We start from the raw sequence: 54048 nt of genomic DNA on the forward strand, positions 1-54048 counted from the left end.
CCGCGCCGCCGTAGCCGGCCGGGTGTGCAAACCCGGCCGTGGGAAACCCCCGGCCGATGTGACGCCAAACACGGGAAAGCCCGCTGGGCTTGGAGAACCTGACCTGTCGCGGGGAAAACGCTTTCCACACTTAACGCGAACATAGCCAAGTCATTCGCCCTAGGCGCATTGAATCATCCACATGCCTTCGATCCGAGTCCGTGGGCGACTGAAGTCGCCCCAGGCTGCCTTTCGACACGCTTGGAGCTATTCAAGGGCCGGGTTAAGCCGGGTTAAAGGGCGACGCCCCGAAGTTCAGCAGCGCCCCTTCTTGGCCTGACCCGGCGGACAGTGGCCTTCGGAGCCGCCGTCGCCCCCGCGCCGGGGTTCGCAGCGACCGCGGAAATTCTTGCGGCCTTCGTAGCGGTGGCAGTTGTCGCGCCACCAGTTTTCTTCGCGCCAGCGGTCGCCATCCCAGTAGCGGCCGTCGCGGTTGCGGTCGCCGATGTAGAGCGACATTCCGGGCACCTGGATCGAAAGGTCCAGGTCCACCGCGGCCACCGGCGTTGCCGTGGCAAAAGTGGCCAGGGCCAGGGAAACGAACAGCATGTTGCGCATGGCAAGTCTCCGGCTAAGTTAAGGTTGCCGACTATAAACCCCCTCCACCGGCCCGGCATGGCGACAATAGCCTCGCAGGCCGGTCTGCCCGCTGAATCCCATCGTCGTTACAATGTGTCGAAGACGACACACCGGCACCGGGCCGGTGCGCACAAGGAGGCAGCATGGCCGTCATTTTTGCCAAGACCCGCAAGGGCCACGCGGAGATCGAAACCCGCGCCGGCGGTCTCAACCCGCGGGTGCGTCGCGTTCTGATCTTCGTGGACGGCAAGCGGCCGGTCGAAGAGCTGCGCGGCATGCTGCAGTCGGACGATCTGCAGCACACCCTGGGCATGCTGGAAGAGGAAGGCTTCATCGAGATGACCGGCGTGGCCGGCCCCGCGGGCGCGCAGCCTGTCGATGCCGCTCTGCCGCCGCTGGTGGCTTTCCGCCTGCATCCGCCCGGCGACGACCCGGTGCGCCTGCAGCAGGCGCGCAACTTCATGCTCAACACCCTCAACGCCTTTGTCGGCGCGCTGGGCACCAGTTCGCTCCAGGACCGCATCGAGGCGGCCCGCAACCAGGCCGATCTGCGCAGCCTCTTCGACGAGTGGTATCACGCCATCGTCAGCTCCCGCAACGGCCGGCGCGAGGCCGAGCACCTGCGGGGCAAGCTGCTTGAGGTGATCTGACGGGGCGGCTTCGTCTGTCCGGCTTGCCGCGGGTCAAGTACCTGCCGGCGGCGGTGAACTAATCTCCGCTTCCGTGAATCAATTTTGCAGGGGCTCGTGTCCTTTGGGCACGGGCCTGTCCGCTCCTTGCATTCACCTGCCGGTCAATTGCCATGGACGACGCCAGTCTCGATTTCGACATTCCCGGCCGCGAGCTCGCCGTCGCTGCCGAGGCGCTGTATCTCGCCAATCTCATGATCGTGCCGGGGCTGGGCTTTGTCGCGCTGCTGGTGCTGTGGCTGCGTGAGCGCCGCCGGGCGCCGGAGCTGGCCCGCGGCCACCTGCGCCAGACCCTCGCCGCCAGCCTGTGGGCCGGCGCGCTGCTGGTCGTGGCCAACGTGGCCATCATCCTGGCCGGCGGCTACGACGCCGCCTCCACGTGGATCATCGTGATCCTCTACTTCACGTGCTGCCACTCCACGCTGATCTTCTGCGGCGCCATCGGCCTGTCGAAGGCGCTGGCGGGCAAGCCTTTCCGCTTTCCGCTGATCGGGCCACGCTGATGGCCGGGCAACGCATCATTCCGATCAAACCCGTCGGCACGCCGGCCGACGGTGGCCGCCAGCGCTGGCGGCGCTGGGCGCAGGCGGGCTTCTTCGTGCTGTTCATCCTCGCGCCGGTTTTCAATCTGCTGCGCTTCGATCTCGTGGCCGGCCACGCCTGGCTGCTGGGTTTTGAATGGCATGCCGGGCTGGAGGATTTTTCCGCCGGGCGCATCGACGCGCTGGGTGCCGTCGGGCGGGTGATCGGCCGCGTGCTGCTGCCCATCCTCGCCACCGGCGCGGTGCTGATCTGGGTGTCGTGGAAGTGGGGGCGGCTGTACTGTGGCTGGTTGTGCCCGCATTTTTCGGTGGTTGAAACCATCAACGGCTTCATGCGCCGGGCCATTGGCCGGCCCAGCCTGTGGGAATCACGCCCGCTGCCGCCCCGCGAGCCCGACGGCACGCCGGTGGTGTACGACCGCCTGTGGTGGCTGGTGACCGTGCCGCTGGCGGTGGGCTTTGCCTTCGTGTGGGCGGTGGTGCTGCTCACCTACCTGTTGCCGCCCTTCCAGGTGTATAGCCATCTGCTGGCCGGGGCGCCAACCCGCAGCGAGTTCATCTTCATCACGGCCGGCACGGTGGTGCTGTCGGCCGAATTTCTCTTCGCGCGTCACTTGTTCTGTCGCTACGCCTGCGCTGTGGGCATGTTCCAGAGCCTGGCCTGGATGGGCAACCGGACGGCGATGGTGGTGGGTTTCGAGCGCGACCGGGCGGCCGACTGCGCCAGTTGCTACAGCGCCTGTGACCACGTCTGCCCGATGCGCCTCAAGCCGCGCAACATCAAGCGCACGATGTTTACCTGCACCCAGTGCGCCCAGTGCATCAGCGCCTGTGCAACCACCCAGGCCGACAACCCCAACGGCCCGCTGCTGCAATGGGTGAGCGGCGAGGCGGCGCGTCACAACGAAGCGGCGTTTGCCGCGCCCAGACCGACCCCGAACTCCGAGAGGAAAACCCAGTGACCGGCTTCAACGATTTTGCCATCGCCCGCGCGATCCACGTTCTGGCGGTGCTGATCTGGATCGGCGGTGTGGCCTTCGTGACGATGGTGATGATTCCCGCCTGCCGCGCCATGGCCGAACCACAGGCACAGCTTGAGCTTTTCGAGCGCCTCGAACACCGCTTCGCCGCCATCGCCCGCTGGAGCGTGCTACTCGCGGGCGCCTCGGGCCTGTGGCTCACAGGGCTGCTGGGCGCGTGGGATCGCTTCGCCGATCCGGCCGCCTGGTGGTGGATGCACGGCATGGTGGCGGTGTGGACGATCTTCGCGGTGATGCTCTTCATCCTCGAGCCCTTCGTGCTGCAAAAGCTCTTCGCGAAACTCGCCCGGCGTGACCCGGTGGGCACGATGGCGCGCATCCAGCGCGTACACGTGGTGCTGCTGACGGTGAGCCTGGTGGTGGTGGCGGGGGCCGTGGCCGGCAGCCACGGGGGCTGGCGCTTCGGATGATTCAGAGCTTGTCCGTAAATAGCCCGGCCTCGGCCTCTTATTCACGGACAAGCTCTTAATGCTGGCGCAGCCAGCGGATGACCGTCGCGTAGAGGAGGTCCGGGTCGACCGGCTTGCTCAGGAAATCGTTCATGCCGGCCGCCTGGCAGCGCTGGCGGTCTTCGGCAAAGGCGTTGGCGGTCATGGCGATGATCGGTACGTCGGCGCCCGCCGGCAAGGCGCGGATGCATCGCGTGGCGTCCAGCCCGTCCATCAGCGGCATCTGCATGTCCATCAGGATCAGCCCGTAGCGGGCCGCACCGGCCATGGCCACGGCTTCGGCGCCGTTGTTGGCGACATGCACGATGAGCCCCAGTTCTTCCAGCAAGTCGCGGGCGATTTCCTGATTGACCGGCTCGTCTTCGGCCAGCAGGATCTGTGCGCCGTGCAGGCCGCCGACGAGGATGGCTTCGTGGTTGTCGGTTTCGCGTTCCGGCGCCGCCGCCTCGAGCTGCGCCGTTGCCCTTTGCAGGCGGGCGGTAAACCAGAAGCGGCTGCCGATATCCTTGCGTGACTCGGCGCCGGCCTGTCCGCCCATCAGTTCGGCCAGCCGCCGGGTGATGACCAGGCCCAGGCCGGTGCCACCGTATTTCCGGGTGGTCGAATTGTCGCCCTGCTCGAAGGCCGTGAAGAGCTGCGCCAGCGCCTCGGGCGCGATGCCGATGCCGGTATCCTCGACCTCGAAGCGGAGCAGCACGTCGTCGGTGCTTTCGGAGGCGAGCTGCATGCGCAGTGTGACCCGGCCGGTGTCGGTGAACTTGATGGCGTTGGTGGCGAGGTTGAGCAGCGCCTGGCGCAATCGCGTGGGGTCGCCCAGCAGCCGGACTTCGCGCGGCGGTGTTTCGACGACGATCTGCACGCCTTTTTCAAGGGCGCGTTCTTCGATGAGGGCGGCCACTTCCGGCAGAAGTTCGGCGGATTCCAGCTCGATTGTTTCGAGTTCGAGTTTTCCGGCCTCGATCTTGGAAATGTCGAGGATGTCGTTGATGACCTGCAGCAGGTGTCGGCCTGCTGTGTCTATCCTGGCCAGCTGCCCGGTCTGACGTTCGGTCAGCTCGGTGCGGCGCAGGAGGTGGGTCATGCCGATGATGGCATTCAGCGGGGTGCGGATTTCATGGCTCATGTTGGCCAGGAAGGCGCTTTTGGCGCGGCTGGCCGCTTCGGCTTCATCGGCGCGCCGTTGCAGTTCCGAGTGCAGCGCGGCGATCTGTGCTTCTTTTGCCTTGCGCTCCCGGTTGTCGCTCATCGTCGTGCTGCTGTAGAGAAAGCCGCCGTCGGCAGCCCTGATCAGTTCGGAGTTGACGAGCACCGGAATGCTTGTGCCGTCCTTGCGCAGCACGTCGTATTCGAGATTCAAAATACGCCCCTGGCGCGTGAATTCGGCGAAGAGCCCTTCAAAACGGGGCCGATCGTGGGGCGCCATGATGTCGCGGATGTTCAGTTTTCCGACCACCTCGTCCCGCGTGTAGCCGAGCATCTGCAGCTCGGTGTCGTTGATCGCGATGATCTGCCCGGCCGGATCGAGGGAGTGGTAGCCACAGGGCGCGCGGTTGTAGAGGTTGTTCAGCTCGGCGGTGCGCTGGGCGACGAGTTCCTCGAGGTGTTCGCGGTGCTGGCGCAGCTCGTCGTCCGCGCGCTTGCGCTCGGAAATGTCGGTGTGGGTGCCGGCCATGATCAGCGGCGAGCCGTCGGTGCTCCATTCGACGACGCGGCCTCGGGTCAGGATCCACTTCCATTCGCCGTTTTTCATGCGGCAGCGGATCTCGGCTTTGTGAAAGGGGCTGGCGCCGCTCAGGTGCTGGCGGATGGACGAAATGGCCACTTCGAGGTCGTCCGGGTGAACGTGCCTGGGCCATTCTTCGGGTGCAAGACTCCGCTCGCCGACGGCGTAGCCCAGCATCGATTCGTAGCGGGCGCTGACGGTGAACTGCCCGGTCTTGAGGTTCCAGTCCCAGAAACCCTGGTTGCTGCCTTCCAGGACGCGGGCGTAGCGGGCTTCGTTTTCCCGCAGCTGGGTAACGTTGCTGAAGGCGATGCAGACCCACTGCGTGCCGTTTTCGTCGGCAAAGGCGGTGGCCTTGAATTCGGCCAGGAAGGCCCGCCCGTCGTCCTGAGCGCAGCACTCTCCCGAAAGGGTCGTCTCTTCGGCGTCGCCGGCCGGGCTCAAACCGGCGAGGACGTTGGAGTCGAAGAGATCGGCCCGGTTCAGCCGGGTCAGCGCTGCGTGCGAATAGCCCAACAGCCGGCACGCGGCCTTGTTGGCCGCGGCCACCGCGCCATCCTGCGTGCAGCAGATGATGGCTTCCGGGCTATGAACGAACAGGGCCGACTCGATGAAGGGGGGTGTGTGGTGAGACATACCTCGGACTACTCGGATATTCGACTGCAGGACTACGGCAGGGCGCGCCGGGCCTTGAGTTCAGCTCGAACAGCTCACCGCCAGCCCCGCAGCCCAGTCGGGTGGCGGGGCGGCGTAGCGCTCGTTGTGGGGCTGATCGTCGAAGGGGCTGGCGAGGCAGGCCAGTACTTTGTCCACCTCGCTGAAATTGCCGCCCTGGGCGGCACGGATGGCGGATTCGGCGATCCAGTTGCGCAGCACGTACTTGGGATTGACGCCCATCATCGCGGCCTGGCGTTCGGCGTCGGGCCGGCCTTCGGCGGCCAGGCGGGCACGCCACAGGGCGAGCCAGGCGTCGAGGCCGTCCCGGTCGATGGCCAGGTCGCGCAGCGGGGCGTCGGTGGTTGTCCGTGTGGTTTCGTCGACCTTCGCGGGGAGCGTGCCGAGGCGGCGGAAGAACTGCGTGTAATCCGGGTGCTGCTGCTGGAGCATGCCGAAGGTGTCGCCGATGAAATCCTCGTCGCCGGGCAGGGCGCGGGCGAGGCCGAGCTTGGCGCGCATGAGATCCATGAAGTGGCCTTCGAAGGCCGGGGCGTAGCTGGTTTCGATGGCGGCCTGCACGTCTTCCGGCTCGCCGATCAGCGGGGCCAGCGCGCTGCCGAGCGCGTAGAGGTTCCAGTGGCCGATCTGCGGTTGCGACTTGTAGCTGTAGCGGCCGCGGTCGTCGGAGTGGTTGCAGATGTGGTGGGGGTCGAAGGCGTCCATGAAGCCGAACGGGCCGTAATCGAGGGTGAGGCCGAGGATCGACATGTTGTCGGTGTTCATCACGCCGTGCATGAAGCCCACGGCCTGCCACCTGGCGATGAGTTCGCCGGTGCGCCGGCCCACGTCCGCGAGCAGCGCGCCGTAAGGGTTGGCGGCGTCGCGGCATTCGGGGCGAAAGCGCTCGATGACGTAGTCGGCGAGCTGGCGCAGCTCGGTGGTCTTGCCCTTGGCGGCCCAGTGCTCGAAGGAGCCGAAGCGGATGAAGCTCGGCGCCAGCCGGGCGACGACGGCGGCGGTTTCCATGGTTTCGCGGCGCACCGGGGCGTGGGAACCGACCACGCTGAGGGCGCGGGTGGTGGGAATGCCGAGGGCGGCCATGGCTTCGGAGCAGAGGAATTCGCGGATGGATGAGCGCAGCACGGCGCGGCCGTCGGCAAAGCGCGAATAGGGCGTCTGGCCGGCGCCCTTGAGCTGGATCTCCCAGCCCGTGCCGGTGCCGGCGACTTCGCCCAGCAAATGGGCGCGTCCGTCGCCCAGCTGGCCGGCCCATACGCCGAACTGGTGGCCGGAATACACGGCGGCCAGCGGCTCGCTGCCCGGCAGCAGGCGATTGCCGGAAAACACCTGGGCAAACTCCGGGCGCGCGAGTTCGGCGGCATCCAGCCCGATCAGCGCGGCGGCGGCCGGGCTGGCGGCGACGAGGTAGGGGTCGGGCAGCGGCTGGGGCGGCAGGCGGGTGAAGAATGCGTCCGGCAGGCGCGCGAAGGCGTTGTCGAAGGAGAGCGTTTCGAGGGTGGGCATGGGGCAGCGGAAACTCGGTTGGGGAAGGCTTGCGCCGGCCGAAGCGGTGCCTCGGACGTGCGCGCGTGCCCGCTATGCTGCGGGTTGCTGCTTATTATCCGACTAAAACAGTCTGGTATGGTTCCCGCGCACTTCGTCGACGCTCAGGCCGCGTCCGGGGGCTGCCGCGGTACGCAGATTTCGAAAACTGCGCCGCCTTCGGGGTGGTTGCGGGCGGCGAGGGTGCCGTTGTGGCCGCGCACGATTTCGAGGGTGATGGCGAGGCCGAGCCCGGTGCCGCCGGCGCCGGTCTTGGTGGCGCTGCTTTGCACGAACTTGTCGAAGATGCGCTCCTCTTCACCGGGCGGAATGCCGATGCCCTGGTCGCGCACGGTCAGGGCCAGGGCTTCGCGGCGGCCGATCATCGCGTCGCTGAAGCCGACGGTGATGGTGCCGCCGTTCGGCGAGAACTTGATGGCGTTGGCCAGCAGGTTCTGGATGGCATGGTGGAACTGCTGGGTGTCGATCAGGGCCACGGTGCTGGTGGTGCGGGTGTCGACGGCCAGCGTGATGTGGCGCTGGGCGAGTAGCGCGGCGAGGTCGGATTGCACGCGGCTCACGAGCACGGCCATGTCGGCCCGGTGCAGCGCGAAATCCACGCGCCGCGATTCGAGCTTGGCGAGGTCGAGCAGGTCATTGACGAGATCGGCCATGCGGCTGCCGCTCTGGTGGATGCGCTCGAAGTAATTGATGATCTTTTCGCTTGGAGTCTTGCCGGTGCGGGTTTCGCCGAGCCGCGCGTAGGACAGGATGCCGTGCAGCGGCGTGCGGAACTCGTGGGACATATTGGCCAGAAACTCGCTTTGCAGCTGGTTGGCCCGCTCGGCGGCTTCCTTGGCGCGGACCAGGTCGGTGGTCTGGGCGGCGACGAGTTCGGAGAGATGGTCGCGGTGATGCAGCAGCTCGGCCTCGATGGCCTTGCGTGCCGTGATGTCCTTGGAGGTGCCGCGGTAGCCGAGAAATTCTCCGTCGCTGCCAAAGTGGGGCGTGCCGGACGTGCTGTACCAGGTTGGACGGATGTTGATGGAATGGGCTTGGTATTCGAAGTCGCGGAAGGCCTGGCGGCGGGCGATGGTGTTGAGATAGGTGGCCCACTTGGCGGTGTTCTGGCGCTCGTCGGGGCTGGCGAATTCTTCGCGGCGTTTGCCGCGCACGATGTCGATCAGGTTCTGGCCGGAGATGTCCGGCCCCGCGTAAACGGTAAAACGCATCTCGGCGTCGGTTTCCCAGAACCAGTCTGACGATACCGTCGAGAAATCGCGAAAGCGCTGCTCGCTGGCTTTCAGGGCCTGCTCGCGGGCGCGGAGTTCGCTGATGTCGGTGCCGACGATGACGGCGCCGGCGAGCTTGCCGTTGTGTTCGTAGAGAGGCGTGGCGCGGAGCATGAAATGGCAGGCGCCGGCGCCGGGCAGGTGGCTGCGGAGGCAGGTTTCCATCTCCAGGCCGCCCTGTTTCAGGATGGTGCGGAACAGTACCGTGCCGGGCGCAAAGCTGGGCGAGGCGGCGTGCAGCGGAGCCAGGGTGTCGTCGGTAAGCAGGCTGTCGGGCGAGGTGCCGATCAGGCTGGCCGGGTCGAGGCCGAGATTGCGCCGGGTTGCGGCATTGGCCTGGCTGATGCGCCCGAAGCGGTCGACGACCAGCAGCAGGCTGTCCATGGTGTTCATCACGTTGCTGACGAAGCTGCTCATCCGGGCCTGCTCGGCGTTGCGCAGTTCGAGCTGGCGGGATTTGGCGCTCACTTCGTCCACCATCGCGTCCATCATGCCGGTGACGGCCGTGATCTGTTGTTCGAGGGTGGCGTTGGCTTCGCGCAGGGCTTCGAGTTCGGCGCGCAGGCGCGTGGTTTCGTCGGTCTGCTTGCTCATGGTGGTGCCCACCGGGCGATGATGTGCGCGGCGGCCTTGTCGACCGCGGCGGCAACCGCGGCCGAGAGACCGGGTGAAAAGGCCTGGATGTGGCCGGCTTCGACGCCGACGAGGCGGATTGCCGGCACTTGATCGAGAGCTGCCGGCAGCAGTTGCAGCAGGCTGCCTACGCCGGCGCCGTGAAAGCCGGCGCGGGCTTCGTTGCCGGCGGCGTCGGCGGCAATGGCGCTGGCGTCCAGATCATGCAGCGAGCCCGGCGGGCCGAAGCCCTGGACGGCATCCACGATGATGGCCTGCGCGCAGCCTTCGAAGCAGGCGATGGCGGCCAGCCCGGCCAGATCGGCGCGCATCAGGCGTACGCCGGCGGGCAGCGCTGCGGCGGCCAGGCGCGCATGCACGGCGGGGCCGAAGCCGTCGTCGCCGTGGAGTTCGTTGCCAAAGCAGATGACGTGGAGGGCGGTGCGAGCTTCAGACGCCATAGCGGTGTTTTTCGCTGCGTCCGACGAAATGCACGGTGCACACCAGGCACGGGTCGTGGGCACGCACGATGTGGCCGATCTCGATGGGGTCGGACGGGTCGGCCAGTTCGAGGCCGATGACGCTCTGTTCCCAGTGGCCGTGGCGGCCGGCGCTGTCTTTGGGCGAGGCGTTCCAGGCGGTGGGGGTGACGATCTGGTAGCGGCTGATGCGCCCGTCTTCGACCTGTATCCAGTGGCCGAGGCTGCCGCGGGCGGCCTGCACGAAGCCGTAGCCCTCGCCGTTGTCGAAGGCATCGGCCGGCGGGGGCAGATAGTGGGGCGTGCCGAGCTGGCCGGCGAGATCAGCGAGATGCTGCTTCATGTGGTGCAGGGTGTGGCCGGTGCGGCGCAGGCGGGCAAACTGGCGCAGCCAGGTGTTGGGGCCCTCGCTGGCGAGGAGGCTGCGAATCAGCGTGTCGCCGCCGGTGAGCAGTTCGGCCAGCGGGCCGGCTTCGACGACGAGTTCGCCGTAGCGCGGGGCCTTGGCCCAGGTGTAGCGGTCGGTGTCGGGTTGATAGTCGGGCACGGTTTCGCCGGCAAAGGGATGGAGGCCGCCGGGATAGGGGCGGTACCAGGCGTGGCGCACGTGCTCGTTGATCAGGGCCGGGTCGAAGGGGTCGAGCTGGCCGGTGTCTGCGTGGTAGATGCCGGCGCCGGGCAGGCTGGCGGGCGCCGGCCCGTGCTGCGGGTCGTGCCAGGCGCCGGCGCTGAGAAAGTGGCGGGCGCCGATGCCGGTTTTTTGCAGGCCGATGCGGCGGGCGAAGCGGGTGAGGAGGCCGATGGCGCTGGCGGCGTGGGGGGCTGCGTCGAGCCAGCTGAAAAAGGCGTCGGCGTCATCAAGGGCGAGCCAGTTGTCGAGGCTGTCGCCGATCACTTCGTCTTCGTAGTAGCGGATGACCTGGTCGACGATGTCCTGGCAGTCGATCAGCTCGCGGGCCGTGGCGCCGCGGGTGATCCCGCCGGGCAGCATGTAGGAGGAGTGGGGCCACTGGCCGCCGAATATGGCCACCAGCTCGACCACCTTGCGCGAGGCGGCGAGGGTGGCGCGCACGACGCGGCCCTTCAGCGGCGCGAAGGCGGCTTCGATGTCGGCAAAGAGCGGCAGGCCGGCGTAGCGGGCGTGCACGAAGTCGGGCGTGAAGAACAGGAAGCTCTGGCGCAGGTCGGACTGCACGTTTTCGGCCATCAGGCACAGGTTGCGCACCAGGGTGGCGCGGGGCGTGGACCGGCAGCCGGGCGAGCCGTTCCAGGGCGAGCGCGGCGGTGTAGAGATGGGCGGTGCCGCAGATGCCGCACACGCGCGGCGTGATGACGAGGCCGTCCTTGGGGGCGCGGCCGATCAGGAGTTGCTCGAAGCCGCGGAACAGGGTGCCGACGCAGCGGGCGTCGACGATGCGATTGCCTTCGAGGTCGACCTGGAATTCCAGGTCGCCTTCGACGCGGTTGAGATCGATGTTGAGGGTGGTGCGGGCCATGATCGGGCTCTCAGGGCTCCATGTCCCGGTTCTTGATGCGCAGCGGCATGGCCGCCTGGGCGAGGTTCTTGTAGGCGATGTAGTGGGCGCGCGAGACGCCCAGCGGCAGGGCCACCGGCACGGCGCCGATCTTCTCGGTGCGGAACAGGTCGCCATCCTTGGGGAAGCCCGGCGAGGTGCAGCCGAAGCAGGGTACGCCGGCGCGGGGTTTGCTGCTGCGCCCGTTCCACAGCTCGCTGTTGCAGTTGGCGAGGGTGTTGGGGCCCTGGCAGCCGAGGTTGAAAAACAGGCAGCCGCGCCCGCCGAGCTGGGTCTCTTCGAGGTTGTAGTCGTGGTATTCGTTGCGGGTGCAGCCCTGGTGCACGGTGCTGCCGTAAAAGGCCCGCGGACGGTTGAGTCCGTCGAGTTCCAGCGGCAGGCCCTGGGCGATCATGGCCAGGCTGCGGGTGATGGTGGTGGGGTGGGTCGGGCAGCCGGCCAGGTTGATCACCGGCAGGCCGGCCCCGGAGCGCCAGTCGGGGGGCAGCAGTCCGCCGGGCGTTTCACGGTCGAACTGCAGGCCGGTGCAGTCGGTGGGGTTGGGCGGGGCGGCGGGAATGCCGCCGAAGGCTGCGCAGGTGCCCACTGCCACCACGTGGCGGGCGCGCCGGGCCAGGGCTTCGGCGATCTGGATCTTGGGCCGTCCGCGGTAGCTGTCGAACATGCCGGTGCCCAGAGGGCCGGTGATCAGGCTGCCTTCGATGCACAGGATGTCGAGCGGCCGGGTGCCGGCCTCGATCTCGGCGATCAAGCCGCCGAGCCCGCCGGGCCGGGCCTCGGTCAGGGACGGGTGCCACAGGATGTCGAGGGTGCCGTTACGTACCAGCGTCTCGATGGAGGGGCTGTCGGCGGTGAGCAGCGACATGGTGTCACCACTGCAGGAGCCGGTTTGAAGCCAGAGCAGGGTTGCCATGAACGGAGTCTCCACCGGGGGCAGGTTGTGGACGAACAGCATCGAGACCAGGACAGCACTCGTCCGGTTCCCTAGCTTTTTACGTCAATCCGGTGACCGGGTTGAGGTGGCCTCTGTGAAAAGTTATGGGGCTCCGTGCGTTTTGTCGCTGGAGATCGGTGCCAGCTCGGCGATTTCGGCGTCGCTGAAAAGCCGCGAGCGGGTGACGAAGGCACGCCCCTTGCCGCAGTCGAGGGAGAAATCTCCACCGCCGCCGGGCTGCACGTCGAGGGTGAGTTGCGAGCTGGCGTAGTAAGTGTATTCCTGATGGCCGAGGTAGAAGGGCGCGCCGCCGACTTCGCCGAGCAGCAGCATGGTCGGGCCGGGCAGGATTTCGCCCTGCTTGTAGCAGTTGGGCACGCTGCCGTCGCAGCAGCCGCCGGAGAGCAGGAACATCAGCGGGCCGAATTCGGCGGCCAGCTCGTCGATGAAGGCGAGGGCGGTGTCGGTGGCGACGATGCGTTGGGTCATGACGGGCTCCATGGTAAAAAAAAACGGGGCGGGAAAAATCCCGCCCCGCAACACCTTGCCTTACAGGTGCGACACGAACATCAGAAGAAGCCCAGTGCGTTCGGGCTGTAGCTGACCAGCAGGTTCTTGGTCTGCTGGTAGTGGTCGAGCATCATCTTGTGGGTTTCGCGGCCGATGCCGGATTCCTTGTAGCCGCCGAAGGTCGCACCGGCCGGGTAGGCGTGGTAGCAGTTGGTCCAGACGCGGCCGGCCTTGATGCCACGGCCCATGCGGTAGGCGCGGCTGCCATCACGGCTCCACACGCCAGCGCCGAGGCCGTACGGGGTGTCGTTGGCGATGGCGAGGGCTTCGGCTTCGTCCTTGAAGGTGGTCACGGCCAGCACCGGTCCGAAGATCTCTTCCTGGAAGATGCGCATCTTGTTGTGGCCCTTGAAGAGGGTCGGCTGGATGTAATAGCCGCCTTCAAGTTCGCCGCCCAGCATGGCACGTTCGCCGCCGGTCAGACACTCGGCGCCATCCTGCCGGCCGACTTCCATGTAGGACATGATCTTGCTGAGCTGATCCTGGGAAGCCTGGGCGCCCATCATGCTGTCGGTGTCGAGCGGGCTGAGCTGCTTGATGGCCTTGACGCGGGCCATGACCTTTTCCATGAAGCGGTCGTAGATCGATTCCTGGATCAGCGCGCGGGACGGGCAGGTGCACACTTCGCCCTGGTTGAAGGCGAACAGCACCATGCCTTCGACAGCCTTGTCGAGGAAGGCGTCGTCGGCGGCCATGATGTCTTCGAAGAAGATGTTGGGCGACTTGCCGCCGAGTTCCAGCGTGGCGGGGATCAGGCTGGTGGCTGCGGCCTGGGCGATGACGCGGCCGGTGGCGGTGGAGCCGGTGAAGGCGATCTTGGCGATGCGGCGGCTGGTGGCCAGCGGCATGCCGGCTTCGCGGCCGTAGCCATTGACGACGTTGAGCACGCCCGGCGGCAGCAGGTCGGCGATCAGTTCGACCAGGATCAGGATCGAGATCGGGGTGGATTCAGCGGGCTTGAGCACCACGCAGTTGCCGGCGCCGATGGCGGGGGCCAGCTTCCAGGCGGCCATCAGGATCGGGAAGTTCCAGGGGATGATCTGGCCGACCACGCCGAGGGGCTCGTGGAAGTGGTAGGCGACGGTGTTTTCGTCGATCTCGGAGATGCCGCCTTCCTGGGCGCGCAGGCAGCCTGCAAAGTAGCGGAAGTGGTCGACGGTCAGCGGGATGTCGGCGTTGAGGGTTTCGCGGATGGCCTTGCCGTTATCGACGGTTTCGGCGTAGGCGAGCTTCTCGATGTTGGCTTCCAGGCGGTCGGCGATCTTCAGCAGCAGGCCGGCGCGCTCGCCGGCCGAGGTGCGGCCCCACTTGTCGGCTGCGGCGTGGGCGGCGTCGAGGGCCAGTTCCACGTCTTCTGCGCCGGAGCGGGCGGCCTTGGTGTAAGCCTTGCCGGTGATCGGGGTGATGACGTCGAAGTATTCACCCTTGACCGGGGCAACCCACTTGCCGCCGATGAAGTTTTCGTACTGGGACTTGTATTGGACTTTGGCTTCGGGGGTGCCGGGCAGTGCGTAGATCATGAAGGTCTCCTCCTGGATTTTGGTCGAAAACGCTTTTTGCAGCGTTGTCCTTTATCAGCAGGGGGCGTGCCAGGGGAGGGATCAGCCTCGCTTATGGAGATAGTTTCTTTTTTTATCAGTCCCTTGGGTGGACTGTCGCGAAATGCTGCGCCGCATCCATCGTCATGGAGGGTGCTTCGAAATGGAACAGGTGCTCCATGCAATGTGCACGATGGAGCACCTGTCATTTCGGGGTGTGCAGGTCAGGCGATGCGGAAGCGGCCGGAAAGGCTTTCCAGGGTCCGGGCCAGGTCTTCCAGCTCACTGGCCGCGTGGGTGATGCGCGCGGCACTGGACGCATTGGATTCGGAAGCCCCGGCGATCTGCTCGACCCGCTGGGCGATGTCACGGGCCGCGGAGGATTGCTCGTTCAGGCCGTGGGTGATGCCTTGCACCGAGTCGAGTACCTGGCGGCTGCTGTCATGGAGTGACTGGATGGCGCTTCCGGCCTGGTCGGCGAGGCCCACCCCGCGGCTCACCCGATCGACGCCGCCCTCCATGTCGTCGGCGGCGCTGCGGGTGGCGGCCTGGATGCGGTCGATCATGGAGGTGATCTCGGCGGTGGAGTTTGCCGTGCGTTCGGCCAGCTTGCGCACTTCGTCGGCCACCACCGCGAAACCCCGTCCCGACTCACCGGCCCGCGCGGCCTCGATGGCGGCATTGAGGGCGAGCAGGTTGGTCTGGTCGGCGATCTCCCGGATCACGCCGACGATCATCGAGATTTCGCCGGACAGGCCTTCCAGGTTGCGCACCGACTGGGCGGTATGGTTGACCGAATTGGCAATGGCGCGCATTTCGGTGAGCGCGTCGCCTATGACCTTCGAACCCAGGGCCGCCTGCTCCCCGGATTGCTCCGACAACTCACGGGACTCTCGGGCGTGGTCGCTGATGTGGTCGATGGATACGGACAGCTGCTCGATCGCGGCGGCCATGGCCGACGCCGATTCCGACTGCTCTTCGGCCAGTACCCGGGTATCGCTGGCGGTGCCGCTCAGGCTGCGGGCGTTGCCAAGCAGTACCGTGACTTCATTGCGGATCGACGCGATCAGTTCGTGCAGGTTGTTGCGCATCACTGCCAGGTGGACGATGAGGCTGCCCAGTTCGTCGTCGCTGGCCGGGGGCAGGGGTTCCAGCATGTTGCCGGCGGCGATGGCCTCGGCCACGCGCTTGCCCGCGTCGATGGACTGGCGCAGGCGGCTGACGAGCAGCCCGGTGGCCAGGCCGGCCAGGGCCACTCCGCCGACGCCCAGGGCGGCCAGCAGGTTGCGGGTCTGCCCGTAGTCCGCCTCGACGGTGGCGCGGGCGGTTTCGCTGGCGTCGGTCAGGCGTTTCAGCTGATCCCGGGCCGGATTATCCGGGGCGGCTTGCTGGAGCGCCTGCGCTTGTTCCTGGTGGAGCGCGCCAATGGCGCTGCGCGCCCTGTCCGTGGCGTTGAGACCTGCAAATCCAACAATCAGGCACAGGGCAGCAAGCGCCGCATTGACGAGGCCGATGCGCGTTGCCAGGCTGGTGCGGGGCAGGGCTTTCGCGATGGCGGCGCCCACGCCGGTCGGGGCGAGCCGCCCTTCCTCCAGGCGGATGCCCGCGTCCTCGCGCATGCGGGCATAGAGAGTTTCGGCGTTGCTGATCTCGTCGCGCCGGGCCTTGATGCGCACCGACATGTAGCCCGAGCCATCCGCAAGAGGGGTGGCGGTGGCGCGTACCCAGTAGAAGTCGCCGTTCTTGCGGCGGTTCTTGACGATGCCGCTCCACGGTCGGCCGCGTTGCAGGGTGGCCCACATGTCGCGGTAGGCCTCGACCGGCATGTCCGGGTGACGCAGGATGTTGTGGGGTTTGCCAATGACCTCGTCGCGGTTGAAGCCGCTGGCCACGACGAACTCCTCGTTGCAATAAACAATGTTTCCGGATGGATCAGTGCGGCTGATGATGGCGGCGCCGTCGGTGAAGGGGCTATTCGTTTTTTGTGACAGGCAGGTTTTGACGCATGGCAGCAGGCCCCGGGGCGCAACGTGAAGTTTTGTAACAGCCGGGGAGCCCTTGTCTTGAGGACGTTCGCCTATGACATGACTGGGTTTCAGTAGTATTTCAGCCTTTTTGCTCGGTCGAGCGGCTGGTGCCGGTCACCTTGCCGTCTTCGTTGAAGTGGATGTTGAAGAACACTTCGGCACTGAATTCGGCGGGCAGGCGCCAATCCCACACTTCTTCCTTCTTCAGCGCAAACTTTTGCACCGAGCGCGGTTTGCCCAGCAGGCGGCGCACCTGGTCGCGGTTCCAGCCGGGCGCCACGCGGGCGAAGTTTTGCGGCGTGAGCACGTTCTCCAGGCTTTTCAGGATGTTGTCGGGCCCGATGGTGGCCATGAAGCATTGGGTGCCTTCGGGCTGGCGGGTGTATTCCCAGGTTACGCTGCCGTCGTCGTTGCGCCATTCGATGCCCGGCTTGCCGAGCTTGTCGCGCACGTCGTAGCCGGTGGAGACGCCGGGTTTCAGATCCTGCATGTTCACGGCGTCGCAGCCGGTCAGGCCCAGCATGGCCAGTGCGCCGAGCAAAAGGGTAAGCAATCTGCGCATGGGTGATCCTCCTCGGTTTGGCAGCGGCGCCGGCAGGCCGCCAAAGCGGCCGGGCTTGGTTACAATCGAACCCATTCTGGCATGAACACCCCTTGAGGAGGATGCACTGGTGAAACGCAGCGCAATGATGCTGGCCCTGGCCGGCGTGATGATGGCCGGCACTACGCCGGCGCTGGCCGACACGGTCGTGAAGATCGGTTTTGCCGGCCCCCTTACCGGGCCGATTTCCCATGTGGGCAAGGACGAGCAGTTTGGCGCCCAGCTCGCGCTGGACGACGCCAACGCCAAGGGCGTCACCCTGGCCGGCCAGAAGGTGAAGTTCGAGCTGATGTCCGAGGACGACCAGGCCGATCCGCGCACCGCCACCACCGTGGCCCAGCGCCTTGTGGATGCCGGCGTGAAGGGCGTGATCGGGCACGTAACGTCCGGCGCGGCGATTCCCGCCTCGCGCATCTACGAGCAGGCCGGGATTCCGGCGATCACCCCGTCGTCCACCAGCCCCAAGCTCACCCGTCAGGGCTACAAGACCACCTACCGGGTCATCGCCAACGACACCCAGCAGGGCAGCGCGATGGCAAAGTTTGCCACCGGCGTGCTCAAGGCCCAGCGCATCGCGGTGATCGACGACCGCACTGCCTACGGTCAGGGTCTCGCCGACGCGCTGGTGGATAGCCTCAAGCAACTGGGCATCAAGCCGGTGGGGCGTGAATTCACCAACGACAAGGCCACCGATTTTGCCGCCATCCTCACCAAGCTCAAGGCCACCAAGCCCGATGCGATCTTCTACGGCGGCATGGATGCCCAGGGGGCGCCGCTGCTCAAGCAGATGAAACAGCTCGGCATCAGCGCCAAGTATCTTGCCGGCGATGGCGCGTGCACCGCCGAGATGATCAAGATTGCCGGCGCGGCCATGAGCGGCGACGTGTATTGCACCCAGGCCGGCATTCCGATGGACAAGATGCCCGCCGGCAAGGCCTTCAACGAACGCTTCACCAAGCGCTTCAACGTGCCGGTGCAGCTCTACGCACCCTACAGCTACGACGCCACCAACGCCCTCATCGAAGCCATGAAGCTGGCCAATTCGAGCGATCCGGCCAAATACCTGGCGCAGCTGCAAAAGGTGAGTTTCAAGGGCGTCACCGGCAATATCGCCTTCGACGCCCAGGGCGACAGCCGCGAAGGCGGTGTGGCGCTGTATCAGTTCAATGGCGGCAAATGGGAATCCCGGCCCTGAAGCGGCCCCGAAGTTGCTAGAAAGCCTTGCCCCTTACCCATCAGAGGAGAAAACCGCATGAAACGCACCCTTGTCGCCCTCGCCGTGCTCGGTCTTGGTGCATCCGCCGTGCACGCCCAGGAAGTCATCAAGCTCGGTACCGCCGCGCCGCTCACCGGCACCCAGTCGCATCTGGGCAAGGACATCGAGAACGGCGTGCGCCTCGCCATCGAGGACTACAACGCCAAGGGCGTGACCCTCGGCGGCAAGAAGGTGAAGTTCGAAGTGATGGCCGAAGATGACGCGGCCGACCCTAAAACAGCCACCAACGTGGCCCAGCGGCTGGTCGATGCCGGCGTGAAGGGCGTCATCGGTCACCTTAATTCGGGCGCCTCGATTCCGGCCTCGCGCATTTATAACGAAGGCGGCATTCCGCAGGTCTCGCCGGCTTCCACCAACCCCAAGCTGACCCAGCAGGGCTTCAAGGCCACCTACCGCACCATCGCCAACGACGTGCAGCAGGGCCTTGGCATCGGCAAGTTTGCGGCCACCTCCCTCGGCAAGAACGTTGCCGTGATCGACGATCGCACGGCCTACGGCCAGGGCCTCGCCGACGAAGTGGTCAAGGCCGTCAAGGCCAGCGGCGGCACCGTGGTCACCCGTGAATTCACCAGCGACAAGGCCACCGATTTTGCCGCCATCCTCACCAAGCTCAAGGCCGCCAAGCCCGACGTGATCGTTTACAGCGGCATGGACACCCAGGGCGGCCCGATGCTCAAGCAGATCAAGCAGCTCGGCATCACCGCCAAGTTCATCACCGGCGACGGCGGCTGTACCGGCGAGATCATCAAGCTGGCCGGCGACGCCATCAGCCCCAATGCCTACTGCACCCAGCCCGGCCTGCCGCTGGACAAGATGCCGGGCGGCAAGGATTTCAACGCCCGCTTCAAGAAGCGTTTCAACGCCGACGTGCAGATCTACGCGCCCTACGCCTACGACGCCGCCTCGGCCATCATCGAAGCCATGAAGGCCGCCAACTCGTCCGACCCGGCCAAGTACGCGGCGGCGATCGGCAAGGTGAACTTCCCCGGCGTGATCGGCACCGTGGCCTTCGACGCCAAGGGCGACATCAAGGATGGCGCGGTCACCGTGTATCAGTTCAAGGCCGGCAAGTGGGAGCCGGTGCAGTAAGGTTTTCACGCTGACCCTGCAGGGGCGACTTCAGTCGCCCGCGGTGGTTGAACCCGGGATCTCCCGGGTTTCGCCGCCGGCGGGTGCGTCGATCTGCCCCCGCCTCCCTCCAATCTTCCCCGGTCGTTTCCATGGAAACCCTTCTCCAGCAAACCGTAAACGGCCTCGTCGTCGGCAGCGTCTATGCGCTCATCGCCCTCGGCTACACGATGGTCTACGGCATCCTCGGCCTCATCAACTTCGCCCACGGCGACGTGTTGATGGTGGGCGCCCTGGTCGCCCTCGAAGCGATCCGCCTGCTCCAGATCTACGCCCCCGAACTCGGCCTCGTGCCCACACTGCTGGCGGGCCTCGCCATTTCGGTGGTGGTGTGCATGATCCTCGGCTACACCATCGAACGCACCGCCTACCGCCGCCTGCGCAACGCGCCGCGGCTGGCTCCGCTGATCACCGCGATCGGGGTGTCCTTCTTGCTGCAAACCCTCGCGATGATCATCTGGGGGCGCAATTACCACACCTTTCCGCAGCTGGTGTCCACGGTCCCGCTGGAGCCCATCGCCGGCGTTTTCATCACGCCGGTGCAGATCGCCATCCTGGTCGTGTCGGCCACGCTGATGGTGGGCCTCGTGGTGCTGGTCAATAAAACCCGGCTCGGCCGCGCCATGCGTGCCACGGCCGAAAACCACAAGGTGGCCAGCCTGATGGGGGTCGATACCAACAAGATCATCGCCGCCACCTTCATCATCGGTTCGGGCCTGGCCGCGGTGGCCGGGGTGATGTATTCGTCCAACTATGGGATTGCCCACTACGCGATGGGTTTCATGCCCGGCCTCAAGGCCTTCACCGCGGCGGTGCTCGGGGGCATCGGCAACCTTGCCGGCGCCATGCTCGGCGGCATCGTGCTGGGCCTCGTCGAATCCATCGGCGCCGGCTACATCGAGGATCTGAGCTTCGGCTTCCTCAATTCCAGCTACCAGGACATCTTCGCCTTCCTCATCCTCGGCATCGTGCTCATCTTCCGGCCCACCGGATTGCTGGGCGAACGCGTTGCCGACCGCGCCTGAAAACACCATGACCCGCCCGCCCGCTTTGCCCGCTGCCCCGCCTGGGGCGGCCCGGCAGGAGACCTGACCCCATGAACGAACTCGCCCTCGCCGTGCCCTACCTGGGCAAGCGCCACCCGGCCGCGGCCCGCTGGGTCGTCATCGCCATCGCCATCGGCGCGCCGCTGATTGCCGTGCTCTTCGGCAAAACCTGGGTGCGCATCCTCGATTTTGCGATGCTCTACGTAATGCTCGCCATCGGCCTCAACCTGGTGGTGGGTTTCGCCGGCCTGCTCGATCTGGGCTACATCGCCTTCTACGCGGTGGGCGCCTACACCTTCGCCTTCCTCGCCTCGCCGCATTTCGACATTCACCTGCCGTTCTGGCTGGTGCTGCCGGCGGGGGCGGCCTGTGCGGCAGTGGCCGGGATCATCCTCGGCCTGCCCACCCTGCGCCTGCGCGGCGACTATCTCGCCATTGTCACGCTGGGTTTCGGCGAGATCGTGCGCATCTTCCTCAACAACCTGAACCACCCGGTCAACATCACCAACGGGCCCCAGGGCATCAACATGATCGATCCTCTGGTGCTGTTCGGCTGGGACATCTCCCGGCCGCTCAAGATCGGCGACGAGATCACGGTCAATTCGCTGTTTCTCTACTACTACGTCTTTCTCGCCTTCGTGGTGCTGTCCATCATCCTGGTGCAGCGCCTGCAGGTGTCGCGGGTGGGCCGGGCGTGGGCGGCGATCCGCGACGACGAGCTGGCGGCCAAGGCCATCGGCATCAACACCCGCAACATGAAGCTGCTGGCCTTCTCGCTGGGCGCCACCTTTGGCGGCGTGTCGGGCGGGCTGTTCGCCGCCTTCCAGGGGTTTGTATCGCCCGAGAGCTTTTCGCTGATGGAATCCATCGCCGTGCTCACCATGATCGTGTTTGGCGGCATGGGCAACCTGGCCGGCGTGATCATCGGCGCGCTGGCCCTCACCGCGCTGCCCGAAGTGCTGCGCTACGTGGCCGTGCCGGTGCAGCAGGCGGTGTTCGACCGGGTCATCCTCGACCCCGAAGTGCTGCGCATGCTGCTGCTGTCGCTGGCGATGATCTTCATGATGCTGCTGCGGCCGGCCGGCCTGATCCCGGCCTACAGCCGCTACTCGCGCCCCGAGCTGGTGGTGGGCAAAGCGGCCAGCGGGGAGGCCGGCAAGTGATCACCCTGCTCGAAGCCAAAAACATCACCAAGCGCTTCGGCGGCCTCACGGCGCTTTCCGACGTGTCGCTGACCATCCGCAAGGGCGAGGTGTACGGCCTCATCGGCCCCAACGGCGCCGGCAAGACCACCTTCTTCAACGTGCTCACCGGCGCCTACACCGCCGAGGAGGGCGAGATTGTCTTCGGCGGCACCGAGCTGCCCGCCGGCAAGCCGCACCTGGTGGTGGCCGCCGGCATCGCCCGCACCTTCCAGAACATCCGCCTGTTTCGCGAGATGACGGCCCTCGAAAACGTGATGGCCGGCCACCACATCCGCTCCCGCGCCAACCCGTTCTCCATCCTGCTGCAAACCCGGCAGGCCAAGGAAGAAGAGCGCCTGATCACCGAGCGTGCCTTCGAGCTGCTGAAGTACGTGGGCATCGAGCGCTTTGCCGACACCGTGTCCAAAAACCTCTCCTACGGCGACCAGCGCCGCCTCGAAATCGCCCGCGCGCTGGCCACCGAGCCGCAGCTGCTGGCCCTGGACGAACCCGCCGCCGGCATGAACGCCACCGAAACCGCCAAACTCCGCGAACTCGTGCAAACCATCCGCCACGACGGCGTGACCGTGCTGCTCATCGAACACGACGTGAAGCTCGTCATGGGCCTGTGCGACCGTCTCGCGGTGCTCGATTTTGGCAGGAAGATCGCCGAAGACGTGCCCGCCGAAGTCCAGCGCAACGACGCCGTGATCGCCGCCTATCTGGGTGGCCACGCCAAGCCCAAGAAAGGAGCGCCGGCATGAGTCATACGCCCATCCTCCAGCTGCGCGACGTGAAGATCGCCTACGGCGCCATCGAGGCCGTCAAAGGCATCAGCCTCGAGCTTGCCAAGGGCGAACTCGTGTCGCTGATCGGTGCCAACGGCGCCGGCAAAACCACCACCCTCAACGCCATCGCCGGCACGCTCGGCGTCAGCGCCGGCGAGCTGCTCTACGACGGCAAGCGCATCGAAAAACTGCCCGCCCACAAGCGCCTGCGCCAGGGCCTGGCGCTGGTGCCGGAAGGGCGCGGCATCTTCACCCGCCTCACCGTCGAAGAAAACCTGCGCATGGGCGCCTATTGCCGGCGCGACAACGAGGCCATCGAGGCCGACATGGAGCGTGTCTTCTCGATGCTGCCGCGGGTCAAGGAACGCCTCCAGCAGGTGGCCGGCACGCTCTCCGGCGGCGAACAGCAGATGGTCGCCATCGGCCGCGCGCTGCTGTCGCGCCCCAAGCTGCTGCTGCTCGACGAGCCGTCGATGGGCCTGGCGCCGCTGGTGGTCGAGAAGATCTTCGAGGTGATCCGCTCGGTGGCCGCTGAAGGCGTGACCATCCTGCTCGTCGAGCAGAACGCCAACCTCGCGCTGGAATTCTCCCAGCGCGCCTACGTGATGGAGTCGGGAACGATCACCCTGACCGGCTCGGGGGCCGACCTGCTGGCCGATCCGAAGGTGCGGGCGGCCTATCTCGGCGAGGTGTGACGAGACTATGTGTCTTCGGGGCTGACGAAAGCCCTCCGGCGGTCTAGGCTGTAAATTCCCGGGGCGAAGCTGTCTGCTCCGGTGAAGCCGTGATCCGTTGCCAACAGGATTTTCAGCATGTCGGTTTCCGCAGTCGGGGCCTCCCCGGCTTTTTCCTACAGCCCGATGTCGGCCCGCCCGGCGAATGCCGGTCGTGCCGCGACGGGCGAGGCTGCGTCCGTGGCGAGCAGTGCCACGGGGCTGAGCGAATCCGACCTGCGCCTGGTCAGCGAACTCAAGGCCCGCGACCGCGTGGTGCGCACCCACGAAATGGCCCACATGGCGGCCGGCGCCGGGCTGGTGACGCGTGGCGCCAGCTACACCTACCAGAACGGGCCCGACGGCCAGCGTTACGCGGTGGGTGGCGAAGTCGGCATCGACACCTCGCCGGGCCGCACGCCGGAAGAAACCCTCCTCAAGGCCGAACGCATCCGCGCCGCGGCCCTCGCCCCGGCCGAGCCTTCCGGCCAGGATCGTCAGGTGGCCGCGGCGGCCGCCAAGATGGCGAGCCAGGCACGCATGGAAATCTCCAGCGCGTCCGCGGAATCCGCCGCCGGACTCGTCCAGAAAACCTACGCTTCGGTTGCCGGCGAATCGACCGAAGCAGGCCTTCAACTCGACATCTACGCCTGACATCCGAAGTGTGTGGGGCTTCAGCCCGACAGCACGCCCGTGCTTGTGCGCGGACTGGGCGTGTGGACGGCCCATTCCACCAGATGCCAGCGTTTCGGCGTGATCGGCCACAGCGCGTAGCGGCAGGATTGCTTGCCGCCGAGGTGAAGGGTTTCGTGGTCGGTCAGCGCGATTTCACCGCCGGTCCAGAAATGCGCGAGCGTGGCTTCCAGGCTGTGCGGCTCCGCCAGCGTGCGGGTTTGGCGCTGTTGCGGGGGCCGGGCCGTGGAGATCACGTCGTGGTAGCTGGCCCAGGCGTGGCCGCCTAGATGGCGGGCGAGCAGGGTCGGCCAGTTTTCGGCCGGGGCTTTGATCTGGCCGAGAACATTGGAGAACAGGATGGCCGCGTCCGGGTAGGCGGCGGCCAGCCGGGCGAGGCCGTCGGGCCGGGTGAGGCAATCCAGGCGCTCGAAGGAGAGCGCCGCGGCGTCCGGCCGGCGGCGCAGCAGCCAGCGGGCCAGGGGGTCGGGTTCCAGCGCGCTTACGCTGTCGAAGCGCTGGATGAAGCCCGCCGGCAGCGCGTAACCGGCATTGGGGCCGACAATCACCAGGCGGGGCCGCCGCGGCTGCCAGGCGCCCAGCCATTCGGCCACGCTGGCATGGAAGGGCGCCCACAGACCGTGGCGGTAGCGCATGGCGCGCAGGTGGTAGATGAGCCCGCCGCTCGGGTCGAGCAGATGGTCGTGGAGAAGGTCGTGGAGGAGGGGCGCTGGATTGGACACGCGCGGATTATGCCCCTAGCCAGCCGCGTGCCGGGGGTGCCATGCTTCGTCCTTTGGAAATTGCCCGGAGCCCCGCATGAACGATCCTTTGCACGAAGAACAACTGTCCTCTGAAGCGGTTTTCGAGGGGCGCCTGCTCAATGTTTTCCGCGACGAAGTGCGCTTGCCCGACGGCAAGCCCGGGGTTCGTGAATACATCAAGCACCCCGGCGCCGTGGTGGTGATTCCGGTGTGCAGCGACGGGCTGCTGATCTTCGAGCGCCAGTTCCGCTATCCGCTGGGCCGGGCGTTTCTCGAGCTGCCGGCGGGCAAGATCGATGCCGGCGAGGACATCCTGGCCTGCGCCCGGCGCGAGCTGCAGGAGGAAACCGGCTACGAGGGCAGCCACTGGCGCCATCTGGGCGTGATGCACCCGTGCATCGGTTACTCGGACGAGCGCATCGAGATTTTTATCGCCACCGGCCTGACCCACGTGGGCCACTCCCTGGACGACGGGGAGTTTCTGGAAGTGATCCGCATGTCGCTGGCCGAGGCGCGCGCGGCGGTGTTCGACGGGCGCATCACCGACGCCAAGACGATCACCGCGCTGTTCTGGGCCGAGCGGGAGCTGGGGGCGACGTAGTCCGGGGCCAGCTGCCCGGAATCCGGCGGGGCGCTTCGGCGCCCCGTTGCATTTGATGCAGGGCGCATCCGCTCCGGGTTTATAAGCAAATGATTAAATTGTCTTAAAATGTGCATATTGCACATTTATACTTTGGGCTAGTCATGTTGGTTAAGGTCAATTCATGAGCACGCATCCCGGAAGTCAGGCCGAGCCTGTCGGGGGCGATTCACTGCCGGCCGATCGTGTGCTGGTCGATCCGGCGCTGGCGGATGCCATGCGGGCATTGCTGGGGCCGATTGCCCGGCTGGCCCTGGCGCAGGGCGTGCCGTGCGGGGCACTGGAGGAAATGTTGAAAGAGGCATTCGTGGACGAGGCGCTCAAGGCCCAGCCGGTGCAGACGCATTCGCGGATGGTCAGCCGTCTCAGCGTGGCGACGGGCATCAACCGCCGCGAGGTGACGCGACTGACACGTCAGCAGCGCGCCGTTCGTCCTGTCCGCCCGTCTCCGGCCAGCGAGCTGTTTACCCGCTGGATGACCGATCCCGCCTGGTGCGAAGGGGCCGGCGACCCGAAGCCCTTGCCACGGGTGCCGCGCGTCGAGGGCGAGCCGAGCTTCGAAGCCCTGGCCCAGTCGGTGACCCGCGACGTGCATCCAAGGAGCCTGCTCGACGAAATGTGCCGTCTGGGCATCGCCCGCCTCGACGAAGCCACCGACACGGTGCGTCTGGTGCGCAACGCCTTCGTGCCGAGCGACGCCCAGGCGCCGATGCTGGGTTTTCTCGGCGACAACGTCGGTGATCACCTGGCGGCGGCGGTGAGCAACGTGCTGGCACCGGAACCGCCGCATTTCGAACAGGCGGTGTTCGCCGACGAGCTCTCCGGGCAGTCGGTGACGGCCGTGCGCCAGTTTGTGCTGGCCCGCTGGAAGAGCCTGATGCACGCGGCGGTGCCGCTGCTCGAAGGCCTCATTGAGGCCGACCGGAACGCGGGCCGCCCGCAGGATAAGCGCTTGCGCATCGGCCTCTACAGTTACGCGACGGACATGGCGCCGTCACCTGCCCCCGATCAAACAGAGTCGAAAAAGTGAGTCCAGCCATGAGTTCGAAGCTTAACCGCGCCCTGTGGCGCACGCTGTCCGGCGGATTGGCCGGCGTCGTCCTTGCCTCCATCCTGACCGCCTGTGGCGGGGGTGGGGGCGGCGAGCTGGCCGGGGTTGGCACCGGCGGCACCGGCACGGTGTCGAGCACCGTCGGCGTCGGGCCGATTTCGGGTTTCGGCTCGGTGATCATCTCGGGCGTGCGCTACGACGATAGCGCTGCCACCGTTACCGACGAGGACGGCAACGCCCGGACGCGGGCCGACCTGAAGCTCGGCATGGTCAGCGTCGTCAATGGCAGCGCCGACTTCGTGGCCGGCACCGGGGTGGCCACGGGCATCCGCTACGGCAGCGAGATCGTCGGTCCGGTGGGCGCGGTCGATGTGGCGGCAGGCCGCTTCACGGTGCTCGGCGCCACTGTCCGCATCAAGGCGACGACGGTGTTCGACGACCGCCTGGCGGGGATCGGGGCGCTGAGGGCGGGTGACCGGGTGGAGGTCTACGGCTTCTTCAACGCCGCCGACGGGGCCTACACCGCCACGCGCATCGAGCCCGTCGCCCTCACGACCCGCTTCAAGCTGCGCGGTCCGGTCGAAGCGCTGGATACGGCGAACCGCCGCTTCACGGTGGCCGGCGTGCGGCTTGACTACAGCAGCGTGCCGGCGGCCGGGGTGCCGGCGCTGGCCAACGGGCTGATCGTGCGTGCCTCGTCCGCCCGCCTGCCGTCCGGCGGCCTGTGGGGAGTGGATTCCCTCGGCGCCGCGCCGCGGGTGGCCCTGGCCGATGTGGAGCTCAAGATCGAGGGTGACATCTCCGTGCTCACTTCACCCACCTCCTTCGTCGTCGATGGGGTGACGGTGGATGCCAGCGCGGCCCGAATCTCCGGTACGCCTGCGGTCGGCCGGCGGGTCGAGGTGGAGGGCCGCGGGCGTGCCGGCATCCTGGTCGCCACGGAACTCGAGGTTGCCGACGAGGACACGCCGGATGCCGAGGAATTCGAGATCACGGCACTGATTACCGACTTCGACGCCGACACCCAGCGCTTCCGTCTGCGTGGCCAGTTGATCGATGCCAGCGGCCCGGTGAGTTTCGAGAGCGGCAGCCGGTCCAGCCTGGCCAACGGGCGGCGTGTCGAGCTGAAGGGCTACTTCGATGCCCAGGCCGGCGCCGTGATCGCCACGAAAATCCATTTCGAATACTAGTTTCGGTGCGCCCGCAGCCGCGGGCGCCGGGAGGAGGAGAGGTCATGAAAGCACACCCCAAACACCTGGGCCGCCTTGCGGCGCTGGCCCTGCTGCTGGCCACCGCGGCCGCCCACGGCGCGCCGCCGGCCGGGCGCCTGCTGGCATCCCAGTGTGCCCAGTGCCACGGCACCAACGGGCAGGCCGTGGCCGGCATGGAAAAACTGGCCGGCGAGAGCGAAAGCGAGATCTACGGCGAACTGATCAAGATGAAGGCCAACATCAAGCCCGACGAGATCATGCACCGCCAGGCCGCCGGCTACAGCGACGCCCAGATCCGTCTGATGGCCCGCTACTTCGCCACCGGCGGGCGAACCACCGCGACGAGCTCCACGGGCTCGAGCACCACCCCGTCGACCCGGCCCACCCGGCGCAAGTCGCACGACGATTGAGCACAACAGATTCGAAGGGATACGCCATGTTTTCGCACAATCGTCGCAAGCTCCTGCAGACTTCCGGAGCCCTCCTTGCCGCCGGCGCGATGTCCTCGCCGCTGCGCGCCCAGACCGCCGCTCCGCGGGTGGTGGTGATCGGCGGCGGCTTCGCCGGTGCCACCCTTGCCAAGTACGTCCGCCTGTGGAACCCGAAAATCCAGGTAACGCTGATCGAGCCGAACCCCAGTCATGTCTCCTGCATCCTGAGCAACCTGGTGATGACCGGCGCGCTGGGCATGACCGACATCACCATCCGCTACGACACCCTGCGCACCAAGTACGGCGTGAGCATCGTGGCCGACCGGGCCGTCGCGATCGATCCGGTCAATCGCCGGGTAAGCACCCTGAACGGCAGCCAGATCGCCTACGACAAGCTGGTGCTGGCGCCCGGCATCGATTTCGATGCCATTCCGGGCCTCGACAGTTCGGTGTTGCCGCACGCCTGGCAAGCCGGCCCGCAGACGCTGGCGCTCAAGGCCCAGCTTCAGGCCGTGCCGGCCGGCGGCACCTTTGTGATGTCGATTCCCCAGGCGCCTTACCGCTGTCCGCCGGGGCCTTACGAGCGCGCCTGCCTGATCGCCGACAGCCTGCTGCGCAACCGCCGGGCCGGCAAGGTCATCGTGCTCGACGCCAACCCGGACGTGGTGGCCGAGGCGCACACCTTCCACACCGCCTTCAGCACCACCTATGCCGGCGTGATCGAGTATCGCCCGGGCACCGAGGTGCTGTCGGTGGATTGGGCCAGCAAGAAAATCACCACCAACTGGGACACGATCCAGGCCGACGCCGCCAACATCATTCCGCGCCAGAAGGCCGGCAAGCTGGTAGTGGCCGCGGGCCTGCTGGGCAGCGCGCCAGGTGCCCGCTGGGCACCGGTCAATCCGCTCAGCTATGAATCCACGCTGGTGCCCAACGTGCATGTGATCGGCGACTCCCAGGGCACCGGCCAGCCCAAGTCCGGCCACATGGCCAACGCCCAGGCGAAGGTGTGCGCCGACGCGCTGGTGCGCTACTTCGCCGGCGAAGCGCCGGACCCGGCGCCGATGACCAATTCCGCCTGTTACAGCCCGATCACCTCGAAAACGGCTTCGTGGCTGACGGTGGTGTTCGGCTACGACGCGGCCAGCGGGCTGATGAAGCCGGTGCCCAACACCCTCGCCGAAGCGCCGGCACCAACCCGCGGACACTACGAAGACATGTTCGGCTGGGCGAAAAACCTTTTCGCCGACAGCTTCAGCTGACGAGCTTGCAGGGCGCCCCGGATGGGCGCCCTTTTTTTGACTGGAGGGGACGAAACGATGAAACAGAAAATACTGTCAGGAATCGGCCTGGCCATCGCTGCCGCGTGCCTGCCAACGGGCGCCACGGCGGGCGTCATCGGCATGCTCGGCAACTTCGACGTGATCAACGATACCGGCAAGACAGCCCACGGTTTCGAGATCGAGCTGGAAGGGCTGCACGCCTCGGACATCACCGATACCTTCGGCGGTGTCGGGCGTGGTTTTCCGAGCGGGCGGGGTTTCGACCCGGCGACCAGCGTGGTGCGCTACGGCGCGCCGACCGTCACCGAATACAGCAGCGGTTCGACCTTCGGCACGCGGGTTACCTACATGGGCGTGTTCGACGGGACCGGCTGGGACTACGGCACGCCGAGCGGCAGCTTCATCACGCCGGGCGACAACTGCTGGTCTGGCGGCGGGATCGGCTACACGGCGGCAACGCCCTGCGACCACTTCGGCGTCGGAACCCTTGGCAATCCGATTCGCACCACATACAGCTGGCTGCTCGAGACGGCGACCGCCGGGGTGCTGACGAACGGTACGGTGAGCCTGCCTGCGCCGGCCTGGAGTGTCGTCCAGGCCCCGCCCCCGGCGCCCGGCCTGCCGGCGGCTCCGCCGGTGGTTGCGGCCGTGATCGAGGCGCCGGAGCCAGAGGCGGCGGACAGGTTCGGCGAGGCGATGTGGGTCAAGGTGTTCACGACCGAGCTGGAGGACGCCATCGACCTGGAAGAGCTGGTCGGCGGCAATCCCAAGGTTGAAGCCGCGGTGACGGAAGTCGAGTGGCAGCTCCTGCAGAAGGATCCGGGCAATCCGCTGTCGGGATTGCTGGAAAGCGGCTACGGCGCGCCCGTCGGGCCGAAGGCCGCGTCCATCCTGCGGCGCTATGAGTTCTATCGCTACGCGGGGTTTTACGATCCGGATAGCAACGAAGCCAAGCCTTACCTCAGCGACTCGCATCCCCTGGAGAACCCGCTGCCGGGCCAGGAGAGCGATCTGGGCAACTATCTCGGCGCCCAGAACGCGGCCCTCAACCTGGATGTGCTGGCCATCGTGGCCCCGCCGGCAGGTGTCCCCGAGCCGGGCGGCGCGGCCCTGGGGCTGCTAGGGCTGGCGGCCCTGGGCCTCGTCCGTCGCCGTTGAAACAGCCACGAGGACATGTTCGGCTGGGCGAAAAACCTTTTCGCCGACAGCTTCAGCTGAGGCTCAGGGAGCCCATGCGAGGGCTACTGCCTCCACTTTTTCCATGACTTTCCTTCATCTTCCATGACACGACACACTCTCTTTGTTCTGAACAGGCTCGCCCTGGCGATGGCTCTGCTGGCTCCGGCCTCCGGCGCAATGGCTAATCTCCTCGTCAATGGTGACTTCTCCCGGGGCATCAACGGCTGGAGCGGCTTCCTAAACACCGTCGACCATCCAACGCCGTCCGACGACATCTATTACCTGAAGCCCCTGGTCAACGTGCAGCAGACCCCTGACGGTGTGGCTCTCTTCAAGGGCTTCTATGATCCATCAGGGGCGGGTTCCTATGCCTATCGCCTGGCCCCGCCGCGGCCGCACATCTCTCAGAGCGTGTTTCTGGTGGCCGGCACCTACGCTCTGAGCTGGGACGACACGATCGTTACTCATGGGCTGCAAGCCACCCAGAAGTTCGAAGTGCTCCTGGATGGTGTTCAGGTGCTTGCCCAGGACTTCTGGATTGCGCAGACGGGCGGCGGCGCCCAGCCCTCCGGGCACAAGAGTTACAGCCTGGACATTGCTTCCGATGGGCTGCACAGCTTGTCTTTCGGCCTGTCTACGCCCGGCTACAACTGGGACACCCAGGGTGCTTGGATACAGTACGCCAACCAGATCACAGTCGATAATCTCAGCCTGTTGGCTCTCGCTCCGGCATCGGTCAATGTTGTGCCGGAACCTGCCAGCTTCGCCCTGCTGAGCCTGGGGGGCGCGCTGCTGGCGCGCGCGCGACGCGGCCGGATCCGGTAAGGCCGCGCCCTGAGTCAGATCATCGACTTCACGGTGTGCTTGGCGGGTGCGCTCGGCGCAGCCGAGTCTGCCAAAAGGCCGCGCATGCAGCTGTAAAGCATGGCCGCATTGACCAGGTGCCAGCCGACATGGCTGCCCAGGGGCCAGATCGGGCAGATTGCCTGGTCGATGGCCCGGCAGGTGATGCTGACGAGAAACAGCGCGCCGGCGAGCTTCAGCCAGCGCGCCGTTTGCGGTGCCCGCCCGCCGGCCTGACGGGCACACACCAGCAGCAGGGCGAAAGGCGGCAGGTAGATTTCCGAGCCGTTCAGCGCAAGCGGCGGCAGGAGCCGGGTGGCCGCGCCGAAGAGCACCGCCAGCAGCACGAAGGCACCCACGTCGCGCCCGCTGGCGGCAGCGCTTTTGCCGAGCAGGCGCACCTGGAAGCGCTGGTGATAGACCAGCACGAAGAGGGCGATGAAGCCGATGTCGAGCAGCGCCGCCCAGCGCGTGGCCACGGTGTGAAAGACCAGGCTGCCCAGGCCCACGGCGGCGATCAGCGCAATCAGCAGGCGGATGTCAGCGCTGCTGTGACGCCCTCCGGCCCGGCGCCACAGCAGCGCGGCAACGCCGATGAAGGCGAGGTTGGAGAGCGCATTGAGCGGCTCGGACCACAGCTCCGGGCCGGTGCGCTCGCAGTAGAGATCGACGCTCTCCAGCCAGTTCATGCGGCCGCCGCCCGGGTGCGGTGATACAGCGCCCACCACAGCCCGAAGCTGGCGAGACCCAGCAGCAGGTTGCCGACCATGCCGGCGGCGAGCCCCACGACCGAACTCCACAGTGCCGGCGCCACCACGCCGGCCGTCAGCGAGCTGAACAGCATCTGCAGAAAGCTCTGGCAACTGGAGGCGAGGCCCCGGTGGGTGGGGAAGTGGTCCAGCGCGAGCAGGGTCAGGCTGGGCATTGCGATGGCCATGCCGAAGGTATAGAACATGACCGGAATCACCGACTGGGGCAGGCCGGGCGTGAGCCAGGCGGACACCGCCAGGTTGGCGGCCGCGGCGGCCAGCATCAGGCCGCAGCCGAGGGCGATGGTGCGCGGTGGCGACAGGCGCCCGGCGAGCCGTGCCGAAGTCGCCGAGCCCAGCATCATGCCGCCCACGGTGGAAATGAAGAACCAGCCAAAGCCGGTTTCCGGCAGGCCCAGGTGTTCCATCAGGAAGACCGGCGCCGACAGCACGTAAAGAAAGAAGCCGTTGAAATTGCAGCTCACGGTGAAGGTCAGCAGCAGGAAGCCGGGCGTCGTGAAGACGCTTTTGTAGCGCCGGGCGAGCGGCCCGGGGTGCAGCGGGTGGCGCGCTTCGGGGGGATGCGTTTCGGGCAGGTAGCGGGCGCTGAGGGCGGCGAGGACGAGGCCGAGCAGGGCCAGGAAGACGAACACCGCGCGCCAGCCGAAGACGCTGAAGATCCAGCCGCCCAGAATGGGCGCAATGGCCGGGCCGAGGGCGAAGGCCATGCTGACGTGGCTCATCAGGCGCTGGGCGGCGGCCCCGTCCAGCAGGTCGCGCACCACCGCGCGCCCCACCACCATGCCGGCTCCGGCGCTGATGCCCTGCAGCGCGCGGCCGATCAGCAGCATGTTGATGCTGCTGGCAATCACGCAGACGACGGACGCCGCGGTGAACAGCAGCATCGAAATCACGATCACCCGCTTGCGCCCGTAGGCGTCGGAAATGGCGCCGTGCCACAGCACCATCAGCGCCATGGGCAGCATGTAGGCGGTGAGGGTTTGCTGGACTTCGACGGTGCTGGCGTTCAGCCCGGCGCCGATGGCGTGGAGGGCCGGCAGGTAGGTGTCGATCGAGAACGGACCGACCGTGGCGAGCGCCGCGAGCAGCGCCGCCAGTTGGGCATACGGCATGAAGACTTCTTATTCGACGGAGTGGGCGCGGCTGACGTAGTAGCCGGTTTCGCCAAAACAGGTGGACGGAATGCCCACGTGCTGCTCGTAGCTGATGGCGACGCGCTTGCCCATCACGCTGTTGATCTCGGCGGCCACCTTGTCGTCGCGCACCGTGAATTTGAAGATCTCGGGCAGGCTGCCGGGTATGGCGACGATGGCCATTTCACCTTCCCAGGTCTTGCACAGCCAGCCTTTCTGCGAAAACTTCTGCACGTAGCCGGCGCGCTCGCCGGAGGAATAGCTCCAGCTCAGGGCCAGCCAGGTGTAGCCGATGAAAAGGGCGAGGAAGACGACCAGAAAGCCGACGAACCACAGGGACCAGTTCTTGGCGCGGGGCGCGCCGGCGGGAAGGGTGGGTGCCACGTAAAACTCCTGCAGGATGGGGATTCAGATGAACTCGGAGAGGCCGCGGCGGCTCTGGATGGCTTCGGCCACATGGGCAGCGCCAACGTGCTTGGCCGCGCTCATGTCGGCGATTGTACGCGCGACTTTCAGGATGCGATGGTAACCGCGGGCCGACAGGCGCAGGCGTTCGATGGCCGTGGCCAGCAGTTTGGCGCCGCTTGGGTCGGGCTGGCACCACGCCTCGATCTCGGCGCCGGCCAGCCGGGCGTTGGGTTTGCCCTGGCGGGCGAGCTGGATCGCCCAGCTCTGCGCCACCCTTTCGCGAACCGGGGCCGAGGGTTCGCCGGCGGGCGCCGACTGGAGGTCGGAGACGGCCAGCGCGGGCACTTCGAGGAGCAGGTCGATGCGATCGAGCAGGGGCCCGGAGAGCTTGCCGCGGTAGCGGGAGATCTGGTCGGGCGTGCATCGGCAGCGCCCGTCCGGGTGGCCGTGGTAGCCGCAGGGGCAGGGGTTCATCGCCGCGACGAGCTGGAAGCGGGCCGGGAATTCGGCCCGGCGGGCGGCGCGGGAGATGGTGATGTGGCCGGTTTCGAGGGGCTCGCGCAGGGCTTCGAGCACGCGGCGGTCGAATTCGGGGAGTTCATCGAGGAACAGCACGCCGTTGTGTGCCAGGCTGATTTCGCCGGGGCGCGGGGTGCTGCCACCGCCCACCAGCGCCGCCGCGGAGGCCGAGTGGTGCGGTGCGCGCATGGGGCGCAGGCGCCAGCGTTCGGGCCGGAAGCCGCCTTCGACGGAATGCACGGCGGCGCTTTCCAGCGCTTCGTCATCGTCCATGGGGGGCAGCAGGCCGGGCAGGCGTTGGGCGAGCATGGATTTGCCGGTGCCGGGCGGGCCATAGAAAAGCAGCGAGTGTTGCCCGCTGGCGGCCACTTCGAGCGTCCGGCGGGCCTGGACCTGGCCTTTGACATCGGCCAGATCGGGGTAGGCCGGGGCGTGGAAGAGTGCTTCGCCGGCGTAAGGCGCGATGACGGTGTGGCCGCACAGGTGGGCGACCACTGCCAGCAGGCTGGCCGCCGGGAGGATGGTGACCCCCTTTACCAGCGCCGCTTCGGCGGCATTTACCGCGGGCAGGATCAGGGTGCGCCCGCTGTTTGCGGCCTGGCGGGCCAGCGCCAGCGCGCCGCGTACCGGGCGCAGTTCGCCGGTCAGCGATAGCTCGCCGGCAAATTCGAAGGCGCCGAGCTTGTCGCCGGGAATCTGCCCCGAGGCGGCCAGAATGCCGAGGGCGATCGGCAGGTCGAAACAGCCGCCTTCCTTGGGCAAATCCGCCGGGGCGAGGTTGACGGTGATGCGCCGCTGGGGAAATTCGAACTGGCCGGTTTGCAGCGCGGCGCGCACCCGGTCGCGGGCTTCGCGCACTTCCACATCGGGCAGCCCGACCAGCGTGAAGGCGGGAAGCCCATTGGCGAGGTGCACCTCGACGCACACCTCAGGGGCCTGCAGGCCGACGAGGGCGCGGCTCTTCAGAACAGCCAGGCTCATGATGAATTCCGCATAAAAAACGGAGTGTAGCGTGTCGGGGCTGTGGATATCTACAGGTGGCGCCCGGCCGGGGGCGTCAGCGCCCGATGGGCAGGGTGAGCTGGGGGCCGGGGCCGGTCTTGCCGCTGAGTTCGAGGCGCGACAGTTCGACGAGCAGCGAGAAGGTGGATTTGCTGTCCTGGTCGGCCTCATCCAGGTAGAACCAGTGCCCCTTGTACTGGACGGCGACGTGGGCGTTGGCGGGGCGTTCGGTGGCCGTGTGCACGTGGAAGAGGTCGCGCATGATCTCGTGCCAGTCGAAGTCGCGTCCGGCTGCGTCGCGGGTGAGGGTGGCGAGGCCGCGGGCGCGATGCCCAGCCGGCACTTCGACGCCATGGCTGACGTAATAGAGCGCCTGCAGCAGCGAGCGGGTTTCCAGGTCGAGGCTGGCAACGCCGTCTTTCGGCAGCGCGGAGCGGAAGGGGAACAGCGCTTCCTGGGTGATCCGCAGTTCGGTGGCGCCTTCGCGCAGGTGGAAGGCCTGGGCGAAAGTGCGCATTTCGGGCGAGTTGAGTTCGTCCGGGTCGACGCGCAGCACCGGGACGCTGTTCTTGCGGATCAGGCGCCAGCCGCGCTTGGCGTCGGGGCGGTATTCGAGGCCGTTTCTGGTGGCTTCGATCAGGTTGGCGGCGGACACCGCGCCGGCCGGCAGGCTGCCGCCGAGCTGCTCTTCCTGCTCCAGCAGGCCGAAGACGATGGCGCCCCGGTCCTGCAGGGTTTGCAGGGCGGCGACGCCGCGCAGGAAATCACCCGCCGGCGGGGCCACGCGCGGCGTGGGGCCGCTGGCGGACTGGGCGTTGGGCACCCAGTTGAGGTTTTCGAGGTAGAGCCGGAAAACCTTGGAGATCGGCCAGGTGGTCTTGGCCAGGTAAATCACGCCATCGAGGGGCAGCGGGGTGAACAGCTTGCGGGTGAATTCCTGGTCGTCGAGCGGGGTGAGGCTGAAGGTAGGCCGGTCGGCGCCCATGATCTGGGCCTGGGGCAGCACGGCGGTGAAGCTGCGGTTGAGATCGCCCCCGGCGGCGGTAAAGAAGGGCAGCAGGCCGACGCTCTGGGTGCGCTCGAACTGGGCGGCAATGCCCGATACGCCAAGGCTGCTCGGCGTGTCGGTGTAGCGCAGGCGCACGATGTTGAGCAGCAATTGCTCTTCGGTGGTGCGCTTGATCACCTCGTTATATTGCAGGCGGGTGTCGTCGAGGCTTTGCGGCCCGATGCTGGCGCAGCCGCTCAGGCCGAGGCTGGCAGCGAGAAGGGCAATGAGTGCGGCGGAGCGAGGCGGCATCGGGGGGAACCGGACAGGGGCGTTGCAGGAATATTACGCAGGGCGGGTTACGCCCCGGCGACGTGCGGCGGCTTATTCACGGACACGCGTCTATTCCCGGAAGGCTTCCACGGCAATCACCAGCCGGATGTCGTCGCCCACCGACGGAATGTATTTGGTCATGCCGAAATCCGAGCGTTTGAGCTGGGCGGTGATGTCGGCGCCGCAGGTTTCGCGCTTGTTGAGCGGGTGCGGGCCGCAGCGGAAACGGGTGAGCGCAAGGCTGAGCGGCCTGGTCACGCCGAGCAGGGTGATGGTGCCTTCGGCGGCCACGGGCGTGTCATTGTCAAAAACCAGGCGCTCGGACTTGAAGTGGATGGCCGGGTGGGCGGCGGTGTTGAAGTAGTTTTCCCCGCGCATGTTTTCGTTCCATTTGGCGAAACCCATGTCGATGGAGGCGGCGTCTATCGTCACGTCCACCGTGCCCTGGCGGGCGGCCAGGTCGAGCACGATCCGGCCGCTGGTCTTGTTGAAGCGGCCACGCTGGGTCGAGAAGCCCAGGTGATCCACCTCGAAGGCCGGAAAAGTGTGGTTGCCGTCGATGGTGTAGCCCGCCGGTTCGGCAAGGGCGGGCGCGGCGAGGGCGGCCAGCAGGGTCAGGGCGAGATATTTTTTCATGGGGGCTCCGGCGGACGGTGGGCAAGGCTGCAGACGCAAATGAGGGCGCCGCGGCGCCCTCGGTGTGCGGGACGAAAAGCCTATTCGTCGGCCGGCGTGCGGTTGGCCAGCTCCGCTTCCAGGTGGGCGACCCGCCGCTCCAGCTCGGCCAGTTTTTCGCAGGTGCGGGCGAGCACTTCGCGCTGCACTTCGAATTCTTCACGGGTAACCAGATCGAGCTTGGAAAAACCGCTGGCGAGCAGCGCGCGGGCGTTTTTCTCGAGGTCTTTGGCGGGGCTGCTGGCGAGGAGTTCGGAAACTTTCGAGCCGATTTCGTCGAGGATTTTAGGGTTGGCCATGACTGCGTTCCTCACAGGAAAAAAGTAAAGCGGGATGGCCGCAAGTCTAGCACCGCGACAGGACGCCGGTTCCGGCTACCCACGCACCAAAACCTCGCCCTAAGTTGGTGCATGACCCCAGACTGGTGCATCCAGAATATTTTCTGCACTGCAGCGATGGTTTGGTTTTATGTATAAATTATTGAAAATAAAAGAATTTTAAAACTGGCACATCGATTGCTTTATTGAAGTCACCAACTTTGAACCTCAGGAGTTTTTCATCATGCACAAGACCATCGTCGCTTCTGCCCTGATTGCCGCTTCCATGCTGCCCAGCCTTGCCTCTGCCCAGGCCGCTGCGCCCGCCGAAACGCCGGAGTACACCGTCGCCGGCAACATGACGCTGATTAACGACTATCGGTTCCGGGGTATCACCCAGACCATGAAGAAGCCTGCGCTGCAGGGTGGTTTTGACTTCACCCATGCCAGCGGCTTCTACCTGGGTAACTGGAACTCCAACGTTTCCGAATATGCCGGCTTCCCCGGCGGCAATCTGGAAATGGATTTCTACGGCGGCTACAAGACCAGCTTTGGTGACTTCGGCCTGGACGTCGGTGCCATCTATTACTACTACCCGGGCTCCAAGGTCGGTGGTACCGGCAGCGCTGTCGACAACAAGGAAATCTACATCGGTGGTTCCTGGAAGTTCCTGTCAGCCAAGTACTACTACTCCGTCGGTGACTACTTCTCCGACAAGGGCGACAACAACAAGGGTACCGACGGTACCGGCTACCTTGATCTGTCCGCCGCCTACGATCTGGGCAACGGCTGGGGCGTCAATGGGCACGTCGGTCAGCTGTCCTACAAAGGCCGCGACAAGGCCGACTACACCGACTGGAAGCTGGGTGTGACCAAGGGCGTGAAGGGTTATGTCTTCGGCCTCGCCTACCTGGGGACGAACGCCCGCGACAAGGCCGGTGACTGGTATTCCTACACCAACGCCTCGACCGGCAAAGCTGTAGCCGGCGGTGCCGACACCGTGCTGGTCTCGGTTTCCAAGACGTTCTAAACCATTTTTGAGGCGGTACCGAGAGGTGCCGCCGTCATTGGAGCACCGAACATGAAACTCGTTACTGCCATCATCAAGCCCTTCAAACTCGACGAAGTGCGCGAGGCGCTTTCCGCCATTGGCGTGCAAGGCATCACCGTGACCGAGGTGAAGGGCTTTGGCCGCCAGAAGGGCCACACCGAGCTGTATCGCGGCGCTGAATACGTTGTCGATTTTCTGCCCAAGGTGAAGATCGAAGCCGCAGTGCAGACCGAAATCCTCGAGCAGGTCATTGAAGCCATCGAAAAATCGGCCAGCACCGGCAAGATCGGTGACGGCAAGATCTTCGTATTCGACCTCGAACAAGCCATCCGCATCCGTACCGGCGAATCCGGTGCGGAAGCGTTGTAAAGGGAGCGTGAAATCATGAAAAAGCTAATCGCAGCCCTGTTGGCCTCCGTGGCCCTGGGTTTCGCGGGGGGCGCCATCGCCGAGGACAAGCCGGAAGCTCCGGTTGCCGTCGTCGCAGCGCCCGCCGTAAGCGCTCCGGCTGAGGTCAAGGTCGAAGCTCCCGTGGCGGCCCCCGCCGCTGCCGTGGCCGCCGTTGCCGCGCCGGCCGAAGCCGCTCCGGCGCCGGTCCCCAACAAGGGCGACAACGCCTGGCTGATGGTGTCCACCGCCTTCGTCATCCTGATGTGTATTCCCGGCCTGGCGCTGTTCTACGGCGGCCTGGTCCGCGCCAAGAACATGCTGTCGGTGTTGTTGCAGGTTTTTGCGGTGTTTTCGCTGATCAGCGTGCTGTGGGTGCTCTACGGCTACTCCATCGCCTTCACCGAGGGCAGCGCCTTCTTCGGCGGTCTCGACAAGGTTTTCCTGAAGGGCATCACGCCGGATTCGGTTGCCGCCACCTTCTCCAAGGGTGTGGTGATCTCCGAGTTCATCTACGTGGCCTTCCAGGGCGCCTTCGCGGCGATCACCGTGGCCCTGATCCTCGGCGCCTTCGCCGAGCGCATCAAGTTCTCGGCGGTGCTGCTGTTCGCGGTGATCTGGTTCACCTTCAGCTACCTGCCGATCGCTCACATGGTCTGGTACTGGGCTGGCCCGGATGCCTACACCTCCGCGGAAGCGGCCGATGCCGCCAACGCGACGGCCGGCTTCCTGTTCCAGAAGGGCGCCCTCGACTTCGCCGGTGGCACCGTGGTGCACATCAACGCCGCCGTTGCCGGCCTGGTCGGTGCCTTCATGGTTGGCAAGCGGGTGGGCTACGGTCGCGAATCCTTCGCACCGCACAGCCTTACCCTGACCATCGTCGGCGCAGCCCTGCTGTGGGTGGGCTGGTTCGGCTTCAACGCCGGCTCGGCACTCGAAGCCAACGGCGTTGCCGCCCTGGCCTTCGTGAATACCTGGGTGGCTACCGCTGCCGCAGCCTTCTCGTGGATGATGGCCGAATGGATCATCAAGGGTAAGCCGTCCGGCCTGGGTGCAGCGTCCGGTGCAGTGGCAGGCCTTGTTGCGATCACCCCGGCAGCCGGTTTCGTCGGTGTGGCTGGTGCGGTGGCGATGGGCCTGCTGGCCGGCGCCATCTGCCTGTGGGGTGTGAATGGCCTCAAGCGCATGCTGGGTGCCGATGACTCCCTCGACGTGTTCGGCGTGCATGGCGTCGGCGGCATCCTCGGTGCCATCCTGACCGGCGTGTTCGCGGCGCCCAGCCTCGGCGGCTCCGGCATCTGGGACTACGTGGCCAACAAGGCGGTCGATGCCTACTCGATCGGCGACCAGGTCATCGTCCAGGCTACCGCCGTCGGCATCACCATCGTGTGGTCCGCCGTGGTTGCCTTCATCGCCTACAAGCTGGTCGACATGTTCATCGGCCTGCGGGTGCCGGAAGATGAAGAGCGCGAAGGCCTCGACATCACCTCCCACGGCGAAAGCGCCTACCACCAGTAATCCTGGCGGGGCTTTCTCCTGAAGCAGAAACGGGCGCCGTGAAGCGCCCGTTTCTGTTTTGGGGGCCGCCTCCGGCAAACATTTCGGGTGGATCGGGTTTGCGTTGCGGTGCCGGACGCGGGGTGTTCGAGCCCTTGCCGCCGGGCTGCTTTAAACCCTGCCGGCAGGCGGGGTTTTCCTTCCTCCGGTCGACAAGCGTATATTCGCCCCTCCGCCCACGGCACCCTTTGTCCGACGCATGTCACTCCCCAGCTTCAATCCCGCCGACTACCCCGCCCAGCTCGCCGAAAAGGTGGTGCGCTACAAGCGCGATTTCGCCGCCTTCGATTTGCCCGAGCCGGCTGTTTTCGAATCGACGCCGCTCAATTACCGCCTGCGCGCCGAGTTCCGCATGTGGCACGAGGGCGACCGGGTGGATTACGCGATGTTCGACCCCGCGGACCCCAAGCGTGCCATCACCCTCGAGGATTTTCCGCCCGCCGCCGCCCCCATCGCCGCCGCCATGCCGCGCCTGCGCGCCGGGCTCATGGCCAGCGAGGCGCTCAAGCGCAAGCTTTTTCAGGTGGATTTTCTGGCCACCCTGAGCGGCGAGCTGATGATCACCCTGATCTATCACCGCCCCCTCGACGACGCCTGGCAGGCTGCCGCCGCCACGCTTGCCGCCGACCTGGGCGTGCAGCTCATCGGGCGCAGCCGCAAGCAGAAGATCGTGATCGGCCGCGACTGGCTGCTGGAAGAGTTCGAACTCAACGGCCGCCGCCTGCGCTACAAGCAGATCGAAAACAGCTTCAGCCAGCCCAACGGCGGCGTAAACCGCAAGATGCTGGGCTGGGCCTGCAGCCAGGCCGCCGGTATCGGTGGCGACCTGCTGGAGCTTTACTGCGGCAACGGCAATTTCACCATGGCGCTGGCGCCGCAGTTTGGCCGCGTGCTGGCCACCGAAGTCAGCAAACCCTCGGTGGCCGCTGCCGAGTTCAGCCTCGAAGCCAACGCCATCGACAACGTGACGATGGTGCGCATGTCGTCCGACGAAATCAGTGACGCGCTCGCCGGCGGCCGTGAATACTCGCGCATGCGGGACGTGGATCTCGCCGGCTACGCCTTCACGACGCTGTTCGTCGATCCGCCCAGAAGCGGCCTCGACCCCCGCACCGTCGAGCTTGCCCGCGGCTTTGACAACATCCTGTACATCTCCTGCAACCCCCTCACGCTGCAGGAAAACGTCGCCGCGCTGTTCGATACCCACCGGATCGCCGCCGCCGCGGCCTTCGACCAGTTTCCCTATACCCATCACCTCGAGTGCGGCCTGCTGCTGCAAAAACGCACCGCCAACGCTACCCAGGAGTCAGCATGAGTTTGCCCAAGTGCCCCCAGTGTTCGTCCGAATACACCTATGAAGACGGCGACAACTACGTTTGCCCCGAATGCGCCCACGAGTGGCCGAAAGTCGCCGCGGTCGAAGCGCAGAAGGTTGTGCGCGATTCCAACGGCAACGTGCTGCAGGACGGCGACAGCGTCACCGTCATCAAGGATCTGAAGGTCAAGGGCTCGTCGTCGGTGGTCAAGGTCGGCACCAAGGTCAAGAACATCCGCATCGTCGAAGGCGACCACGACATCGACTGCAAGATCGAAGGCTTCGGCGCCATGCAGCTGAAGTCGGAGTTCGTGAAAAAGGCCTGAGGGCCGCGATGGGCTTTTTCGACTGGTTGCTCGGCTCGGGCGGCGAAGTCTGCCCCGGCAACGAACGGCTCGCAGGCGCGGTCGAGCGGGTCATCGACGCCACCGACCCGCGCCTCAGGCTGCTCGGCAATGCTCGCGAGCGCTTGTGCCCTGCGGTGACCCGTGCGCTCGATTACGCCGACCGGGTGGCGGCCAGCCTTCCGCCCTGCATCGAGACCAGCCCGCAAAACTGGGCCCAAAGCCCGGTGCTGCGGGCTTTTTTCGTCCGCCCGCCGGACGTGGCCGAGGCGCTGGCCGGCAGCCGCGACCTGCATGATTTTCTGGCCTCCACGGCCGGCACGGGGCTTGCCCGGGTGTGCTGCGTGGTGGCCGCGACACGCAGCGAACAAACCGTGCTCGGCGCCGCGCTGGAAGGCGAAATCCTGCGCCACGATGTCGAGCAGAAAACCGTCAGTTTCCGGCACTTCCGGCTGTTCGGCTTTGCCGCCACCGAAGACGCGCTGCGCCGGCGCATTGCCGACATTGTTCTTGAAGGGCTGGTGATTGCCGCGCTGCGTGAAGTTGCCGTGCGCCAGCAGCAGGGCGAGCGCCTGGTTTTCTCGCAACGCTTGCTGGCCGGCCGCCTGCAGCTGCTGGAGCAGAGCCGTGCCGGCCTGGACGCGCTGGAGTGCGATACCTACCACGGCCGCGATATCGACCGCCTGCGCGGCCAGCTCGACGCCAATGCGGCCGAACTCCACGCGCTCGAATCGGCCGGCAAGGGCCTCGAGGCCACGCTGGCCGGCATCATCCGAACCCTGGATGACGCCGAATCGGTCATCCACGCCGAGCCGCTGGCGTTTTATCTGGATGCGATGAACATCCTGGTGCCGCCGGATCGCCCGGGCGCGGCCGAGGTTCCGCTTCTCGAATTTTCCACCGCCACGCCGGGCTCGTCGCGCCGTGTCGCCTTCCTGGCTGCAGTTCCGCGTGACGCGGTGGCCGAGCGCAAGATGGACTTGAGCGCGGGCATGCGGATGCTGTAGCGCCGCGGTGCGCCAGCGGGGCGATCCAGAACGAAAAAAACCGGCGCGAGGCCGGTTTTTCTTTTGCTGCGCAGCGGGCGATCAGGCGTGCTTGCGACGACGGGCGCCCAGCAGGCCGGCCATGCCCAGGCCGAGCAGGGTGAGGCTGGCGGGTTCCGGCACGGCGCTCCGGGCGGCGTCGAAGTTGGCGATCAGGCTGACCTGGGTGGCGGACAGGCCGGTCCAGTAGGCGCTCGGGTCGGCGATCAGGGCCTGGCCCAGCGCGGTGGCGCTGGCCACCGAGGCGGTCGGATCGTAGTTGGTGGCGATGTCGTCCGGGCGCACCAGGATCGCAAAGTGGGCGACGGAGATCGACTGGCCGGCGGCGAGGTTCAGGGTGATGTAGTTGTTGTATTCGCCCGGGGTGATGGCCGCCGAGGTGTTGGCCAGCGTCCAGGCGTTGTTGCCGTTGATCAGGGCCAGCACCGGATCGTAGGTTTGGCCGGAGCGGCTTTCGTGGCTCACCTTGAGGAAGCCGGTGTTGGTCGTCACGGCTTCCCCGCCGTCGGAGCCGAGGTTGCCGTAGAAGCGGGCCTGGCCGGAGAGGGCGGCACTGGTGCTGTTGGTGAAGGTGTCGACCCAGCGGTAGGTGTTGGAGCCGGCAAGCAGCTGGACCTGGCGCTGGAGGGTTACGCCGGCGGGCAGCCCGAAGGGGTAGTAGCCGAAGCCGTCGAAGGCATCAAAGCCGCCGTCCCCAACGTAGCCGAGGGACTGATCGGAGCCGGCGTAGCTGCTGCCGCCGACGTAGATGTCCGCGGTGGCGACAAAAGGAGCGGCGTTGGCGGACAGGGATGCGAGCCCGAGCAGGCCGGCGACGATGGCGGAAAGGCTGAATTTCTTGGCGTTCATGTTTTTGCGTTCGGTCAGGAAGGTTGGAAGGGCGGAATCAACTGTCTTGACAGGCTTAAAGCAAAGCCTGTGCCAAGTTGTTAAAAATGGAAAACTTCCTTTTCCAACAAGGGCTTGGATTTTTATGAAAACCGATTTTTGCGAATTTGAAGAATTTTGTAAAAAGCATCGACTCGGATGCGACGCTGCGCCCGCGCCGACAACCGCACTGATTCCGCCCGCGCAGTGCGCTCGGTGCCCGCCCGCCGCGATAAAAACCGCACGCTGCGCCGTCGCGGGGGCGTGATGTGTTTGGCAGTCGGGTCGCCGGAAAAAAGCCCCCGCCTGGCTTCCTCCGGGGTGAGTGCCGGTATGCCGCTGGCGGCCAGGCTGCGGGCCATGAAAGTGTCGGAGGTTTTTACAGCGACATATTTCACGGCCATGTTTGATGCGGGCGTGCGTCGCGGCCCGTGGCGCGGACGTAAAAAAACCGGCCCCGCGGGGCCGGTCCGGATGGCGCCTTGCTGACGTGGTCTAGCGGAACACCACCGTCTTGTTGCCATGCACCAGCACCCGGTCTTCCAGGTGGTAGCGCAGGCCGCGGGCCAGCACCGCCTTTTCGATGTCCTTGCCGTAACGCACCATGTCCTCGACCGAGTCCGAGTGGTCGATGCGGATCACGTCCTGCTCGATGATCGGGCCTTGGTCCAGGTGTTCGGTGACGTAGTGGCAGGTGGCGCCGATCAGCTTCACGCCGCGTTCGTAGGCCTGGTGGTAGGGCTTGGCGCCCACGAAGCTGGGCAGGAAGCTGTGGTGGATGTTGATGATCTTGCCGCGATTGGCGGCGCACAGCCCGGGCGACAGGATCTGCATGTAGCGCGCCAGCACCATGGTGTCGCCGTGCACTTCATTGAAGATGCGCTGGACTTCGCCATAGGCGCGATCCTTGTTGTCGGCAGTGACCGGCACATGATGGAAGGGAATGCCGTGCCACTCGACGAAGCCGCGGAAGGTGTCGTGGTTCGAGATCACGCAGGGAATCTCGATGTCGAGTTCCTTCGACTGCCAGCGCGCGAGCAGGTCGTAGAGGCAGTGCTCCTGCTTGGATACCAGCACCACGACGCGCTTTTTGACCGCCGAATCGGTGATCTTCCAGTCCATCTCCAGTTCTTCGGCAATGGGGGCGAAGCGTTCGCGGAACTCGGTGAGCATGAAGGGCAGTGAGTCGGCCCGGATCTCGATGCGCATGAAGTAGCGCCCGCGCTTGTCGGCGTCTACCGCCGGTTCGGCGTGGAGGGCGGTTTCGAGAATCCAGCCCTTGTGTTCGGCGATGAAGCCCGAAACCTTGGCGACGATGCCCGTGCGGTCTGGGCAGGAGGCGGAGAGGGTGAAGAAGCGTTCGCGGTGCATGATGTGTGTCCCGCCAGCCCGCCGGCCCGTGATTCAGGGGCCGGGCCGCGGCCGGCGCTCAGGGGGGATCAGATGCGGGCGGAGGCGGAGCGGATTTCGCGGGCCAGATCGGCGTATTCGCGAACCACCGGGAACTGCGGGAACTCGGCGATGACGTTGTCCGGGGCACGGAACAGGATGCCGGCGTGGGCTTCCTTGAGCATCGCGGTGTCGTTGTAGGAGTCGCCGGCGGCGATGGTCTTGAAGTTGATTTCCTTGAAGCGCTGGACGGCTTCCTTCTTCTGGTTGGGCATGCGCAGGTGGTAGTTCACCAGGTAGCCGTTGGCGTCGGCTTCGAGCTTGTGGCAGAACAGGGTGGGCATGCCGAGCTGCTTCATCAGCGGCATGGCGAATTCGTAGAAGGTGTCGGACAGGATGATGACCTGGAAATCCTGGCGCAGGGCGTCGAGGAAATCCTTGGCGCCGGGCTCGGGGCCCATTTCGGAGATGACTTTCTGGATGTCCGGCAGGCCCAGCTTGTGCTCTTTGAGCAGATCGAGCCGGTACTTCATCAGTTTGTCGTAATCGGGCTCTTCGCGGGTGGTACGGCGCAGTTCGGGAATGCCGGTGCGCTCCGCGAATTCGATCCAGATTTCGGGGACGAGAACACCTTCGAGGTCGAGACAGACGAGTTGCACGGCAAAAACTCCAGATTACGGCGGTTGATTTGGCGGAAGGCGGATTCTAGCAAAGAGACGCTGAGCGCTTATGCCGAATCCGTCGCGAATGGTGGCGGGGGCGGCGTGCTGGCCTCAATCGGCCGGGATGGCGTCCAGGGCTTCGTGGAGTTCGAGCCAGCGCAGCTCGGCTTCGTCGATCTTGTTGGCGAGTTCGGCCTGAAGCTTGAGGAGCTTGGGCACGTCGCCGGCTTCGGGGCCGGTGTAGAGATCGGGATCGGCGAGGCGTTCGTCGAGCCGGGTTTTTTCGGCGTGCCAGGGGGCGAGTTTCTTGTCGAGCTGCTCGAGCTCCTTGACCAGCGGACGGCGGGCGATGAGGCGGGCCTGGCGGTCGGCGGCGGCGCTTTCACGGTCGGCCTTGCGGCTGGCCTTGTCGGCGGCGCGGTCGGGGCACTGGGCGGCTGCAGCATCGGAGGCGCGGCGCTGGGCGAGCCAGCTCTTGTAGTCGTCGAGGTCGCCGTCGAAGGGGGTGAGGCGGCCGTCGTCCACCAGCAGGAAACGGTCGCAGGTGGCGCGCAGCAGCGCCCGGTCGTGGGAGACGATCACCATGCCGCCTTCGTAGTCCTGCAGCGCCAGCGTGAGGGCGTGGCGCATTTCGAGGTCGAGGTGGTTGGTGGGCTCGTCGAGCAGCAGCAGGTTGGGCTTGCCCCAGATCAGCAGGGCCAGCGCGAGACGGGATTTTTCGCCGCCGGAAAACGGCCCGCAGGGCGTGGTGGCCATGTCGCCGTGAAAGTCGAAGCCGCCGATGTAGTTGCGCAGATCCTGTTCGCGGGTTTGCGGGTCGAGACGCAGCATGTGCTGCAGCGCGGATTCATCAGGGCGCAGGCTTTCCAGCGCGTGCTGGGCGAAGTAGCCGAGGTTGAGCCCCTTGCCTTCGCGGCGCACGCCGGCGGTGGGTTTGAGGCCGCCCGAGAGCAGCTTGATCAGCGTTGATTTGCCGGCGCCGTTGCGGCCCAGGAGGCCAATGCGCTCGCCGGGGCGAATGGTGAGCTTCATGCCCGCGAGGATGGGCTTGTCGGCGTAGCCGACGGCGGCGTCTTCGAGCTGCAGGAGCGGGTCGGGCGCCGCGCCGCATTCACGGAAGCTGAAACTGAAGGGGTTGTCGATGTGGGCCGCGGCGATGGTTTCCATCCGCTCGAGGGCCTTGATGCGGCTTTGCGCCTGGCGGGCCTTGGTGGCCTGGGCGCGGAAGCGGTCGACGTATTTTTGCAGGTGGGCGCGCTCGCGCTGCTGCTTTTCGAACATGGCCTGCTGCTGGGACAGGCGCTCGGCGCGCTGGCGTTCGAAGTTGGAGTAGCCGCCCGAGTACAGCGTGAGCTGCTGGTTTTCGATGTGGGCGATCTGATTGACCACCGCATCGAGAAAATCGCGGTCGTGGGAGATCAGCACCAGCGTGCCGCGATAATCGCCGAGCCATTGTTCGAGCCAGATCACCGCGTCGAGGTCGAGGTGGTTGGTCGGCTCGTCGAGGAGCAGCAAATCGGAGCGGCACATCAGTGCCTGGGCGAGGTTGAGGCGCATGCGCCAGCCGCCCGAAAAATCCGCCACCGGGCGTTCGAGGTCGGGGCCGGTAAAGCCGAGGCCGTCGAGCAGTGCGGCTGCGCGGGCGCGGGCGGCGTATCCGCCGATCTCCTGCAGGCGGCCGTGGAGGTGGCCGATCTCCTCGCCGTTGTGGGCGGCTTCGGCGGCAGCGAGGGCAGCTTCGATGCGGCGCAGCTCGGCGTCGCCGTCGAGTGCGTACTCGATGGCCGGGCGCTGCAGGGCCGGGGTTTCCTGGGCCACGTGGGCAATCACCCAGGCGGGGGGGATTTCCAGGCCGCCGGATTCCTGGTGCAGCTCGCCACGCAGGAGGCCGAACAGGGTGGACTTGCCGCAGCCGTTGGCGCCGGTCAGGCCGACCTTCCAGCCGGGGTGGATCTGCAGGCTGGCGCCTTCGATGAGGGTCTTGACGCCGCGGGCGAGGCGAAGGTTACGGAACTGGATCACGGCAGCGGGAGGGGGCGGTAAGAGGGCGGAAAATCCGGTATTGTAAGCGGTCCCGTTGCCTCACGCCCTGCGTACCATGCGCCTGCCCCGATTCGCCCGCCTGAGCGCCCTGTCGCTTGCCTTCCTGTTTAACGGTCTTGTGCTGGGAGCCGACGCTCCCGAGGCCGATCCGGCTGCCGAAATGGCCCGCGCCGCCACCATGCGTGACGAGGCTTCGGCCTTGCGGAGCACGGCGGAGGCCCGTTTTTCGGACGAGGAAATCGGCTGTTACGCGCGTTTTCTCGTCAATCGCTGCCTCGACAAGGCCCGCGAGCGGCGCGTCGTGGAGATTCGCAAGGCCCGTCAGCTGGATCTCGAGGCCGGTCGCATCGAGCTTGCCGACAAGAACCGCCGCTTTGCCGAACGTCAGGCCGAACAGGCCGAGGTGGCGCCGCAAAAAGCCATCGAGCGCTCCGAGCAGGAGGCCCGCAACCGGGCCGACAGCGAGACGCGCCTGCGCAACCTGTCGGAAAAGGACGCGGATCGCGTCAAGCGCGAGCAGGATGCGAAGTCCCGTGGGCTGATCGAAGCGGAAGAGCGTCACCGTCACGAGGCCGCCGAGGCGCAGCGTCGTGCCGACGAAGCCAGCGCGGCCGCCCAGCGCGCCGAGCAGGCCCGGAGCGACCGCGAAGACTACGAAGAGCGGGCACGCAAGGCGGCGGAAAAAAAGGTCGAGAAAGACCGCAAAGCCGCCGTCATCAAGCCTTGAGTGAGGCCTGATCGGGGCATTCCGACCCGGCAACGAAAAAGGGCGCCCCGGGGCGCCCTTGCTCATTCAGCCTCGAGCGGATCAGTGCCGGCGGCGCGCCAGGCCGAGCGCGGCCAGGCCCACGCCGACCAGCGACAGGGTGCCGGGCAGCGGAATCGGGTTGGCCGGGGTGCCGGTGATGCCGAAAACGGCGTTCAGCGGCATCAGGGTGTCGGGCTCGATGTCACCCGGGTCGCCCAGGCTGGCGTAGATGCTGGCGCACTGGAACGCCGGGTCGACCACCGTGAGCGCCGCGGCTGCGGGCGCCGCGGCAAGGCCGCACAGGCCCGAACCTGAGGGCAGGATGCCGCGGGCGGTGGTGACCAGGTCGAAGTTGATGGTCATCATGCCGCCGGCGTCGAGAATGCCGAGGTCGCGGCTGATGTTGGTGCCGTTCCAGGCATACCAATGCTCCGCGCCCAGCCCTCCGGTGCCTGCGCCGTCGAGCGCCTGGCCGGTCTGAACGACGCTGCCGCTGGCGTCGAGCGTGGCGCCGCTGGCAAAAAGGCTGGTCGTAGGGCCGTTCACCTTGTTGATGTTCAGGTCGTAGCTGGCCGTGCCGGTGGTGTAGCCATTGATGCTCAACGCGCCGTAGTAGATGAAGAAATTCATCGTGTACTGGGTGGCGTAGGCGTTGCTGTTGATGATCGACAGGGTGTGATGGAAGGTTGCCGTGCTGTCGAAGTAGCCTTCGCCGTAGGACGAGGAACGGTAGGTTCCGTGGCTGTTGCCCCAGGCGTCGGCCGAGGCGTAGTTGCCTGCAAGGTCGACGGACGAGGTGCCGTCACCAACGTAGGAGGTATCCGTGATCGGGCCGAATGTGTTGCTGGTGGCGCCGGCGGTGGCCGAGCCCTGAATTTCGAGGGTATCGGCATGGGCCGGCGTGGCCGCCAGCGTGCCCAGGGCCATGAGCGAAATGACGAGCGTTTTCATGGCGTTGGTTTTGATCATGGCACTGTCCTTGATGTGTTGTGTCCTGGCGTGACACAAAGCACTAATCAGGCCGGGTTTTTTAATGTGCTGATTCTTATTGGCTATGCTGACCGGATTGGGTGGAGCTCATTGGCATTTGTAAGAAAATCCGACATGCATGGATGCCGCGGCGGGCTCAGGCGGCGTCTTCGTCCAGCATGCGCTCGCATTCTTCCATCAGTGTCCGGCCGACTTCGGATTCGTGGTTCGGGTCGAGGGATTCCATCATTTCGTGCACGGTATACAGCCCCGCCTCGCGGGACAGGCTGCCGGCAACCTGCCGGGCCAGCCGGTCGCTGATGGCCGACAGTTGCTTGCGCTCGGATTGGGGCAGGCTGCGCTGGGTGCGTGCCAGCCAGTCGGCGCAAAGGCTGGCGCCCTGGGCGTCGGTGAGCCACTGGCCGTGTTCGTAAAAGGCCGACAGACGCTCGGCGACGAGGGCGAAGATCAGTGCGATGCGCGTTCCGCGTGCGCTGGCGGGCGGGGGCGTGGCGGTTTGCCGGTTCATGGCCGGAGGCTTCCTGCGTGTGGGGGACGCGAACCCTATCACGATGCCCGTGCCAATGGCCCCCGGCTCCGGTTTGCGGGTAAGCTGCCTGATCTGCCCCAAGACCTGGAGACCCGCATGGCCGCATCGCCCGAAAACGTCAGCATGGCTTTGTTCTGTGACTTCGAGAACGTCGCCCTCGGCGTGCGCGACGCGAAGTTCGAAAAATTCGATATCAAGCTTGTACTTGAGCGCCTGCTGCTCAAGGGCAGCATCGTCGTCAAGAAAGCCTATTGCGACTGGGATCGCTACAAGGGTTTCAAGGCCACGATGCATGAGGCCAACTTCGAGCTGATCGAGATTCCCCACGTGCGCCAGTCGGGCAAGAATTCGGCCGACATCCGGCTGGTCGTCGATGCCCTCGACCTGTGCTACACCAAAAGTCACGTCAATACCTTCGTGATCATCAGCGGCGATTCCGACTTTTCGCCACTGGTCTCCAAACTGCGCGAAAACGCCAAGCAGGTGATCGGCGTGGGGGTGAAGCAATCGACCTCCGACCTGCTGATCGCCAACTGTGATGAATTCATCTTCTACGACGATCTGGTGCGCGAAACCCAGCGCGTGGCGGCCCGGCGCGAGCCGAAGGAAGCCCAGCCGGCCCGGCGTGCGCCCGAGGACGACAGCCGCCGCAAGGAGGAAATCGAGGCGCGCAAGACGCGGGGCATCGAGATCGCGGTGCAAACCTTCGATGCGCTGGTGGCCGAGCGCGGCGACAGCGGCAAGATCTGGGCTTCGGTGCTCAAGGAAGCCATCAAGCGTCGCAAGCCTGATTTCAGCGAAACCCGCTACGGCTTCCGGGCTTTCGGCAACCTGCTCGAAGAAGCGCAATCCCGCGGGCTGCTGGAGTTTGGCCGGGACGAGAAATCGGGCGCCTATGTTTATCGCAGCGCCGGCAGCCCCGTGCGAAGCGAGCCGGTGGCCGAAATGCAGGTGCTGGATCTGACGGCGGAAGCGCCGGTGATCGAGCAGCCCGCGGCCAAGCCCGAGGGGCGTCGCAGCGGGCGCGGTGGTCGCAAGGCCGCCGCCGACGGGGCGTCGTCCGAGCAGGGCGCAGCCAAGCCGGAAAATCGTCGCAAGGGACGGGGCGGTCGTCAGGTTGCTGCTGAAACCCCGGTCGAAGCTCCGGTCGAGGCTCCGGCCGAGAGCGCGTCGCAGCCGGCGCCGGTTGCTGCCGAGGCCGCGCCGACCGAGCCCGAAGCCAAGCCGGTCAAGGACACCCGCCGCAAGAGCCGCAGCCCGCGCAAGGCGGCGGCCACCGAGCCGGAAGTGCCGCCTGCCGAGGCCGCTGCGCCGGAAGTCGCGGCGGCGCCCGAAGCGCCCGCAAAACCCGCCCGCAAGCCCGCTGCCCGCAGCCGCCGGCCGCGCAAGACGGAAGAGTGAGTGAAGACTTCAGCGGGCCATTGCGGCTCGTTCAGCCCATGACCTCAAGGAGGACGCCTCGATGAGCAACGCGTACGTGGTTGGGCAGGTTACGGTGAAGAACCCCGACAAATGGTCCGAGTACCGCAGCAAGGTGCCCGAAACCTTCGGGCCCTGGGGCGTCGAGCCGGTTTTCAGGGGCACGCAGTTTGCCGCGCTGGCGGGCACTTGCCCCCACGCGGACATCGTCGTGCTGCGATTTCCGAGCGCTGCCGCAGTCGAAGGCTGGTTCGCCTCCCCGGCGTATCAGGCGCTCATTGCCCTGCGGGACGAGGCGGCAGATGTGGTGCTGACCGCCTACGCGGCTTGATCCGGTAGTTTGTACGGCACAAGGCGCGCCAGGTTTTGCCTCGCGCGCCTCGTGCTGTTACTTCGCTCCGAGCTTGCCGGCCACGAGCAGCAGAATCACCGCCCCGATCACCGAACCGATGAAGCCGGCGCCCTGGCCGGCCTGGTAGAGGCCGAGTGCCTGGCCGCCGTAGGTGGCGGCGAGGGAGCCGCCGATGCCGAACAGGATGGTCTTGATCCAGCCCATGCTGTCGTCGCCGGGTTTGATGAAGCGGGCGACAAGGCCGACGAGCAGGCCTATGACGATGGTCGAGATGATGCCCATGATGGGTGTCCTGTCAGAAGCCTTGGGCTTTCACTCTAAACCGCGGGTCGTCGCGGGGACGTTAAAAGATGTTGCGGGTGCGGCTCAGTGCTGGCGCGCGGCAAGCCACGCCAGTGCGCCTTCGCCGGCCCGGCGGCCGCTGGCGAGGCAGGCGGTGAGCAGGTAGCCGCCGGTGGGGGCTTCCCAGTCGAGCATTTCGCCGGCCATGAACAGGCCGGGCTGGCGACGCACCATCAGGCCTTCGTCCAGGTTTTCGAAGCACACTCCGCCGGCGCTGCTGATCGCTTCGTCCAGCGGGCGTGCCGCGGTGAGGCGCAGCCGCAGCGCCTTGATGCCGGCGGCCAGGCGGGCCGGGTCGGCCAGTTCATCGGGCGTGAGGCATTCGCGCAGCAGGGCCATCTTGATGCCGGCGATGCCGACCCGGCTTTGCAGGTGGCTGGCCAGCGAGCGGGCGCCGCGGGGGTGGGACGCTTCGGCGAGCACCCGCTCGAGCGGGCGGCCGGGGGCGAGGTCGATCAGGAGCGTGGCGCTGCCGGTGGTGTTGATGCGTTCGCGGATCGCCGCCGACATGGCGTAGATCAGGCTGCCTTCGATGCCGTCGGCGGTGATCATGGCTTCGCCCGGCCGGAGCGGTGTGTCCTGGTCACCGGGCTCGCCGTCGAGGCGCATCGCCACCGATTTGAGGGGCTGGCCGGCGAAACGGCTGCGCAGGTGTTCGCTCCAGCCGCCCACCCCGGTGCGGGGCGAGGCGACCAGGAAGCCGCAGTTGGCCGGCTGCAGCGGGGCCACGCTGATGTCGCGCCCTTCGATCAGCGGCACCCAGGCGCCGTCGGAGCCGAGCCGGGCCCAGCTGCCGCCGCCCAGGGCGAGGATGGTGGCCTCCGCGTGGCATTCGACCGGGCCGGCGGGTGTGGCAAAGCGCAGGCTGCCGTCTTGCGCCCAGCCGCTCCAGCGGTGGCGCACATGAAAGCGCACGCCGGCTTCGCGCAGGCGTTGCAGCCAGGCGCGCAGCAGCGGGGCGGCTTTCATCCCGTCCGGAAAAACCCGGCCCGAGCTGCCCACAAAGGTGCTGACGCCCAGCGCCTCGACCCAGTCACGCAGGGCCTGGGGGCCGAAGGTCTGGATCATCGGTTCGATCTGCGCTCGACGGCTGCCGTAGCGGCTGGCGAAGGCCTCGAAGGCTTCCGAGTGGGTGATGTTGAGCCCGCCGCGGCCTGCCAGCAGAAACTTGCGTCCGACCGAGGGCATGGCGTCGTAGAGATCCACCGCCACGCCGGCGAGGGCCAGGGTTTCGGCGGCCATCAGGCCGGCCGGACCACCGCCGACAATGGCGACGCGGGGAGGGCTGAAAGCGGGCGACAGGGAGGGGGACATGACGCGGGGCACGGTTCAAACCCCGAATTGTAGTGGCCAGACCCGGCCTCCTGCCGGAAGATTACACTGTACGCCCTGGTGCTGAAGGCGGCCTGCCTTCGGCGCCCAACGAGAAAAATCGTCATGTCGATCAAGTCAAGGGGCCGCTGCGGCCCTGCCCTCTGTGGGGCAATCATCGGGTTGGCGCTGGGTGCGCTGGCGGCTCCGGCGTCGGCGGGGCCCACCGAGCGCGACTATCTGGCGCGTCTCGTCAAGGCCGGCCCGGCCGAGTTGCAGGCGGCCCGCGAGGCCGGGCGCAAGGCGTCCTTCTTCTGTGCCAATTGCCACGGCGAGACCGGCCTCAGCAAGTACGGCGAGGTGCCCAACCTGGCCGGGCAGAACCCGGTGTATGTGCTCAACCAGATCGACGCGTTTCTTGCCGGCAAGCGCAAGGATGCGTTCATGGAGGGCTTGATGAGGGTGCTGAACGCCCGGGAAAAAACCGATATCGC

Annotated in this window: 58 protein-coding genes (1 of these 58 only partly in view); 29 read left to right on the top strand and 29 right to left on the bottom strand. The window is 66.4% G+C overall.

Going from position 1 to position 54048, the window contains the following annotated elements; translation table 11 throughout:
- Positions 1-294: 294 nt before the first annotated feature.
- Positions 295-597 (bottom strand): DUF2502 domain-containing protein, encoded by a 303-nt coding sequence (locus Q1W26_RS16490; RefSeq protein WP_300442461.1) that lies wholly within the window; start codon positions 595-597, stop codon positions 295-297.
- 164 nt (positions 598-761) lie between these two features.
- Here Q1W26_RS16490 and Q1W26_RS16495 point away from each other — a divergent pair, with 164 nt between their 5' ends.
- The 4 genes from Q1W26_RS16495 (at position 762) to Q1W26_RS16510 (ending at position 3299) form a co-directional block, all read left to right on the top strand.
- Positions 762-1268 (top strand): hypothetical protein, encoded by a 507-nt coding sequence (locus Q1W26_RS16495; protein WP_300442463.1) that lies wholly within the window; start codon positions 762-764, stop codon positions 1266-1268.
- A 152-nt stretch (positions 1269-1420) separates the two neighbouring features.
- A complete protein-coding gene (locus tag Q1W26_RS16500; RefSeq protein WP_300442465.1) occupies positions 1421-1810 on the top strand; it encodes a hypothetical protein in 390 nt (129 codons plus the stop codon).
- Positions 1810-2811, top strand: coding sequence for a 4Fe-4S binding protein (locus Q1W26_RS16505; protein ID WP_300442467.1), 1002 nt, complete (start codon positions 1810-1812; stop codon positions 2809-2811). Before Q1W26_RS16500 ends, Q1W26_RS16505 begins: the two co-directional genes overlap by 1 nt.
- Positions 2808-3299: a hypothetical protein gene (locus Q1W26_RS16510; RefSeq protein ID WP_300442469.1), complete on the top strand. Its 492-nt coding sequence runs from the start codon at positions 2808-2810 to the stop codon at positions 3297-3299. The genes Q1W26_RS16505 and Q1W26_RS16510 overlap by 4 nt, the downstream gene beginning before the upstream one ends.
- A 55-nt stretch (positions 3300-3354) precedes the next feature.
- Here Q1W26_RS16510 and Q1W26_RS16515 read toward each other — a convergent pair whose 3' ends face one another.
- From Q1W26_RS16515 to Q1W26_RS16540, 6 genes are all read right to left on the bottom strand, one after another.
- Entirely contained in the window at positions 3355-5697 is a 2343-nt protein-coding gene (locus Q1W26_RS16515; protein ID WP_300442471.1) for a PAS domain S-box protein, read from the bottom strand.
- Between the two features lie 60 nt (positions 5698-5757).
- A complete protein-coding gene (locus Q1W26_RS16520) occupies positions 5758-7242 on the bottom strand; it encodes a protein adenylyltransferase SelO family protein (protein WP_300442473.1) in 1485 nt (494 codons plus the stop codon).
- Between the two features lie 143 nt (positions 7243-7385).
- Positions 7386-9146 (bottom strand): PAS domain-containing sensor histidine kinase, encoded by a 1761-nt coding sequence (locus tag Q1W26_RS16525; RefSeq protein WP_300442475.1) that lies wholly within the window; start codon positions 9144-9146, stop codon positions 7386-7388.
- Positions 9143-9625: a hydrogenase maturation protease gene (locus tag Q1W26_RS16530; RefSeq protein ID WP_300442477.1), complete on the bottom strand. Its 483-nt coding sequence runs from the start codon at positions 9623-9625 to the stop codon at positions 9143-9145. The genes Q1W26_RS16525 and Q1W26_RS16530 overlap by 4 nt, the downstream gene beginning before the upstream one ends.
- Positions 9615-10538 (bottom strand): nickel-dependent hydrogenase large subunit, encoded by a 924-nt coding sequence (locus Q1W26_RS16535; protein ID WP_300442632.1) that lies wholly within the window; start codon positions 10536-10538, stop codon positions 9615-9617. The genes Q1W26_RS16530 and Q1W26_RS16535 overlap by 11 nt, the downstream gene beginning before the upstream one ends.
- Positions 10501-11004 (bottom strand): hypothetical protein, encoded by a 504-nt coding sequence (locus Q1W26_RS16540; RefSeq protein WP_300442634.1) that lies wholly within the window; start codon positions 11002-11004, stop codon positions 10501-10503. The genes Q1W26_RS16535 and Q1W26_RS16540 overlap by 38 nt, the downstream gene beginning before the upstream one ends.
- Between Q1W26_RS16540 and Q1W26_RS16545 the strand changes: the two genes are divergently transcribed.
- On the top strand, positions 10885-11175 hold the full coding sequence (locus Q1W26_RS16545) for a hypothetical protein (protein ID WP_300442640.1): 291 nt from the start codon (positions 10885-10887) through the stop codon (positions 11173-11175). The two genes, Q1W26_RS16540 and Q1W26_RS16545, sit on opposite strands and share 120 nt — an antisense overlap.
- On the opposite strand, the gene Q1W26_RS16550 is transcribed toward Q1W26_RS16545, so the two are convergent.
- From Q1W26_RS16550 to Q1W26_RS16570, 5 genes are all read right to left on the bottom strand, one after another.
- Entirely contained in the window at positions 11150-12091 is a 942-nt protein-coding gene (locus Q1W26_RS16550; protein ID WP_300442479.1) for an NADH:ubiquinone oxidoreductase, read from the bottom strand. The two genes, Q1W26_RS16545 and Q1W26_RS16550, sit on opposite strands and share 26 nt — an antisense overlap.
- A gap of 123 nt (positions 12092-12214) precedes the next feature.
- Positions 12215-12601 carry a DUF779 domain-containing protein gene (locus tag Q1W26_RS16555; protein ID WP_300442480.1) on the bottom strand — a complete coding sequence of 129 codons (387 nt, stop codon included), beginning with the start codon at positions 12599-12601 and terminating at the stop codon, positions 12215-12217.
- A gap of 80 nt (positions 12602-12681) precedes the next feature.
- Positions 12682-14202: an aldehyde dehydrogenase family protein gene (locus Q1W26_RS16560; RefSeq protein ID WP_300442482.1), complete on the bottom strand. Its 1521-nt coding sequence runs from the start codon at positions 14200-14202 to the stop codon at positions 12682-12684.
- A gap of 242 nt (positions 14203-14444) precedes the next feature.
- Positions 14445-16325, bottom strand: coding sequence for a PAS domain-containing methyl-accepting chemotaxis protein (locus Q1W26_RS16565; protein WP_366143697.1), 1881 nt, complete (start codon positions 16323-16325; stop codon positions 14445-14447).
- Between the two features lies 1 nt (position 16326).
- A complete protein-coding gene (locus Q1W26_RS16570; protein WP_300442484.1) occupies positions 16327-16809 on the bottom strand; it encodes a hypothetical protein in 483 nt (160 codons plus the stop codon).
- A 109-nt stretch (positions 16810-16918) separates the two neighbouring features.
- On the opposite strand from Q1W26_RS16570, the gene Q1W26_RS16575 reads away from it, so the two are divergent.
- From Q1W26_RS16575 to Q1W26_RS16605, 7 genes are all read left to right on the top strand, one after another.
- Positions 16919-18043, top strand: a complete 1125-nt coding sequence (locus Q1W26_RS16575; RefSeq protein WP_300442486.1) for a branched-chain amino acid ABC transporter substrate-binding protein — start codon at positions 16919-16921, stop codon at positions 18041-18043.
- Positions 18044-18100: 57 nt separating this feature from the next.
- On the top strand, positions 18101-19213 hold the full coding sequence (locus Q1W26_RS16580; protein WP_300442487.1) for a branched-chain amino acid ABC transporter substrate-binding protein: 1113 nt from the start codon (positions 18101-18103) through the stop codon (positions 19211-19213).
- Positions 19214-19344: 131 nt separating this feature from the next.
- Positions 19345-20277: a branched-chain amino acid ABC transporter permease gene (locus Q1W26_RS16585; RefSeq protein WP_300442490.1), complete on the top strand. Its 933-nt coding sequence runs from the start codon at positions 19345-19347 to the stop codon at positions 20275-20277.
- Between the two features lie 71 nt (positions 20278-20348).
- Positions 20349-21461: an ABC transporter ATP-binding protein gene (locus Q1W26_RS16590; protein ID WP_300442491.1), complete on the top strand. Its 1113-nt coding sequence runs from the start codon at positions 20349-20351 to the stop codon at positions 21459-21461.
- On the top strand, positions 21458-22246 hold the full coding sequence (locus Q1W26_RS16595) for an ABC transporter ATP-binding protein (RefSeq protein ID WP_300442492.1): 789 nt from the start codon (positions 21458-21460) through the stop codon (positions 22244-22246). Before Q1W26_RS16590 ends, Q1W26_RS16595 begins: the two co-directional genes overlap by 4 nt.
- Positions 22243-22965: an ABC transporter ATP-binding protein gene (locus Q1W26_RS16600; protein ID WP_300442494.1), complete on the top strand. Its 723-nt coding sequence runs from the start codon at positions 22243-22245 to the stop codon at positions 22963-22965. Before Q1W26_RS16595 ends, Q1W26_RS16600 begins: the two co-directional genes overlap by 4 nt.
- 117 nt (positions 22966-23082) lie before the next feature.
- Positions 23083-23637, top strand: a complete 555-nt coding sequence (locus tag Q1W26_RS16605; RefSeq protein ID WP_300442496.1) for a putative metalloprotease CJM1_0395 family protein — start codon at positions 23083-23085, stop codon at positions 23635-23637.
- 20 nt (positions 23638-23657) lie between these two features.
- Here Q1W26_RS16605 and Q1W26_RS16610 read toward each other — a convergent pair whose 3' ends face one another.
- A complete protein-coding gene (locus Q1W26_RS16610) occupies positions 23658-24398 on the bottom strand; it encodes a hypothetical protein (RefSeq protein ID WP_300442497.1) in 741 nt (246 codons plus the stop codon).
- 76 nt (positions 24399-24474) lie between these two features.
- Here Q1W26_RS16610 and Q1W26_RS16615 point away from each other — a divergent pair, with 76 nt between their 5' ends.
- The 7 genes from Q1W26_RS16615 (at position 24475) to Q1W26_RS16645 (ending at position 31039) form a co-directional block, all read left to right on the top strand.
- Positions 24475-25020: an NUDIX hydrolase gene (locus tag Q1W26_RS16615; RefSeq protein WP_300442499.1), complete on the top strand. Its 546-nt coding sequence runs from the start codon at positions 24475-24477 to the stop codon at positions 25018-25020.
- A gap of 163 nt (positions 25021-25183) precedes the next feature.
- Entirely contained in the window at positions 25184-26089 is a 906-nt protein-coding gene (locus Q1W26_RS16620; RefSeq protein WP_300442500.1) for a DUF6502 family protein, read from the top strand.
- Positions 26090-26097: 8 nt separating this feature from the next.
- Positions 26098-27300 carry a DUF5666 domain-containing protein gene (locus Q1W26_RS16625; RefSeq protein ID WP_300442502.1) on the top strand — a complete coding sequence of 401 codons (1203 nt, stop codon included), beginning with the start codon at positions 26098-26100 and terminating at the stop codon, positions 27298-27300.
- A 44-nt stretch (positions 27301-27344) separates the two neighbouring features.
- A complete protein-coding gene (locus Q1W26_RS16630; RefSeq protein WP_300442504.1) occupies positions 27345-27731 on the top strand; it encodes a c-type cytochrome in 387 nt (128 codons plus the stop codon).
- Between the two features lie 26 nt (positions 27732-27757).
- Complete coding sequence (locus Q1W26_RS16635) at positions 27758-29014, top strand: FAD/NAD(P)-binding oxidoreductase (RefSeq protein ID WP_300442505.1); 1257 nt, start codon at positions 27758-27760, stop codon at positions 29012-29014.
- Between the two features lie 57 nt (positions 29015-29071).
- Positions 29072-30193: a hypothetical protein gene (locus Q1W26_RS16640; protein WP_300442507.1), complete on the top strand. Its 1122-nt coding sequence runs from the start codon at positions 29072-29074 to the stop codon at positions 30191-30193.
- Between the two features lie 123 nt (positions 30194-30316).
- Entirely contained in the window at positions 30317-31039 is a 723-nt protein-coding gene (locus Q1W26_RS16645) for a PEP-CTERM sorting domain-containing protein (RefSeq protein ID WP_300442508.1), read from the top strand.
- Positions 31040-31053: 14 nt separating this feature from the next.
- Here Q1W26_RS16645 and Q1W26_RS16650 read toward each other — a convergent pair whose 3' ends face one another.
- The 7 genes from Q1W26_RS16650 to Q1W26_RS16680 form a co-directional block, all read right to left on the bottom strand.
- Complete coding sequence (locus Q1W26_RS16650; protein ID WP_300442510.1) at positions 31054-31746, bottom strand: ceramidase domain-containing protein; 693 nt, start codon at positions 31744-31746, stop codon at positions 31054-31056.
- The gene (locus tag Q1W26_RS16655; RefSeq protein ID WP_300442512.1) at positions 31743-32939 is read right to left on the bottom strand and encodes a multidrug effflux MFS transporter; all 1197 of its coding nucleotides are present in this window, start codon (positions 32937-32939) and stop codon (positions 31743-31745) included. Before Q1W26_RS16655 ends, Q1W26_RS16650 begins: the two co-directional genes overlap by 4 nt.
- A gap of 9 nt (positions 32940-32948) precedes the next feature.
- Positions 32949-33344, bottom strand: a complete 396-nt coding sequence (locus Q1W26_RS16660) for a hypothetical protein (protein ID WP_300442514.1) — start codon at positions 33342-33344, stop codon at positions 32949-32951.
- A gap of 24 nt (positions 33345-33368) precedes the next feature.
- A complete protein-coding gene (locus tag Q1W26_RS16665) occupies positions 33369-34868 on the bottom strand; it encodes a YifB family Mg chelatase-like AAA ATPase (protein ID WP_300442516.1) in 1500 nt (499 codons plus the stop codon).
- Positions 34869-34944: 76 nt separating this feature from the next.
- Positions 34945-36189, bottom strand: coding sequence for a hypothetical protein (locus tag Q1W26_RS16670; protein ID WP_300442518.1), 1245 nt, complete (start codon positions 36187-36189; stop codon positions 34945-34947).
- Between the two features lie 90 nt (positions 36190-36279).
- Positions 36280-36846 (bottom strand): YceI family protein, encoded by a 567-nt coding sequence (locus Q1W26_RS16675; RefSeq protein WP_300442520.1) that lies wholly within the window; start codon positions 36844-36846, stop codon positions 36280-36282.
- 80 nt (positions 36847-36926) lie between these two features.
- Positions 36927-37184: an accessory factor UbiK family protein gene (locus Q1W26_RS16680; protein WP_300442522.1), complete on the bottom strand. Its 258-nt coding sequence runs from the start codon at positions 37182-37184 to the stop codon at positions 36927-36929.
- Positions 37185-37446: 262 nt separating this feature from the next.
- On the opposite strand from Q1W26_RS16680, the gene Q1W26_RS16685 reads away from it, so the two are divergent.
- From Q1W26_RS16685 to Q1W26_RS16710, 6 genes are all read left to right on the top strand, one after another.
- Positions 37447-38232, top strand: a complete 786-nt coding sequence (locus Q1W26_RS16685; RefSeq protein WP_300442524.1) for a TorF family putative porin — start codon at positions 37447-37449, stop codon at positions 38230-38232.
- Between the two features lie 51 nt (positions 38233-38283).
- Positions 38284-38622 carry a P-II family nitrogen regulator gene (gene glnK, locus Q1W26_RS16690; RefSeq protein ID WP_300442526.1) on the top strand — a complete coding sequence of 113 codons (339 nt, stop codon included), beginning with the start codon at positions 38284-38286 and terminating at the stop codon, positions 38620-38622.
- Between the two features lie 15 nt (positions 38623-38637).
- Entirely contained in the window at positions 38638-40158 is a 1521-nt protein-coding gene (gene amt, locus Q1W26_RS16695) for an ammonium transporter (protein WP_300442528.1), read from the top strand.
- Between the two features lie 238 nt (positions 40159-40396).
- Entirely contained in the window at positions 40397-41512 is a 1116-nt protein-coding gene (gene trmA, locus Q1W26_RS16700; protein ID WP_300442530.1) for a tRNA (uridine(54)-C5)-methyltransferase TrmA, read from the top strand.
- Complete coding sequence (locus Q1W26_RS16705; protein WP_300442532.1) at positions 41509-41838, top strand: zinc ribbon domain-containing protein YjdM; 330 nt, start codon at positions 41509-41511, stop codon at positions 41836-41838. The genes trmA and Q1W26_RS16705 overlap by 4 nt, the downstream gene beginning before the upstream one ends.
- A gap of 8 nt (positions 41839-41846) precedes the next feature.
- Positions 41847-42863, top strand: a complete 1017-nt coding sequence (locus tag Q1W26_RS16710) for a hypothetical protein (RefSeq protein WP_300442533.1) — start codon at positions 41847-41849, stop codon at positions 42861-42863.
- Positions 42864-42944: 81 nt separating this feature from the next.
- Here the strand turns inward: Q1W26_RS16710 and Q1W26_RS16715 are convergent, their stop codons facing one another.
- The 5 genes from Q1W26_RS16715 to Q1W26_RS16735 all read right to left on the bottom strand — a co-directional run bounded on the left by Q1W26_RS16715 (position 42945) and on the right by Q1W26_RS16735 (position 47842).
- Positions 42945-43751, bottom strand: coding sequence for a PEP-CTERM sorting domain-containing protein (locus Q1W26_RS16715; protein ID WP_300442535.1), 807 nt, complete (start codon positions 43749-43751; stop codon positions 42945-42947).
- Between the two features lie 122 nt (positions 43752-43873).
- Complete coding sequence (locus Q1W26_RS16720) at positions 43874-44173, bottom strand: hypothetical protein (RefSeq protein ID WP_300442537.1); 300 nt, start codon at positions 44171-44173, stop codon at positions 43874-43876.
- A gap of 91 nt (positions 44174-44264) precedes the next feature.
- Positions 44265-45140: a formyltetrahydrofolate deformylase gene (gene purU, locus Q1W26_RS16725; RefSeq protein WP_300442539.1), complete on the bottom strand. Its 876-nt coding sequence runs from the start codon at positions 45138-45140 to the stop codon at positions 44265-44267.
- 68 nt (positions 45141-45208) lie between these two features.
- Positions 45209-45817, bottom strand: coding sequence for a bifunctional phosphoserine phosphatase/homoserine phosphotransferase ThrH (gene thrH, locus Q1W26_RS16730; RefSeq protein ID WP_300442541.1), 609 nt, complete (start codon positions 45815-45817; stop codon positions 45209-45211).
- A gap of 114 nt (positions 45818-45931) precedes the next feature.
- Positions 45932-47842 carry an ATP-binding cassette domain-containing protein gene (locus Q1W26_RS16735; protein ID WP_300442543.1) on the bottom strand — a complete coding sequence of 637 codons (1911 nt, stop codon included), beginning with the start codon at positions 47840-47842 and terminating at the stop codon, positions 45932-45934.
- A gap of 76 nt (positions 47843-47918) precedes the next feature.
- On the opposite strand from Q1W26_RS16735, the gene Q1W26_RS16740 reads away from it, so the two are divergent.
- A complete protein-coding gene (locus Q1W26_RS16740; RefSeq protein ID WP_300442545.1) occupies positions 47919-48590 on the top strand; it encodes a hypothetical protein in 672 nt (223 codons plus the stop codon).
- Between the two features lie 81 nt (positions 48591-48671).
- Here the strand turns inward: Q1W26_RS16740 and Q1W26_RS16745 are convergent, their stop codons facing one another.
- Together Q1W26_RS16745 and Q1W26_RS16750 are read right to left on the bottom strand one after the other, a co-directional pair.
- The gene (locus tag Q1W26_RS16745; RefSeq protein WP_300442547.1) at positions 48672-49580 is read right to left on the bottom strand and encodes a PEP-CTERM sorting domain-containing protein; all 909 of its coding nucleotides are present in this window, start codon (positions 49578-49580) and stop codon (positions 48672-48674) included.
- Positions 49581-49737: 157 nt separating this feature from the next.
- Positions 49738-50109, bottom strand: coding sequence for a hypothetical protein (locus tag Q1W26_RS16750; protein WP_300442549.1), 372 nt, complete (start codon positions 50107-50109; stop codon positions 49738-49740).
- A gap of 117 nt (positions 50110-50226) precedes the next feature.
- Between Q1W26_RS16750 and Q1W26_RS16755 the strand changes: the two genes are divergently transcribed.
- Both Q1W26_RS16755 and Q1W26_RS16760 read left to right on the top strand, forming a co-directional pair.
- Positions 50227-51531: an NYN domain-containing protein gene (locus tag Q1W26_RS16755; protein ID WP_300442551.1), complete on the top strand. Its 1305-nt coding sequence runs from the start codon at positions 50227-50229 to the stop codon at positions 51529-51531.
- Positions 51532-51592: 61 nt separating this feature from the next.
- Entirely contained in the window at positions 51593-51880 is a 288-nt protein-coding gene (locus tag Q1W26_RS16760) for a DUF1330 domain-containing protein (RefSeq protein WP_300442553.1), read from the top strand.
- Positions 51881-51937: 57 nt separating this feature from the next.
- Here Q1W26_RS16760 and Q1W26_RS16765 read toward each other — a convergent pair whose 3' ends face one another.
- Entirely contained in the window at positions 51938-52183 is a 246-nt protein-coding gene (locus tag Q1W26_RS16765; RefSeq protein ID WP_300442555.1) for a GlsB/YeaQ/YmgE family stress response membrane protein, read from the bottom strand.
- An 84-nt stretch (positions 52184-52267) separates the two neighbouring features.
- Positions 52268-53557 (bottom strand): TIGR03862 family flavoprotein, encoded by a 1290-nt coding sequence (locus Q1W26_RS16770; protein WP_300442557.1) that lies wholly within the window; start codon positions 53555-53557, stop codon positions 52268-52270.
- A 123-nt stretch (positions 53558-53680) separates the two neighbouring features.
- Between Q1W26_RS16770 and Q1W26_RS16775 the strand changes: the two genes are divergently transcribed.
- A protein-coding gene (locus Q1W26_RS16775) for a c-type cytochrome (protein ID WP_300442558.1) crosses the window boundary here: on the top strand, positions 53681-54048 show its 5' portion. It continues 295 nt past the right edge of the window; the window shows 368 of its 663 coding nt (coding positions 1-368); the start codon lies at positions 53681-53683; its stop codon lies off the right edge, out of view.

Source organism: Zoogloea sp., from assembly GCF_030157465.1.
Taxonomy (GTDB): Bacteria; Pseudomonadota; Gammaproteobacteria; order Burkholderiales; family Rhodocyclaceae; genus Zoogloea.

Excerpts from the sequence above, each read along its gene's own strand:
- Q1W26_RS16530 (WP_300442477.1), bottom strand. The coding sequence starts at position 9,625 with ATGGCGTCTGAAGCTCGCACCGCCCTCCACGTCATCTGCTTTGGCAAC.
- Q1W26_RS16770 (WP_300442557.1), bottom strand. The coding sequence starts at position 53,557 with ATGTCCCCCTCCCTGTCGCCCGCTTTCAGCCCTCCCCGCGTCGCCATT.
- Q1W26_RS16585 (WP_300442490.1), top strand. The coding sequence starts at position 19,345 with ATGGAAACCCTTCTCCAGCAAACCGTAAACGGCCTCGTCGTCGGCAGC.
- Q1W26_RS16685 (WP_300442524.1), top strand. The coding sequence starts at position 37,447 with ATGCACAAGACCATCGTCGCTTCTGCCCTGATTGCCGCTTCCATGCTG.
- Q1W26_RS16580 (WP_300442487.1), top strand. The coding sequence starts at position 18,101 with ATGAAACGCACCCTTGTCGCCCTCGCCGTGCTCGGTCTTGGTGCATCC.
- Q1W26_RS16680 (WP_300442522.1), bottom strand. The coding sequence starts at position 37,184 with ATGGCCAACCCTAAAATCCTCGACGAAATCGGCTCGAAAGTTTCCGAA.
- amt (WP_300442528.1), top strand. The coding sequence starts at position 38,638 with ATGAAAAAGCTAATCGCAGCCCTGTTGGCCTCCGTGGCCCTGGGTTTC.
- Q1W26_RS16500 (WP_300442465.1), top strand. The coding sequence starts at position 1,421 with ATGGACGACGCCAGTCTCGATTTCGACATTCCCGGCCGCGAGCTCGCC.
- Q1W26_RS16645 (WP_300442508.1), top strand. The coding sequence starts at position 30,317 with ATGACACGACACACTCTCTTTGTTCTGAACAGGCTCGCCCTGGCGATG.
- Q1W26_RS16495 (WP_300442463.1), top strand. The coding sequence starts at position 762 with ATGGCCGTCATTTTTGCCAAGACCCGCAAGGGCCACGCGGAGATCGAA.
- Q1W26_RS16665 (WP_300442516.1), bottom strand. The coding sequence starts at position 34,868 with ATGAGCCTGGCTGTTCTGAAGAGCCGCGCCCTCGTCGGCCTGCAGGCC.
- Q1W26_RS16745 (WP_300442547.1), bottom strand. The coding sequence starts at position 49,580 with ATGATCAAAACCAACGCCATGAAAACGCTCGTCATTTCGCTCATGGCC.
- Q1W26_RS16750 (WP_300442549.1), bottom strand. The coding sequence starts at position 50,109 with ATGAACCGGCAAACCGCCACGCCCCCGCCCGCCAGCGCACGCGGAACG.
- Q1W26_RS16630 (WP_300442504.1), top strand. The coding sequence starts at position 27,345 with ATGAAAGCACACCCCAAACACCTGGGCCGCCTTGCGGCGCTGGCCCTG.
- Q1W26_RS16625 (WP_300442502.1), top strand. The coding sequence starts at position 26,098 with ATGAGTTCGAAGCTTAACCGCGCCCTGTGGCGCACGCTGTCCGGCGGA.
- Q1W26_RS16525 (WP_300442475.1), bottom strand. The coding sequence starts at position 9,146 with ATGAGCAAGCAGACCGACGAAACCACGCGCCTGCGCGCCGAACTCGAA.
- Q1W26_RS16555 (WP_300442480.1), bottom strand. The coding sequence starts at position 12,601 with ATGACCCAACGCATCGTCGCCACCGACACCGCCCTCGCCTTCATCGAC.
- Q1W26_RS16765 (WP_300442555.1), bottom strand. The coding sequence starts at position 52,183 with ATGGGCATCATCTCGACCATCGTCATAGGCCTGCTCGTCGGCCTTGTC.
- Q1W26_RS16670 (WP_300442518.1), bottom strand. The coding sequence starts at position 36,189 with ATGCCGCCTCGCTCCGCCGCACTCATTGCCCTTCTCGCTGCCAGCCTC.
- Q1W26_RS16590 (WP_300442491.1), top strand. The coding sequence starts at position 20,349 with ATGAACGAACTCGCCCTCGCCGTGCCCTACCTGGGCAAGCGCCACCCG.
- Q1W26_RS16600 (WP_300442494.1), top strand. The coding sequence starts at position 22,243 with ATGAGTCATACGCCCATCCTCCAGCTGCGCGACGTGAAGATCGCCTAC.
- Q1W26_RS16620 (WP_300442500.1), top strand. The coding sequence starts at position 25,184 with ATGAGCACGCATCCCGGAAGTCAGGCCGAGCCTGTCGGGGGCGATTCA.
- Q1W26_RS16650 (WP_300442510.1), bottom strand. The coding sequence starts at position 31,746 with ATGAACTGGCTGGAGAGCGTCGATCTCTACTGCGAGCGCACCGGCCCG.
- trmA (WP_300442530.1), top strand. The coding sequence starts at position 40,397 with ATGTCACTCCCCAGCTTCAATCCCGCCGACTACCCCGCCCAGCTCGCC.
- Q1W26_RS16760 (WP_300442553.1), top strand. The coding sequence starts at position 51,593 with ATGAGCAACGCGTACGTGGTTGGGCAGGTTACGGTGAAGAACCCCGAC.
- Q1W26_RS16550 (WP_300442479.1), bottom strand. The coding sequence starts at position 12,091 with ATGGCAACCCTGCTCTGGCTTCAAACCGGCTCCTGCAGTGGTGACACC.
- Q1W26_RS16615 (WP_300442499.1), top strand. The coding sequence starts at position 24,475 with ATGAACGATCCTTTGCACGAAGAACAACTGTCCTCTGAAGCGGTTTTC.
- Q1W26_RS16570 (WP_300442484.1), bottom strand. The coding sequence starts at position 16,809 with ATGCGCAGATTGCTTACCCTTTTGCTCGGCGCACTGGCCATGCTGGGC.
- Q1W26_RS16520 (WP_300442473.1), bottom strand. The coding sequence starts at position 7,242 with ATGCCCACCCTCGAAACGCTCTCCTTCGACAACGCCTTCGCGCGCCTG.
- Q1W26_RS16655 (WP_300442512.1), bottom strand. The coding sequence starts at position 32,939 with ATGCCGTATGCCCAACTGGCGGCGCTGCTCGCGGCGCTCGCCACGGTC.
- Q1W26_RS16505 (WP_300442467.1), top strand. The coding sequence starts at position 1,810 with ATGGCCGGGCAACGCATCATTCCGATCAAACCCGTCGGCACGCCGGCC.
- Q1W26_RS16715 (WP_300442535.1), bottom strand. The coding sequence starts at position 43,751 with ATGAACGCCAAGAAATTCAGCCTTTCCGCCATCGTCGCCGGCCTGCTC.
- Q1W26_RS16515 (WP_300442471.1), bottom strand. The coding sequence starts at position 5,697 with ATGTCTCACCACACACCCCCCTTCATCGAGTCGGCCCTGTTCGTTCAT.
- Q1W26_RS16560 (WP_300442482.1), bottom strand. The coding sequence starts at position 14,202 with ATGATCTACGCACTGCCCGGCACCCCCGAAGCCAAAGTCCAATACAAG.
- Q1W26_RS16490 (WP_300442461.1), bottom strand. The coding sequence starts at position 597 with ATGCGCAACATGCTGTTCGTTTCCCTGGCCCTGGCCACTTTTGCCACG.
- glnK (WP_300442526.1), top strand. The coding sequence starts at position 38,284 with ATGAAACTCGTTACTGCCATCATCAAGCCCTTCAAACTCGACGAAGTG.
- Q1W26_RS16640 (WP_300442507.1), top strand. The coding sequence starts at position 29,072 with ATGAAACAGAAAATACTGTCAGGAATCGGCCTGGCCATCGCTGCCGCG.
- Q1W26_RS16675 (WP_300442520.1), bottom strand. The coding sequence starts at position 36,846 with ATGAAAAAATATCTCGCCCTGACCCTGCTGGCCGCCCTCGCCGCGCCC.
- Q1W26_RS16705 (WP_300442532.1), top strand. The coding sequence starts at position 41,509 with ATGAGTTTGCCCAAGTGCCCCCAGTGTTCGTCCGAATACACCTATGAA.
- Q1W26_RS16635 (WP_300442505.1), top strand. The coding sequence starts at position 27,758 with ATGTTTTCGCACAATCGTCGCAAGCTCCTGCAGACTTCCGGAGCCCTC.
- purU (WP_300442539.1), bottom strand. The coding sequence starts at position 45,140 with ATGCACCGCGAACGCTTCTTCACCCTCTCCGCCTCCTGCCCAGACCGC.
- Q1W26_RS16710 (WP_300442533.1), top strand. The coding sequence starts at position 41,847 with ATGGGCTTTTTCGACTGGTTGCTCGGCTCGGGCGGCGAAGTCTGCCCC.
- Q1W26_RS16755 (WP_300442551.1), top strand. The coding sequence starts at position 50,227 with ATGGCCGCATCGCCCGAAAACGTCAGCATGGCTTTGTTCTGTGACTTC.
- Q1W26_RS16605 (WP_300442496.1), top strand. The coding sequence starts at position 23,083 with ATGTCGGTTTCCGCAGTCGGGGCCTCCCCGGCTTTTTCCTACAGCCCG.
- Q1W26_RS16720 (WP_300442537.1), bottom strand. The coding sequence starts at position 44,173 with ATGGCCGTGAAATATGTCGCTGTAAAAACCTCCGACACTTTCATGGCC.
- Q1W26_RS16740 (WP_300442545.1), top strand. The coding sequence starts at position 47,919 with ATGCGCCTGCCCCGATTCGCCCGCCTGAGCGCCCTGTCGCTTGCCTTC.